At 61.5% G+C, this 57671-nt stretch carries 41 protein-coding genes and 1 rRNA gene (1 of these 42 running past the window's edge); 30 read left to right on the forward strand and 12 right to left on the reverse strand.

Going from position 1 to position 57671, the window contains the following annotated elements:
• The 7 genes from rrf to ACIOMR_RS18205 all read left to right on the forward strand — a co-directional run.
• Window positions 1-93: ribosomal RNA gene (gene rrf, locus ACIOMR_RS18175) — 5S ribosomal RNA — on the forward strand; the annotation flags it as partial.
• Window positions 94-252: 159 nt separating this feature from the next.
• On the forward strand, window positions 253-3702 hold the full coding sequence (recC, locus tag ACIOMR_RS18180; protein ID WP_401195614.1) for an exodeoxyribonuclease V subunit gamma: 3450 nt from the start codon (window positions 253-255) through the stop codon (window positions 3700-3702).
• A complete protein-coding gene (recB, locus tag ACIOMR_RS18185; RefSeq protein ID WP_102368025.1) occupies window positions 3699-7376 on the forward strand; it encodes an exodeoxyribonuclease V subunit beta in 3678 nt (1225 codons plus the stop codon). The genes recC and recB overlap by 4 nt, the downstream gene beginning before the upstream one ends.
• Window positions 7373-9424 carry an exodeoxyribonuclease V subunit alpha gene (recD, locus tag ACIOMR_RS18190; RefSeq protein ID WP_401195617.1) on the forward strand — a complete coding sequence of 684 codons (2052 nt, stop codon included), beginning with the start codon at window positions 7373-7375 and terminating at the stop codon, window positions 9422-9424. The genes recB and recD overlap by 4 nt, the downstream gene beginning before the upstream one ends.
• A gap of 161 nt (window positions 9425-9585) precedes the next feature.
• Window positions 9586-10155, forward strand: a complete 570-nt coding sequence (locus ACIOMR_RS18195; protein WP_032898591.1) for a YfiR family protein — start codon at window positions 9586-9588, stop codon at window positions 10153-10155.
• On the forward strand, window positions 10152-11420 hold the full coding sequence (locus ACIOMR_RS18200) for a diguanylate cyclase domain-containing protein (RefSeq protein WP_219406513.1): 1269 nt from the start codon (window positions 10152-10154) through the stop codon (window positions 11418-11420). Before ACIOMR_RS18195 ends, ACIOMR_RS18200 begins: the two co-directional genes overlap by 4 nt.
• Before the next feature lie 4 nt (window positions 11421-11424).
• Window positions 11425-11916, forward strand: a complete 492-nt coding sequence (locus ACIOMR_RS18205; protein ID WP_003214188.1) for an OmpA family protein — start codon at window positions 11425-11427, stop codon at window positions 11914-11916.
• Window positions 11917-12051: 135 nt separating this feature from the next.
• On the opposite strand, the gene ACIOMR_RS18210 is transcribed toward ACIOMR_RS18205, so the two are convergent.
• Window positions 12052-12999: a LysR family transcriptional regulator gene (locus tag ACIOMR_RS18210; RefSeq protein ID WP_087694895.1), complete on the reverse strand. Its 948-nt coding sequence runs from the start codon at window positions 12997-12999 to the stop codon at window positions 12052-12054.
• A gap of 131 nt (window positions 13000-13130) precedes the next feature.
• Between ACIOMR_RS18210 and ACIOMR_RS18215 the strand changes: the two genes are divergently transcribed.
• The 7 genes from ACIOMR_RS18215 to ACIOMR_RS18245 all read left to right on the forward strand — a co-directional run bounded on the left by ACIOMR_RS18215 (window position 13131) and on the right by ACIOMR_RS18245 (window position 27676).
• Window positions 13131-14648 carry a CoA-acylating methylmalonate-semialdehyde dehydrogenase gene (locus ACIOMR_RS18215; protein ID WP_008430611.1) on the forward strand — a complete coding sequence of 506 codons (1518 nt, stop codon included), beginning with the start codon at window positions 13131-13133 and terminating at the stop codon, window positions 14646-14648.
• Window positions 14649-14662: 14 nt separating this feature from the next.
• Complete coding sequence (mmsB, locus tag ACIOMR_RS18220) at window positions 14663-15550, forward strand: 3-hydroxyisobutyrate dehydrogenase (RefSeq protein ID WP_003214181.1); 888 nt, start codon at window positions 14663-14665, stop codon at window positions 15548-15550.
• 868 nt (window positions 15551-16418) lie between these two features.
• Window positions 16419-21800 (forward strand): BapA/Bap/LapF family large adhesin, encoded by a 5382-nt coding sequence (locus tag ACIOMR_RS18225; protein WP_401195623.1) that lies wholly within the window; start codon window positions 16419-16421, stop codon window positions 21798-21800.
• Between the two features lie 182 nt (window positions 21801-21982).
• Window positions 21983-23380, forward strand: coding sequence for a TolC family outer membrane protein (locus ACIOMR_RS18230; protein ID WP_177122299.1), 1398 nt, complete (start codon window positions 21983-21985; stop codon window positions 23378-23380).
• On the forward strand, window positions 23377-25560 hold the full coding sequence (locus ACIOMR_RS18235; RefSeq protein WP_401195626.1) for a type I secretion system permease/ATPase: 2184 nt from the start codon (window positions 23377-23379) through the stop codon (window positions 25558-25560). The genes ACIOMR_RS18230 and ACIOMR_RS18235 overlap by 4 nt, the downstream gene beginning before the upstream one ends.
• A gap of 26 nt (window positions 25561-25586) precedes the next feature.
• Window positions 25587-26777 carry an HlyD family efflux transporter periplasmic adaptor subunit gene (locus tag ACIOMR_RS18240; RefSeq protein ID WP_087693464.1) on the forward strand — a complete coding sequence of 397 codons (1191 nt, stop codon included), beginning with the start codon at window positions 25587-25589 and terminating at the stop codon, window positions 26775-26777.
• Window positions 26778-26812: 35 nt separating this feature from the next.
• Window positions 26813-27676, forward strand: a complete 864-nt coding sequence (locus ACIOMR_RS18245; RefSeq protein ID WP_003212336.1) for a S9 family peptidase — start codon at window positions 26813-26815, stop codon at window positions 27674-27676.
• Here the strand turns inward: ACIOMR_RS18245 and ACIOMR_RS18250 are convergent.
• From ACIOMR_RS18250 to ACIOMR_RS18260, 3 genes are all read right to left on the reverse strand, one after another.
• Window positions 27673-30726 carry a Mur ligase family protein gene (locus tag ACIOMR_RS18250; protein ID WP_401195629.1) on the reverse strand — a complete coding sequence of 1018 codons (3054 nt, stop codon included), beginning with the start codon at window positions 30724-30726 and terminating at the stop codon, window positions 27673-27675. The two genes, ACIOMR_RS18245 and ACIOMR_RS18250, sit on opposite strands and share 4 nt — an antisense overlap.
• Before the next feature lie 238 nt (window positions 30727-30964).
• Complete coding sequence (locus ACIOMR_RS18255) at window positions 30965-31165, reverse strand: hypothetical protein (protein WP_003212332.1); 201 nt, start codon at window positions 31163-31165, stop codon at window positions 30965-30967.
• Between the two features lie 557 nt (window positions 31166-31722).
• Entirely contained in the window at window positions 31723-32067 is a 345-nt protein-coding gene (locus tag ACIOMR_RS18260; RefSeq protein ID WP_003212331.1) for a cupin domain-containing protein, read from the reverse strand.
• A 389-nt stretch (window positions 32068-32456) separates the two neighbouring features.
• Between ACIOMR_RS18260 and kynB the strand changes: the two genes are divergently transcribed.
• Together kynB and kynA are read left to right on the forward strand one after the other, a co-directional pair.
• Complete coding sequence (gene kynB, locus ACIOMR_RS18265; RefSeq protein WP_087693454.1) at window positions 32457-33107, forward strand: arylformamidase; 651 nt, start codon at window positions 32457-32459, stop codon at window positions 33105-33107.
• Complete coding sequence (kynA, locus tag ACIOMR_RS18270; RefSeq protein ID WP_008436669.1) at window positions 33104-33961, forward strand: tryptophan 2,3-dioxygenase; 858 nt, start codon at window positions 33104-33106, stop codon at window positions 33959-33961. The genes kynB and kynA overlap by 4 nt, the downstream gene beginning before the upstream one ends.
• 177 nt (window positions 33962-34138) lie before the next feature.
• Here the strand turns inward: kynA and ACIOMR_RS18275 are convergent, their stop codons facing one another.
• The 4 genes from ACIOMR_RS18275 to antA all read right to left on the reverse strand — a co-directional run bounded on the left by ACIOMR_RS18275 (window position 34139) and on the right by antA (window position 38671).
• Window positions 34139-35539: an amino acid permease gene (locus tag ACIOMR_RS18275; protein WP_008436670.1), complete on the reverse strand. Its 1401-nt coding sequence runs from the start codon at window positions 35537-35539 to the stop codon at window positions 34139-34141.
• Window positions 35540-35610: 71 nt separating this feature from the next.
• Window positions 35611-36618 (reverse strand): anthranilate 1,2-dioxygenase electron transfer component AntC, encoded by a 1008-nt coding sequence (gene antC / locus ACIOMR_RS18280; RefSeq protein WP_401195634.1) that lies wholly within the window; start codon window positions 36616-36618, stop codon window positions 35611-35613.
• A 170-nt stretch (window positions 36619-36788) separates the two neighbouring features.
• Window positions 36789-37280 carry an anthranilate 1,2-dioxygenase small subunit gene (antB, locus tag ACIOMR_RS18285; protein ID WP_003212320.1) on the reverse strand — a complete coding sequence of 164 codons (492 nt, stop codon included), beginning with the start codon at window positions 37278-37280 and terminating at the stop codon, window positions 36789-36791.
• Entirely contained in the window at window positions 37280-38671 is a 1392-nt protein-coding gene (gene antA / locus ACIOMR_RS18290; protein WP_003212318.1) for an anthranilate 1,2-dioxygenase large subunit, read from the reverse strand. Before antA ends, antB begins: the two co-directional genes overlap by 1 nt.
• 312 nt (window positions 38672-38983) lie before the next feature.
• Here antA and ACIOMR_RS18295 point away from each other — a divergent pair, with 312 nt between their 5' ends.
• A complete protein-coding gene (locus ACIOMR_RS18295) occupies window positions 38984-39982 on the forward strand; it encodes a helix-turn-helix domain-containing protein (protein ID WP_401195638.1) in 999 nt (332 codons plus the stop codon).
• A 139-nt stretch (window positions 39983-40121) separates the two neighbouring features.
• Here the strand turns inward: ACIOMR_RS18295 and ACIOMR_RS18300 are convergent, their stop codons facing one another.
• Complete coding sequence (locus tag ACIOMR_RS18300) at window positions 40122-40997, reverse strand: LysR family transcriptional regulator (protein WP_003212314.1); 876 nt, start codon at window positions 40995-40997, stop codon at window positions 40122-40124.
• Window positions 40998-41111: 114 nt separating this feature from the next.
• On the opposite strand from ACIOMR_RS18300, the gene ACIOMR_RS18305 reads away from it, so the two are divergent.
• The 3 genes from ACIOMR_RS18305 to catA are packed head-to-tail and all read left to right on the forward strand — an operon-like array spanning window position 41112 to window position 43515.
• Window positions 41112-42236: a muconate cycloisomerase family protein gene (locus ACIOMR_RS18305; protein WP_003212312.1), complete on the forward strand. Its 1125-nt coding sequence runs from the start codon at window positions 41112-41114 to the stop codon at window positions 42234-42236.
• 16 nt (window positions 42237-42252) lie between these two features.
• The gene (catC, locus tag ACIOMR_RS18310) at window positions 42253-42543 is read left to right on the forward strand and encodes a muconolactone Delta-isomerase (RefSeq protein WP_008436679.1); all 291 of its coding nucleotides are present in this window, start codon (window positions 42253-42255) and stop codon (window positions 42541-42543) included.
• A gap of 42 nt (window positions 42544-42585) precedes the next feature.
• Window positions 42586-43515 (forward strand): catechol 1,2-dioxygenase, encoded by a 930-nt coding sequence (catA, locus tag ACIOMR_RS18315; protein WP_008436682.1) that lies wholly within the window; start codon window positions 42586-42588, stop codon window positions 43513-43515.
• 124 nt (window positions 43516-43639) lie between these two features.
• Here catA and ACIOMR_RS18320 read toward each other — a convergent pair whose 3' ends face one another.
• A complete protein-coding gene (locus ACIOMR_RS18320; protein ID WP_003212305.1) occupies window positions 43640-44113 on the reverse strand; it encodes an Lrp/AsnC family transcriptional regulator in 474 nt (157 codons plus the stop codon).
• Between the two features lie 142 nt (window positions 44114-44255).
• On the opposite strand from ACIOMR_RS18320, the gene kynU reads away from it, so the two are divergent.
• A complete protein-coding gene (gene kynU, locus ACIOMR_RS18325; RefSeq protein WP_134325689.1) occupies window positions 44256-45506 on the forward strand; it encodes a kynureninase in 1251 nt (416 codons plus the stop codon).
• Between the two features lie 165 nt (window positions 45507-45671).
• Window positions 45672-47102, forward strand: a complete 1431-nt coding sequence (locus ACIOMR_RS18330) for an amino acid permease (protein WP_003212300.1) — start codon at window positions 45672-45674, stop codon at window positions 47100-47102.
• A 15-nt stretch (window positions 47103-47117) separates the two neighbouring features.
• On the opposite strand, the gene ACIOMR_RS18335 is transcribed toward ACIOMR_RS18330, so the two are convergent.
• Complete coding sequence (locus ACIOMR_RS18335) at window positions 47118-48032, reverse strand: LysR substrate-binding domain-containing protein (protein WP_401195644.1); 915 nt, start codon at window positions 48030-48032, stop codon at window positions 47118-47120.
• Window positions 48033-48222: 190 nt separating this feature from the next.
• Here ACIOMR_RS18335 and ACIOMR_RS18340 point away from each other — a divergent pair, with 190 nt between their 5' ends.
• The 5 genes from ACIOMR_RS18340 to ACIOMR_RS18360 all read left to right on the forward strand — a co-directional run bounded on the left by ACIOMR_RS18340 (window position 48223) and on the right by ACIOMR_RS18360 (window position 53284).
• Window positions 48223-48987: a sulfite exporter TauE/SafE family protein gene (locus ACIOMR_RS18340; RefSeq protein WP_177040602.1), complete on the forward strand. Its 765-nt coding sequence runs from the start codon at window positions 48223-48225 to the stop codon at window positions 48985-48987.
• A 117-nt stretch (window positions 48988-49104) separates the two neighbouring features.
• Window positions 49105-49695, forward strand: coding sequence for an NAD(P)H-dependent oxidoreductase (locus ACIOMR_RS18345; protein ID WP_008436691.1), 591 nt, complete (start codon window positions 49105-49107; stop codon window positions 49693-49695).
• A gap of 41 nt (window positions 49696-49736) precedes the next feature.
• The gene (locus ACIOMR_RS18350) at window positions 49737-50633 is read left to right on the forward strand and encodes a LysR family transcriptional regulator (protein WP_003212293.1); all 897 of its coding nucleotides are present in this window, start codon (window positions 49737-49739) and stop codon (window positions 50631-50633) included.
• Window positions 50634-50737: 104 nt separating this feature from the next.
• Entirely contained in the window at window positions 50738-51631 is an 894-nt protein-coding gene (locus ACIOMR_RS18355; protein ID WP_401195647.1) for an NAD-dependent epimerase/dehydratase family protein, read from the forward strand.
• 207 nt (window positions 51632-51838) lie between these two features.
• A complete protein-coding gene (locus tag ACIOMR_RS18360) occupies window positions 51839-53284 on the forward strand; it encodes a SulP family inorganic anion transporter (RefSeq protein ID WP_008436699.1) in 1446 nt (481 codons plus the stop codon).
• A gap of 129 nt (window positions 53285-53413) precedes the next feature.
• Here the strand turns inward: ACIOMR_RS18360 and ACIOMR_RS18365 are convergent, their stop codons facing one another.
• Window positions 53414-53806: a lysozyme inhibitor LprI family protein gene (locus tag ACIOMR_RS18365; RefSeq protein ID WP_401195649.1), complete on the reverse strand. Its 393-nt coding sequence runs from the start codon at window positions 53804-53806 to the stop codon at window positions 53414-53416.
• A gap of 193 nt (window positions 53807-53999) precedes the next feature.
• On the opposite strand from ACIOMR_RS18365, the gene ACIOMR_RS18370 reads away from it, so the two are divergent.
• The 3 genes in view from ACIOMR_RS18370 to ACIOMR_RS18380 are tightly spaced (at most 15 nt apart) and all read left to right on the forward strand, a layout consistent with a single transcriptional unit that may run on beyond the window.
• Window positions 54000-55403, forward strand: a complete 1404-nt coding sequence (locus tag ACIOMR_RS18370; protein WP_017478510.1) for a gluconate:H+ symporter — start codon at window positions 54000-54002, stop codon at window positions 55401-55403.
• A gap of 15 nt (window positions 55404-55418) precedes the next feature.
• Window positions 55419-56279, forward strand: coding sequence for a MurR/RpiR family transcriptional regulator (locus ACIOMR_RS18375; protein WP_102368042.1), 861 nt, complete (start codon window positions 55419-55421; stop codon window positions 56277-56279).
• Between the two features lies 1 nt (window position 56280).
• Window positions 56281-57671 carry the 5' portion of an amidohydrolase family protein gene (locus ACIOMR_RS18380; protein WP_177047037.1) on the forward strand. The gene runs 73 nt beyond the window's last position, so 1391 of the gene's 1464 nt are visible here — the first part of the coding sequence; it begins with the start codon at window positions 56281-56283; its stop codon lies off the right edge, out of view.

Consider the following 57671-nt stretch of genomic DNA (forward strand, 5'->3'; position numbering starts at 1 on the left):
ACCACCTGATCCCATCCCGAACTCAGCAGTGAAACGATGCATCGCCGATGGTAGTGTGGGGTTTCCCCATGTGAGAGTAGGTCATCGTCAAGATTAAATTCCAGAACCCCTGATTGCTTATGCAGTCAGGGGTTTTGTTTTGCGCGGTCGGAAAGTATGGCGAGCGTCTCCAAGTGTTCCTCACTTGCAGCCTACGATTGTCTTCAATGCTAAAGTCCATCCCTCGATTTTGCTTTTCCCAAGGAAGCCGTTATGCCGGATGCGACGTCCCTCAGTGCTGGATTCATGGTGGTTCACGGCAACCGCCTGGATGAGCTGCGCAGCCTGGTTGTCAGCTGGATGCGCCGTTACCCGCTGGCTCCCCTGGAAAACGAAATCGCCCTGGTACAAAGCAACGGCATTGCCCAGTGGCTGAAACTGGCGCTGGCTGAAGACCCTGAAGACGACGACATGGGCGGTTGCGGCATCGCTGCCGCTATTGATGTGCAGCTTCCCGGTAGCTTCATGTGGCAGCTCTATCGCATGGTCCTGGGCAAAGACGAAATCCCGCCCAAGTCCCTGCTGGATAAAGCCCCACTGACCTGGCGTCTCATGCGCCTGTTGCCGGAGCTGATCGATCAGCCCCATTTCGAACCCCTGCAACGCTTCCTGACCCACGATACGGATCTGCGCAAACGCTACCAACTCGCGGAACGCCTCGCCGACCTGTTCGACCAATACCAGGTCTACCGTGCCGACTGGCTGGAAGATTGGGCTGCCGGTCGCCATCAACTGCGCAATGGCCGTGGCGAATCCAAACCTTTGAGCCCGGCCAACTGCTGGCAAGCCGAACTATGGCGCGCCCTGCTGTTGGACGTAGGAGAGGAGGGCATGGCTCAAAGTCGCGCCGGAGTTCACCAACGCTTTATCGAGCGCATCAATAGCCTGGAGCAGGCACCGATAGGCCTGCCCTCCCGCGTGATCGTCTTCGGCATTTCCTCCTTGCCAGCCCAAGCGCTGGAAGCCCTTGCCGGCCTCGCCCGTTTCAGCCAGGTGCTGCTGTGTGTGCACAACCCTTGTCGCCATCACTGGTCCGACATCGTCGCCGACAAAGACCTGCTCCGAAACGAATACAAGCGCCAGGCACGCAAGGCCGGAATGCCGGTCACCATCGACCCGCAAACCCTGCATCAGCACGCCCACCCGCTGCTCGCTGCCTGGGGTAAGCAAGGTCGCGACTACATCAACCTGTTGGACAGCTACGACGACCCCAACAGTTACCGCTCGGCATTCCGTGACGGTCGTATCGACCTGTTCAGCGAGAGCGAGCCCACCACCTTGCTCAACCAACTCCAGGACGACATCCTCGAACTGCGCCCCCTCAACGAAACCCGTGAACTCTGGCCAAGCGTCGACCTGGCGCGCGACACTTCCATTCGCTTCCACATCGCCCACAGTGCCCAACGCGAAGTTGAAGTTCTTCACGACCAGTTACTGCAGCGCTTCAGCGCCAACCCCACGCTGCGCCCACGGGACATCATCGTCATGGTCCCCGACGTCGACAGCTACGCGCCGCATATTCGCGCCGTATTCGGCCAGCTTGAAAGAAGCGACCTACGCTTCATTCCGTTCACGCTTACGGACCAGGGCCAGCGCGGCCGCGATCCGTTACTGATCGCCGTCGAGCACCTGCTCAAGCTCCCGGACAGCCGCTTTCCGGTCAGCGAAATCCTCGACCTGCTCGACGTCCCGGCACTGCGGGAACGCTTCGCCATCAAGGAACGCGACCTGCCGACCCTGCACCGCTGGATCGAAGGCGCCGGTATCCGTTGGGGCCTCAACGCCGAACAACGCGCCGGCCTCGGCTTGCCCCAGGAGCTGGAGCAAAACAGCTGGCGGTTCGGCCTACGTCGCATGCTCCTGGGCTACGCCGTTGGTACGGGCTCTGCCTGCGATGGCATCGAGCCGTACGATGAAATCGGCGGCCTCGATGCGGCCTTGATCGGCCCGCTAGTCGCACTGCTCGATGCGCTGCACGATGCCCACCAGGCACTTTCGCAACCTGCCGCGCCGACAGAGTGGGGCGAGCGCCTGCAAAACCTGATGCAGTTGTTCTTCCTCCCGAGCAACGAGCACGACGACTACCTGTTGGGTCAACTCGAGCAACTGAGAGAAACCTGGCTGGAGACCTGCGAGTCCGTCGGACTGCATGACGAATTACCCCTGACCGTAGTCCGCGAGGCCTGGCTGGCAGGCCTCGACCAAGGCCGGCTGTCCCAGCGCTTCCTCGCGGGAGCTGTCAATTTTTGTACCTTGATGCCCATGCGCGCGATCCCATTCAAGCTGGTTTGCCTACTTGGCATGAACGATGGCGACTACCCACGCGCACAACCGCCGCTGGACTTTGACCTGATGGGCAGCGACTACCGCCCAGGCGATCGGTCACGTCGCGAAGACGACCGCTACCTGTTGCTCGAAGCCCTGCTCTCCGCCCGCGACCAGCTCTATATCAGTTGGGTCGGCCGCAGTATCCGCGACAACAGTGATCGCCCGGCATCGGTCCTGATCGGGCAGTTGCGCGACCACATCGCCAGCGGCTGGCACACCACCAGTGGCGAACCACTCCTGGAAGCCACCACCCAGGAACACCCGCTCCAGCCCTTCAGCGCCCGCTACTTCCATGAAGGTGACGAGCTGTCCAGCTACGCCCGCGAATGGCAGTTGCTCCACGCAATCCCGGACAGCCTGCCCGATACCGGCAGCCTCGCACCCTACACCCAGGAAGAACCGTTGAGCCTTGGCCAACTGCAAGACTTCCTGCGCAACCCGGTCAAACACTTTTTCAGCCAGCGCCTGAAAGTGTTTTTCGAAGCCGCCGAAGTCCCGCTGGAAGATGAAGAACCCTTCGTCCTCGATGCACTGCAGCGCTATAACCTGAGCGACAGTTTGCTCACGGCGGCACTCACCCGCCCCGATAACCTCGACGAAGCCCTCAACGCCCAGGCCCTGCGTCTGCAAGGCAGTGGCTTGTTGCCGATGGTTGGTTTCGGCGAATGCCTGCGCAAAGAACTGATCGAGCCTCTGCCCGACCTGTTGCAGCGTTACCAGCAACTCCTGGCACTCTGGCCCACTGCGCACACCAGCGCCGAACCGATCAGTTTTGAGCATCAAGGCATCCAACTGGAAGGTTGGATCAGTGGCCTGCATCAACGCAGCGATGGCGGCTTTCTAAGCGTCACCGCCATCCCCAACAGCATCGGCTCGATCAAGACCCGTAAGTGGCATCGCCTGATTCGCCCATGGGTCAACCATCTGGTGGCCTGTGCCTGCGGCCTTCCGTTAAGTACCGGCCTGGTCGCCAGCGACGACACACTGCTATTGGCCCCACTTGAGCAAGCCACAGCCCGGGAGCTCCTCGGCAACCTGCTGCTCGCCTGGAAAACCGGCATGAGCGAACCACTGCCGGTCGCCGTTAAAACCGCATTCGCCTGGCTCGGTCAAACCGATCCGGCCAAAGCGCAAGCCGCCGCCAGCAAAGCCTACGAAGGCGACGGCCAAACCAGCGACGGCGAGCGCCGTGAAAGCCCTGCGCTCATCCGACAGTTCCCCGACTACGCCGCCTTGATGGCCAGCGAAGAGTTCGAAGGCTGGTGCGAAACCCTCTATCGACCGTTGATCAACGCTCCCTGGCGATCACTCACCAGCGCGGAGGCCAGCGCATGAGCGGTACAAAACCCCTGGCCCTGGCCTTCCCGCTCAAGGGCAGCCAACTGATCGAAGCCAGTGCCGGCACAGGCAAGACATTTACCATCTCAGCGCTCTACCTGCGGCTGGTACTCGGCCACGGAGGGGACGAATCGGGCTTCGGCCGCGAGTTGCTGCCGCCGCAAATTCTCGTCGTGACCTTTACTGATGCCGCCACCAAAGAGCTGCGTGAACGCATCCGAATCCGCCTGGCAGAAGCCGCGCGTTTTTTCCGCGAAGAAATCGAAGAACCCGACGCGTTGATCGCGGAACTGCGCGACCAATACAGCCCCGAACAATGGCCCGGCTGTGCCAATCGCCTGGACATCGCCGCCCAGTGGATGGATGAAGCCGCCGTCTCGACCATTCACAGCTGGTGCCAGCGCATGCTGCGCGAGCACGCCTTCGACAGCGGGAGCCTGTTCACCCAGACCCTGGAGACCGACCACAGCGACCTGCTCGGCGAAGTGCTGCGCGACTACTGGAGGCTGTTCTGCTACCCGATGCACGACGATGCGCTGAACTGGGTGCGCAACAATTGGGGCGGCCCGGCGGCCCTGATGCCACGGGTACGCGCGCTGTTCGGCAGCGAGCGGCCCACGGATGAAACGCGTGACCCCGCCGAGCTGATCAACGAATGCCTGCAAGAGCGCCGCCAAGCACTCGTCGCGCTCAAGGCACCCTGGCAACAATGGGCAGAAGAATTGCGCAACATTTGCCTGCAGGCCGTCGCCGCCAAAACCGTCGATGGTCGCAAGATGCAAGCCCGTTACTTCGAACCCTGGTTCGAAAAAATCAGCGCCTGGGCAGCTGACGAGTCTCTCGAACAACTGGACATCGGCACCGGTTTCACCCGCCTGACCCCCGACGGCATGGCCGAAGCCTGGAAAGGCGAACCACCACGCCATCCGGGTATCGACGCCATGGCCAGTCTCAAGGCCAGCCTCGACGCCCTGCCAACGCCCGATGCTGCTGTGCTGCAACACGCCGCCGGCTGGGTGGGAAAACGCTTCGAAGAAGAAAAGCGCCGGCGCGCCGAAATGGGCTTCGACGACATGCTGATCCGCCTCAACGCCGCCCTGCAAGCCGACGGCGGCGAGCGTTTGGCCAGCGTGATCCGCGAGCAATTCCCGGTCGCCCTGATCGACGAGTTCCAGGACACCGACCCGGTGCAATACAGCATCTTCGACAGCATCTACCGCATCGAAGAAAACCACCTCGACAGCGGCCTGTTTCTGATCGGCGACCCAAAGCAGGCGATCTACGCCTTCCGTGGCGCCGACATCTACACCTACCTGCGCGCGCGCCAGTCCACCACCGGCCGCCATCACACCCTGGGCACCAACTTCCGTTCGAGCCACGCCATGGTCGAGGCGGTAAACCACGTATTCCAGCGCGCAGAAAAAGGCCGTGGAGCGTTCCTGTTCCGTGAGCCCGACGGGACGAATCCGGTGCCGTTCCAGTCGGTATTGTCCCAAGGCCGTAAGGAACAACTGCAGGTCAACGGTCAGACGTTGCCTGCGCTGAATCTCTGGCATCTACCCACCGACCAGCCGATCTCCGGCGTGCTCTACCGCCAACAGTTGGCCGCGTCCTGTGCCAGTCAAATCGTCGCGTTACTCAATGGCGGCCAGCAGGGAACTGCCGGATTCCTCGGCAAAGACGCTAGCTTCAAAGGCGTGCTGCCGTCAGACATCGCCATCCTCGTGCGCGACGGCAAGGAAGCCCAGGCCGTGCGCGGTGAACTGGCTGCCCGTGGCGTGCGCAGCGTTTACCTCTCCGATAAGGATTCTGTGTTCGCCGCCCAGGAAGCCCACGACCTGCTGGCCTGGCTCAAGGCCTGTGCCGAGCCGGACGTCGAGCGCCCACTGCGCGCCGCCCTGGCTTGCGTCACCTTGAACCTGTCGCTGCCCGAACTGGAGCGTTTGAACCAGGACGAACTGGCGTGGGAACAACGCGTAATGCAGTTCCGCGATTACCGTACGATCTGGCGCACCCAAGGCGTGCTGCCGATGCTGCGGCGCCTGTTGCACGACTTCAAATTGCCGCAAACCCTGATCACCCGCAGCGATGGCGAGCGGGTATTGACCAACCTGTTGCACCTCTCGGAATTGCTGCAACAGGCGGCCGCAGAGCTGGACGGTGAACAAGCGCTGATTCGCCATCTGGCCGAACATCTCGCGCTTTCCGGCCAGGCCGGTGAAGAGCAGATCCTGCGCCTGGAAAGTGATGAACAACTGGTCAAAGTGGTAACGATCCACAAATCCAAGGGGCTGGAATACGACCTGGTTTTCCTGCCGTTCATTTGCTCGGCAAAACCGGTGGATGGCAGCCGCCTGCCGTTGCATTACCACGACGCAAACGGCAAATCCCAGGTCAGCCTCAGGCCCACCGCCGAGTTGATCGCCCAAGCCGACGATGAACGGCTGGCCGAAGACTTGCGTCTGTTTTACGTGGCGCTGACCCGCGCCAAACACGCCTGCTGGCTGGGCATCGCCGACCTCAAGCGTGGCAATAACAACAGCTCGGTGCTGCACCTGTCGGCCCTGGGCTACTTGCTCGGCGGCGGCGCTTCACTTGGCGAGTCCGGCGGCCTGGCCCGCTGGTTGCTTGACCTGCAGGAAGGTTGCCCGGCACTGCATTACGCAGAAATGCCCGAGGCCGATGCGGTCGTATTCCACCCGCCGCGTAACCAAGCCACCTTGCTCGCGCCGCTGCTGCCCAAGCGCAAGGCGGCAGAAAACTGGTGGATCGCTTCCTACAGTGCGCTGCGTATCGGCGAGAGCATGAGTGCGGCGAGCCTCGAAGCGCCGGAAAGCCCACAAGCGCAGAAGCTGTTCGATGACGAACGCCTCGACCCGGATGCCCCACGCGAAGTGCCGGCTTCCGGTGGCGATATTCACCGTTTCCCACGCGGGCCGAATCCCGGCACCTTCCTCCATGGCCTGCTGGAATGGGCGGGCGGCGAAGGCTTCAATGTTACCCCGGAGGCCATCGAAGATGCGGTTGCCCGCCGCTGCAACCGACGTGGCTGGGAAGGCTGGATCGGCACACTCGGCGGTTGGCTCGGGCATCTGTTGCAAGCCCGGTTGCCGCTGGGCAACGGGCAGGTGGCCCTTAGCGAGTTGCGGCAGTACCAGATCGAAATGGAGTTCTGGTTTGCCAGCCACAAGGTCGACGTCCTCGCACTCGACAAACTGGTGTGCCAGCACACTCACAATGGCGTATCCCGCGTGGCCGCCGAACCGGTGCTGCTCAATGGCATGTTCAAGGGTTTTATCGACCTGACCTTTGAACACGAAGGCCGCTACTACGTGGCCGACTACAAATCCAATTGGCTTGGTCCCGATGATTCGGCCTACACGCAGCAGGCCATGGAACTGTCGATCCTCGACCATCGTTACGACCTGCAATACGTACTTTACCTGCTGGCCCTGCATCGCCAGCTGAAGGCGCGGCTGCCGGATTACGACTACGACCGTCACGTCGGCGGCGCGTTGTACCTGTTCCTGCGGGGCACCCATTCCGCGAGCCAGGGCGCGTATTTCACCCGACCACCCCGGGAATTGATCGAAAGCCTGGACCTGCTGTTCCAGGGCAAACCGCTGCCACCCAAGGCCGAGCCCGCCTGGGAACAAGGAGAGCTGCTATGAGCCTGTCGCCGTTACCGCTTGAGGAGCTGACGCCCCTCAGCCGCGCCGCCGACCTGGTGCAACTGCTCGATCTCTGGGTGCAGCGCGGCTGGTTGCGCGCGCTGGACAAGGCCTTTGTCGGCTTCCTCCACGAACTCGATCCGCAGGCTGATCCTTTAGTCCTGCTGGCCGCGGCCCTGACCAGCCACCAACTGGGCCATGGCCATGTATGCCTGGACCTGTTCGAAACCCTCAAGGCCCCGGATTTCGCTCTGTCGCTGCCACCCGAAGGCGATGTGCAAACCGGCGTCATGCTACTGCCATCACAGTTGCTCGACGGCCTGGACGGCGCCCATTGGTGCCATGCCCTGGCCGCCAGCCGTCTGGTGGCACTGGCCGTCGACGGCAGCGAGGAGGCGCAAAGCCGGCCACTGGTGCTGTCGGGCAAACGCCTGTACTTGCGCCGCTACTGGACCTACGAACGGCGTATCGACAGCGCTTTGCGCCTGCGACTCGCCACCCGGGAAAGCGTTGCCGCCGATCTGCCCGAACGCCTGAATCGCCTGTTCGACCAGGCCCCGCCAGACGGTGTTGTCGACTGGCAAAAACTCGCCTGCGCCTTGGCCACCCGCGGTGCATTCAGCATCGTCACCGGCGGGCCGGGTACCGGCAAGACCACCACGGTGGTGCGTTTGCTTGCGCTGTTGCAGGCCCCCGCCGTGGAAGCGGGCAGCGCGTTGCGCATCCGTCTGGCGGCGCCCACCGGCAAGGCGGCCGCACGCTTGACCGAGTCCATCAGCCAGCAAGTGCTGTCGCTGAAAGTGCCTGATGCGGTGAAGGACAAAATCCCGACCCAGGTCACCACCGTTCACCGTTTGCTCGGCAGCCGTCCCGGCACCCGACACTTCCGGCATCACATCGGCAATCCGTTGCCCCTGGATGTGCTGGTGGTAGACGAAGCCTCGATGATCGACCTGGAAATGATGGCCAACCTGCTGGACGCCTTACCACCCCATGCTCGCCTGGTGCTGCTGGGTGACAAGGACCAGTTGGCCTCGGTTGAAGCCGGGGCGGTGCTGGGGGATTTGTGCCGCGACGCCGAAGCCGGTTTCTACAGCCCGCAAACCCGCCAGTGGCTGCAACAGGTCAGCGGCGAAGACCTCGGCGCCAGCGGCCTGCAGGAAGACCTCGACGGTAGCCACCCCTTGGCGCAACAAGTGGTGATGCTGCGTTACTCGCGGCGTTTCGGCGAAGGCAGCGGCATTGGCCAACTGGCCCGCTGGGTCAACCAGCAAAACCCTGAGCAGGCCCGCAAACTGCTGGCTGCCCGCAGCCATGCCGACCTGTTTTGCGTCAGCCTCAAGGGCGAGCACGACCATGCCCTGGAGCGCCTGGTGCTGGACGGCCATGGCGACGGTGCCCACGGTTATCGCCATTACCTGAAACTGCTGCAGACCGCGCGTCCGTCCCTGGACACGCCACGGGATGACGAGGCCTGGACGCTCTGGGCGCAAAAGCTGCTGAAAGCCTTCGACGCATTCCAGTTGCTCTGCGCCGTACGCAAGGGCCCATGGGGCGTGGAGGGCCTGAACCTGCGCATCACCGCCGCGCTGCTCAAGGCCCGGCTGATCGACAGCGACCAGCAATGGTACGAAGGACGCCCGGTGTTGATGACTCGCAACGATTACGGCCTGGGCCTGATGAACGGCGATATCGGTATCGCCCTCAAGCTGCCCGAAAGCGACGGCGGGCCGCAGGTTCTGCGCGTCGCGTTCCCGCGCAACGATGGCCAGGGCGGCGTACGGTTTGTGTTGCCCAGCCGGCTCAACGACGTCGAAACCGTCTACGCGATGACGGTGCATAAATCTCAGGGCTCTGAATTCACCCACACCGCACTGATTTTGCCGGACGCCTTGAACCCGGTGCTTACCAAAGAGCTGATCTACACCGGCATCACCCGCGCCAAGGACTGGTTCAGCCTGATCGAACCCCGGGGTGGCGTATTCGAAGAGGCGGTGAGCCGCAAGGTGAAACGCTTGAGTGGGCTGATGCTGGAACTGGGCACTTGATCGTCAAAGAAGCTGACCAATGAGTCATCTAAATTTTCTGATCCAAATGTGTGATTTTTCTTAATAAAATGTCGGAATCCTCCTGGGTGTCACCTCGGGGGTTTTCCGCCGTTGTGCTATCGTTGCGGCATCATCCCGGGAAGATCAAAGAGAATCGCTGCATGAACGTGGCTGTCTCGCCCACAGAGCGAAGTTTGAGCTGGAGACGAATGCTGCTGTTGGCGCTTCTGTGCGTGTTCACGCCCCTCGTTTTTGCCCAGCCGCCTGCCGGCATGGCCGATCAGCGGGCCAAGGCCGTCACCCAAGTGGTCCTGGGTATCCTCAGTTACGCCCGCTGGCCGGTAGAGCCCGCGCAATTGCGTTTGTGCATCGTCGGGCCAACCCAATACACCGATGACCTGGTCAAAGGCACCACCCAGGCTACCGGCCGTCCGGTAGTGGTGCAGCGTTTGCTGGCCGACCATCCAGACATCGCCAATGCCTGCGATGCCGTGTACATCGGCCAATTGACCAGCGACGAGCGCAGCCGCCTGTTCGCGGCATTGATCGGCCATCCGGTGCTCAGCATCAGCGAAGGCGGCGACCAATGCACCGTGGGCAGCCTGTTCTGCCTGCGGGTAGCCGACGAACAGGTGTCGTTCGAGGTCAACCTGGATTCCGTTGCCCGTAGCGGTGTGCGCATTCATCCGAGTGTGCTGCAGCTGTCCCGACGTCGAGCGCCGGGGTCATGAGTGTCGATAAGGCGCCAGTGCGTCCTACCTTGCGTTCAGTGATCGGGCGCGGGCACCTGAGCCTGGCGCTGATGGCCGTCAGCATGGCCAGTATTTCCCTGACCCTGCTCGGCGTGCTCGCGCTGCGGGTGTATGCCGACCACAACCTGCACCTGATCGCCCGCTCCATCAACTACACCGTGGAAGCGGCCGTGGTGTTCAACGACAGCGCGGCGGCCACCGAGGCGTTGGGCGTGATCGCCTCGGAGGAAGAAGTGGCCGAGGCGGAAGTCTTCAACGTCGACGGCAAGCAACTGGCCCACTGGGAGCGCCCTGAAACCGGGATGCTGTCGATGATTGAGCTGCAGTTGGCGCATGCCCTGCTCGAACAGCCCATCACCCAGCCGATCCTGCACCAGGGCCAGGTCATCGGCAGCGTGCACCTGACCGGCCACGGCGGCAGCCTGTTGCGCTTCCTGCTCAGCGGCCTGGCCGGGATTCTGGTGTGCACCGCCCTCAGCGCCTGGGTTGCACTGTACCTGGCGCGGCGTTTGTTACGCGGCATCACCGGGCCGTTGCACAGCCTGGCCTCGGTGGCCCACGCCGCCCGAAGCGAGCGGGCCTTTGACCGACGCGTACCGCCGGCGAAAATCGCCGAACTCGACAGCCTGGGCAATGACTTCAATGCCCTGCTCGACGAACTGGAGGCCTGGCAGACCCACCTGCAAAGCGAAAACGAAACCCTCGCCCACCAGGCCAGCCACGACAGCCTGACCGGGCTGCCCAACCGTGCGTTCTTCGAAGGTCGGCTGATCCGCGCCCTGCGCAGCGCCGCCAAGCTCAACGAGAAAGTAGCGGTCTTGTTCCTCGACAGCGACCGCTTTAAAGACATCAACGACAACTTCGGCCACGCCGCCGGCGATGCGGTATTGGTGGCAGTGGCTACGCGCATTCGTGCGCAACTGCGTGAAGACGACCTGGTGGCACGCCTGGGCGGCGATGAATTCGCCGTCCTGCTGTCGCCTCTGCACCGACTTGAGGACGCCCAGCGCATTGCCGAAAAAATCATCGCCAGCATGGACGCGCCCATTGCGCTGCCCGGCGACGCCCACGTATTGACCTCACTCAGTATCGGCATCGCCGTCTATCCCGATCATGGCGCCACTCCCGGTAACCTGCTCAACGCCGCCGATGCGGCGATGTACCAGGCCAAACGGCTTTCCCAGGGTGGCCAGCAAACGGCGGAATCGGAGTCCCCCGCCGCCGACGTTCAACACAGGAGTTGATCCCTTGTTCTCGACCGCACGCTTTTTATTCATCACCTTGCTCGTGGCTCTGCTCGCCCTGAGCGGCTGCCAGACCCCGCCGCCCAAAGGCCTCACACCGGCGCAAATCGCCGTGCTCAAACAGCAGGGTTTTGAACTGACTGACGAAGGCTGGGCCTTCGGTCTCTCGGGCAAGGTGCTGTTTGGCAGCGACGTCGAAAGTCTGAATGCCCCCAGCACCGAGATCGTCCAGCGCATCGGCAAGGCGCTGCTGGGCGTGGGCATTGAACGCGTGCGGGTCGACGGCCACACCGACGCCTCGGGCAAGGAAACCTACAACCAGCAACTGTCCCTGCGCCGAGCCAAAAGCGTCGCGCACGTGTTGGCAGGCGTTGGGATGAAAGAAGAAAACGTACAACTGCGCGGACTGGGCAGCAGCGAGCCGGTGGCGTCCAACGCGACAGCGGCGGGGCGCACCGAGAATCGCCGGGTGTCGATTGTGGTGATTGCGGACTAGTCTGGCTTTCGGGCAGTTCGAGTTGGAATGCAATCAATGTGGGAGCCGGGCTTGCCCGCGATGGCGGTGGATCAGTTGATGTATTGGGTGACTGACACACTGCTATCGCGGGCAAGCCCGGCTCCCACATTTTATTTAATCGGCAAACACCATCTCCCGCGTTTCCCCCATCAACAACGGCTGATTCTGCTCGGTCACCTCACGGATGTAATCCCACAGCAGGGTGATCCGTTTCAACTTCCTCAAGTCCTCGCGGCAGTACATCCAGAACTGCCGCGTAATGTTTATCTCCTTCGAAAGCACCGGCAGCAATCGCGGGTCCTGTGCCGCCAAAAAGCACGGCAGGATCGCCAGCGAGCGCCCTTGCTGCGCCGCCACATACTGCGCAATCACGCTGGTGCTGCGCAAACTGGCGCTGGCGCCGGGCACTACATTGGCCAGGTACAGCAGCTCTGAACTGAACGCTAAATCATCCACGTAGCTGATAAACGGATGCTCGGCCAGGTCCGCCGCCCGGCGGATGGGCGGGTGCTGGTCCAGGTATTCCTGCGTCGCGTACAGCTGCAGCTTGTAGTCGCACAGCTTGCAGCACACGTACGGCCCGTGTTCCGGCCGCTCCAGGGCGATGACGATATCCGCCTCGCGCTTGGACAGGCTGATGAAGTGGGGCAGGGGCAGGATGTCCACCGAGATCGCCGGGTAGGTGTCGACGAAGTGGCTCAGTTGCGGGGTGACGAAGAAGCTGCCGAACCCTTCGGTGCAGCCCATGCGCACGTGGCCGGACAGCGCCACGCCGGAGCCGGAAACCTGTTCGCAGGCCATGTGCAACGTGCTTTCGATGGACTCGGCGTAGCCCAGCAGGCGCTGGCCTTCGGTGGTCAATACGAAGCCGTTGGTCCGGGACTTTTCAAACAGGAGAGTGCCCAACGATCCTTCAAGGGAACTGATGCGCCGCGACACCGTGGTGTAGTCCACCGCCAGGCGCTTGGCAGCGACGCTGGCCTTGCGGGTACGCGCGACTTCGAGGAAAAACTTCAGGTCATCCCAGTTCAGGGAGCCCAGTGACGTGATGTTTTTTTGCATATTGGACCGGCTTTTATGTGCGTTCTTATTAGAAGTTTGCACATCTATACTCCAAAAACAGTCCGAACGCCTCATCCTCAAGGCGATTCAACGCCTTGGTTCTCTGCATACCTACAAGAATTGGAGACCACATGAACGCATCTGCCGATATTTCCGTAAAACAGGTCAAGCTGCTGATCAACGGCGAATGGGTCGAATCCAGGACCACCGAATGGCAAGACATCGTCAACCCCGCTACCCAGCAAGTGCTGGCCCGCGTACCGTTTTCCACCCCTGAAGAAGTCAACGCTGCCATCGACGCCGCCCATCGCGCCTTCCAGACCTGGAAGCTGACGCCGATCGGTGCGCGCATGCGCATCATGCTCAAGCTGCAAGCCTTGATCCGCGAGCACTCCAAGCGCATCGCCGTGGTCCTGAGTGCCGAGCAGGGCAAGACCATTGCCGACGCTGAAGGCGACATTTTCCGTGGCCTGGAAGTGGTCGAGCACGCGTGCTCCATCGGCACCCTGCAGATGGGCGAATTCGCTGAAAACGTCGCCGGCGGTGTGGATACCTACACCCTACGCCAGCCGATCGGCGTGTGCGCCGGCATCACCCCGTTCAACTTCCCGGCAATGATTCCGCTGTGGATGTTCCCGATGGCCATTGCCTGCGGTAACACGTTCGTACTCAAGCCATCGGAACAGGACCCGCTGTCGACCCTGCTGCTGGTTGAACTGGCGCTGGAAGCCGGGGTGCCAGCCGGCGTGCTGAACGTGGTTCACGGCGGCAAGGACGTGGTGGATGCGCTGTGCACCCACAAAGATATCAAGGCCGTGTCCTTCGTCGGTTCGACCGCCGTGGGGACTCACGTCTACGACCTCGCCGGTAAACACGGCAAGCGGGTGCAATCCATGATGGGCGCCAAGAACCACGCCGTGGTGCTGCCGGATGCCAATCGCGAACAAACCCTGAACGCCCTGGTCGGTGCCGGTTTCGGTGCGGCGGGTCAGCGTTGCATGGCAACTTCCGTGGTGGTGCTGGTAGGCGCGGCCAAGCAATGGCTGCCGGACCTCAAGGCCCTGGCGCAAAAGCTCAAGGTGAACGCCGGCAGCGAAGCCGGTACCGATGTGGGTCCGGTAATCTCCAAGCGCGCCAAGGCACGCATTCTCGACCTGATCGAAAGCGGCGTAAAAGAAGGTGCCAAGTTGGAGCTGGATGGCCGCGGCATCAAGGTGCCGGGCTTCGAGGACGGCAATTTCGTCGGCCCGACGTTGTTCTCCGGCGTGACCACCGACATGCAGATCTACACCCAGGAAATCTTCGGCCCGGTGCTGGTGGTGCTGGAAGTCGACACTCTCGACCAAGCCATCGCCCTGGTCAACGCCAACCCGTTCGGCAACGGCACCGGCCTGTTCACCCAGAGCGGCGCGGCAGCGCGTAAATTCCAGAGCGAAATCGATGTGGGCCAGGTCGGCATCAACATCCCGATCCCCGTGCCGGTTCCGTTCTTCAGCTTCACCGGTTCCCGTGGTTCGAAACTCGGCGACCTGGGCCCGTACGGCAAGCAAGTGGTGCAGTTCTACACCCAGACCAAAACCGTCACCAGCCGCTGGTTCGACGACGACAGCGTCAACGATGGCGTCAACACCACCATCAACCTGCGCTGATCGAGGAGACGACCATGAAGATTGCATTTATCGGCCTGGGCAACATGGGCGCGCCGATGGCGCGCAACCTGATCAAGGCTGGCCATGCGCTGAACCTGTTCGACCTGAACCAGACCGTGCTCAAGGAACTGGCGGAACTGGGCGGCACCATCAGCGCTTCACCGCGCGCGGCAGCCGAAGGCGCCGAGTTGGTGGTGACCATGCTCCCGGCTGCGGCCCATGTGCGCAGTGTGTGGCTCGGTGAAGACGGCGTGCTCGCCGGCATCGGCAAAGGCGTGCCGGCGGTGGATTGCAGCACCATCGACCCGCAGACCGCCCGCGATGTAGCGGCGGCGGCAGCGAAACAAGGCGTGGTGATGGCGGATGCTCCAGTGTCCGGCGGCACCGGCGGTGCCCAGGCCGGGACGTTGACCTTCATGGTCGGCGCCACCCCGGAACTGTTCGCCACCCTGCAACCGGTGCTGGCGCAGATGGGCCGCAACATCGTCCATTGCGGCGAAGTCGGCACCGGGCAAATCGCCAAGATCTGCAACAACCTGCTGCTGGGTATCACCATGGTCGGCGTCAGCGAAGCCATGGCCCTGGGCGATGCGCTGGGCATCGACACCCAAGTGTTGGCGGGAATCATCAACAGCTCCACCGGGCGCTGCTGGAGTTCGGACACCTACAACCCATGGCCCGGGATTATCGAGACGGCGCCGTCGTCCCGGGGTTATACCGGTGGGTTTGGTGCAGAACTGATGCTCAAGGATCTGGGACTGGCCACTGAAGCGGCCCGCCAGGCACACCAGCCGGTGATCCTCGGCGCAGTGGCGCAGCAGTTGTATCAATCGATGAGCCAACGTGGGGAAGGGGGCAAGGACTTCTCGGCGATCATCAACAGCTATCGAAAACCAAAGTAGGGCGATTGTCCTTCTTAACTGTGGGCCCCTGATTTTTACTGCGTAGACCTTCCAGCACCAGCTCACTACTGGTGCTTTTTTTTGGCCTGAATAAACCCCTTCGCGACGTTTGTGGGAGGGCGGTATTACTTATCGACTAATGCCTAGGGATAAGGTTTTTTTGCATTGTTATAGTTGTGAAATAAACTTTTACAAGTTTCAGGTGTGACGCTGAAATATCATGTTTTTGATCATGGGTTATTCATTCGGTGAGTGTCCATGGGGCGCTCGATTATCATGCCGTTATAATTGATTTCTCGGTTGTGTGTATTCGGTTTGTCGTGGCTTCCCTCATTAAACACCCATGTTTATTGCGTGTTTACATTTCTCTTTGATGTTGACTACTGCCTCGCTAGTATCGGTTTTGCGAGCGTTGTCATGGTTGCTGCGTCTCGATAACTTCCGCCGAAGCGTTGTACTTTCAAAGTTGTGCAGGTGTGTCAGAGATGGCTAGCGAATGGATGCGTACATCGGGTTTCCCAGGGCTATCGGCCTTATCGAACGAGGCCGCCCTGGAACTTGAAAAAGCCCGCATCCTGGCCCGTCACCTCTCCCGGTTGCTCGACCTCTGGGCTGCGATGCAGTCCAGCCCAAGGCCCGGGCAGGCTTATTCTGACGCCAAGGATGTGCCACCTCATTCGGTGTCAGCGTGTTGCAAGCGCACGCGTGTGGGTCTGCAATGTCGTGAAGAAACCGGCGTCGGTTGATCGCTGTAAATCCTGACCAGTCCTATATAAACGCAAAAAGAGTTTCGTGCTCGGCGGTAACTACCGTCGTGGGCATTCGCTCGCGCTGAAATACGTGTGTCCATATAAAAAACGGGTGAGAGATGAAAAACATAACTATTGTCGACAAGGCAACGGGGACGGCGACAGAGCATGCCTTTGGCAACGCCAGCCTCAAGGGAACCAGCATTGTAAAACTGCCGTTCGGACAAGAAAGCGTTCAATCGTTTCAACAGTCCGGCCAAAACCTGGTGGTCACTCTGAAGTCTGGAGAAACCATCACCATTCAGAACTTTTTTGTGGTGGGAGCCGACGGCTCCGCTAACCAACTGGTACTGGAAAATGCCGACGGAACATTGTTGCTCGGCAACTATTCCACGCCGTATTCGGGTTTCAACTTCACCGAAATCTCGACCCTGGACGACCTGGGTGTGGCAGCCATTGCCGCTGACAGTGCGGTGCCGGACTGGGTGCTGTGGGGCTTGGGCATCCTCGCCGTCGGCGGTACCGCCGCGGCATTGAGCGGTGGTGGCGGTGGTGGTGGCCATCATCATCAAACGCCAGTTCCTGCACCCGGTGCTGCGACCGGTTTATCGGTCAACAGCGCGGGCACGGTGGTCAGCGGTAAAGGTCAGCCTGGCACCACAGTCACGGTCAAGGATGCCGCCGGTAACGTACTGGGCACAGGCACTGTGGGTACCGACGGCAACTTCCAGGTCAACCTGGACAAGCCGCAAACCAATGGCGAAACCCTGCAAGTCGTCCTCAAGGATGCCGCGGGTCAGGAATCGCAACCTGCGTCTGTGGTAGCGGGTGATACAACCGCCCCCGCCGCACCGAACGGTTTGGCCGTCAGTGCAGACGGTACAACCGTCAGCGGTAAGGGCGATCCTAATTCGACCGTGATCATCAAGGATGCCAATGGCGAGGTCCTCGGCACCGGCACCGTGGATGCTGAAGGCAACTTCCAGGTCACCCTGGGAGCTGCGCAAACCAATGGCGAAACCCTGCAAGTCACCCTCAAGGATGCTGCCGGCAATGAATCGTCCGCCAGCCCCGTGGTGGCGGGCGACAGCACCGCCCCGGATGCGCCGACCAACCTGGTGATCAGTGCCGATGGCGCAACTGTCAGCGGTAAAGGTGAACCGAACGCTGCCGTGAGCATCAAGGATGCCAGCGGCAACGTGATCGGTACGGGCACCGTCGGCGCGGATGGCAATTTCCAGGTTTCGCTCGACACACCCGCGTCCGAAGGCGAAAGCCTGGCGATCACGCTCAAAGACGCTGCCGGCAATGAGTCGGCTCCGGGTGCGCTGGTTGTCGCCGATATTGAGACACCGCTTGCGCCCCGCAACCTGGCAATCAGTGACGAGGGTGACACGCTCAGCGGTGAAGGCGCCGCGGCCCACAAAGTCATCATCCTCAACGATGCTGGTGAAGTGGTCGGCAGCGGAACAGTGGCAGATGACGGAACATTCCTGGTGCAACTGAACTCGCTGCACATCAATGGCGAGCGGCTACGCGTGTTCCTGCGCAACTTCTCGGGCAAGGAATCCCTGCCAGGCATCGTCATCGCGGGGGACACCATCGCCCCGGATGCCCCAACAAACCTGGTGGTTGGCGAAGATGGCAGCACCGTCACCGGCAAGGGCGAACCGCGCGCGACCGTTACCGTGAAAGACGCCGATGGCAACGTGATCGGCACTGGCACGGTCGGCGACGACGGTAATTTTCAAGTCACCCTGGATCCGCTTCAGGTTAACGGCGAAACACTGGCTGTCACATTGACCGATGCAGCAGGCAACGAGTCTGTTCCGGCTTCTGTGATCGCTGTTGATATTGATGATACGGACGCTGATGCGGATGCGGATGCGGATGCCGACGCTGATGCTGATGCTGATGCGGATGCCGACGCTGATGCTGATGCGGACGCCGACGCCGACGCTGACGCGGATGCTGATGCCGACGCCGACGCCGACGCCGACGCCGACGCCGACGCCGACGCTGATGCCGATGCGGACGCTGATGCGGATGCCGACGCTGATGCTGATGCGGACGCCGATGCTGACGCGGATGCTGATGCTGATGCTGATGCTGATGCCGACGCCGATGCTGATGCTGATGCTGATGCTGATGCTGATGCTGATGCTGATGCTGATGCTGATGCCGACGCCGACGCCGACGCCGATGCGGACGCTGACGCTGACGCTGACGCTGATGCGGATGCGGATGCCGATGCTGACGCGGATGCCGATGCTGATGCTGATGCTGACGCGGATGCGGATGCCGACGCCGACGCTGATGCTGATGCGGATGCCGATGCCGATGCCGATGCCGATGCAGATGCTGACGCCGACGCCGACGCCGACGCGGATGCCGATGCCGATGCGGACGCTGATGCGGATGCGGATGCCGATGCCGATGCCGATGCTGATGCTGATGCTGATGCTGATGCGGACGCTGATGCGGATGCGGATGCCGATGCCGATGCCGATGCTGATGCTGATGCTGATGCGGACGCCGATGCTGATGCCGACGCTGATGCTGATGCTGATGCTGATGCTGATGCTGATGCTGATGCTGATGCTGATGCTGACGCTGATGCTGATGCTGATGCTGATGCTGATGCTGACGCTGACGCTGATGCTGATGCTGATGCCGATGCCGATGCCGATGCCGATGCCGACGCTGATGCTGATGCTGATGCTGATGCTGATGCTGATGCTGACGCGGATGCTGATGCGGACGCCGATGCTGATGCCGACGCTGACGCTGACGCTGACGCTGATGCTGATGCTGACGCTGATGCTGATGCTGACGCTGACGCTGACGCTGACGCTGATGCTGACGCTGATGCTGATGCTGACGCTGACGCTGACGCTGACGCTGATGCTGATGCTGATGCTGATGCCGATGCCGATGCCGATGCTGATGCGGACGCCGATGCTGATGCCGACGCTGACGCTGACGCTGATGCGGATGCTGACGCGGATGCCGATGCCGATGCGGACGCTGACGCTGATGCGGATGCGGATGCCGACGCGGATGCCGACGCTGACGCTGATGCTGATGCCGATGCGGATGCTGACGCGGATGCCGATGCCGATGCCGACGCGGACGCGGACGCGGACGCGGATGCTGATGCCGATGCCGATGCCGATGCCGATGCGGACGCTGACGCTGACGCTGATGCCGACGCCGACGCCGACGCCGACGCCGACGCTGATGCCGATGCTGATGCGGACGCCGATGCTGATGCCGATGCTGATGCCGATGCCGATGCCGATGCCGATGCCGACGCGGATGCGGATGCTGACGCCGATGCTGATGCCGATGCCGATGCCGATGCCGATGCTGACGCTGACGCTGACGCTGACGCTGACGCTGATGCGGATGCGGATGCGGATGCTGATGCGGACGCCGACGCCGACGCCGACCTCGAAGCCTTCGACGACCTCGCCACCGGCGAAGTAACCATCAAACCCGTAACATCCAACACCGGCCTGGCCGATATGCGCGTGTTCACCCTGTTGGGTGTCGGCGGCATCATTCTGGGCGATCACACCAAGCAGCAGGAGTTCTCGGTTGCCGAGGGTTCCAGCGGAACGCTGAACCTGCAGTTTGCCCAGGCCGACCTGGTCTCGCTGTTGGGCGGTGGCTTCACTGCGACGCTGGAAGTGAGCGACGGTGCCGGTGGATGGTTGCCGGTGCAGCAAGGCAGCAACGGTTCGGGCTTGCTCGACCTGTTGGGGCTGTTCGGACAAAGCTCCAGCGCCAAAATCGAAGGCCTGGAAGCCGGGCAGTATCGCTTTACCCTCAAGCTCGACCCCAACCTGGTCAGCGTTGGTGCAGGGGCCACGGCCAAGTTGAGCGTCACCAATGACAGCCTCACCGACTTCACCGGGGAAGCAGGGCCGGATGTCACCGGCAACGTCATCACCGACCCGGGCATTGGCGGTAAACCGGATGAACCGGGAACCGGCGGGCCAGTGAAGGTGCAGGTCGAGGTCAACGGCGAATTCGTCGATGCCGACGCCACCACCGGCACGGTGCTGCAGGGCCAATATGGTCAGCTGACCATCTTCGCCAACGGCGAGTACAAGTACACCCCGAACGGCGATGTCGCCAGCATCGGCAAGGTGGATGCCTTCGAGTATCACCTGGTCAATGGTGCCGGTGCTTCGGCCTCGGCAACCTTGTATGTGCGTATCGACAGCCCGAGTGTCAACGTGGACTGGAGCGCTACCGATCCATCTGCGCCCGGCGTGATCAACACGGTTGCCAATGATGACCTGGGTTCGGCGCAGATCGACATCGTCAACCTGGTCACCCAGGCCGACCTGGCGACCCTGAGCTACAACCTGGCACTGCTCGGCAGCAGTACGGGTACGGGTGCCGAGATCAACGTTGCCACGGGCACGACCGCAGAGCTTGCGATCAACGTCACCGTCACCGGCATTGCGTTGTTGCCAGGCACGACCGTCAATCTGCAGAAGTTCATCGGTAACGAATGGGTCACGCAGCAGACCACTACCCAGGCGAACCACACGTTCCAAGGGTTGGATGCCGGGACCTATCGCGTGACCGGGACGACCGGTGCCGTGCTGTCGCTGAGTGCGCTGCACATTGCGCAGAAGCTCACTACCACCTCCCTCACGGAGTTCGTGACCGGTGCAATGAGCAATGCGACTGGCAACCTGCTGTCCGACAGCTTGTCCGGGCCGGATGTCCTCGGTTCGCCGCTGACGGTACTCAGTGTGCTGGTCAACGGGGTCTATGTGATTCCTGGGCAAACGGGGACGAAAATCAACGGTGACCACGGCACATTGACCGTGTTTGCCGATGGTAAGTACGTCTACACCCCGCATGCCGGGCTGACGCTGGACGAGATTGGCCAGGTGGATAAATTCACCTACAAGCTCACCACGCCAACCGGCCAGGAAGACACCGCCGACCTCTACGTGCGCATCGACTCGCCGGATCGCGACCTGGTCTGGGACGACGCCAACCCGGGTGCGCCAGCCACTGAAGGTGCCGGCATTGCCGCTGCCCACAGTGCGGTGGACCAGGCGGCGGATGACGGCGCCAACGTTGACGGCGATCACCACGATGCCGTGGTGGCCGACGACACCGACTTCACCCATGTCGATGCTGGCGCGGGTGCAGACGGGTTGTTGTGGGAAGGCGGCGATGCAGCCATCAACCTCACCGACCTGATTGGCACAGTCAACGGGGTGCACAGCATCGACCTGAACGATGTCAGCGCCGTCGACCTGACCCTGAGCCTCGAAGACCTGGTGTCCATCACCGGGCCTGAGTCGGATCGCTTGATGATCCAGGGCGACGATCAGGACAGCGTGCACCTGACAGGTGACTGGAGCGCCGGTGCGACCCAGGTAGAGAACGGTCTTGAGTACGTGATCTACACCAGTCCGGAAGATGAAACCCATCAGCTCTGGGTACAGAGCGGCATCAGCGTGGTGTAACGCCACCCCTGCCGGCCGGGCCGCGAGGCCCGGTTTTCCCTACCAACGGTAATGCAGCGATGGGCCCTGACGTCAGTCACGGTCCGTTGTTGTACTCATCAGGTTTGACAACAGTCAGGTGACTAGCAGTGAGGCAAAAGAGTTTGGCCAAGCAGCTGTCTGCCGTAATTCTGGCAGTCGCAATGATCGCGCCCGAGCGTGCGCCGGTCATGGCAGCGTCGTATATCGACGATGAAGAACGCGTCAACATCATCAGCCCGAGCAACCTGGGCACACATTTACCCGGCGGGCCAACGGGCGTCAGCGCACCGGTGGCACCCGAGCACGTCATACCGAGCAACCTTGACCTGACACGCGCCATTCAACTGGCGGTGGAATGGCACCCGGCAATTTCCGAGGCGATCGGCCAGCTGTACCAACAAAACGAGAACGTGAACATCGCCCGTTCCGGTTATTACCCGCAAGTCAGCGGCGGCTTCAACTCCGGCTACGACAGCGGCCTCAGGGGCAACGGCCAGAGCCGTGCGTTTTCGTTGTCGGCGTCGCAGATGCTCTACGACTTCGGCAAGGTCTCAAGTTCTGTCGACAGTGCGCTGGCGCGGGTCAGTGCCAGCCAGGCGTCGGTGTTGCTGTCGATCGATCAGGTGGCGCGCGATACCTCGTTCGCCGTGATCGAACTGCAGCGCTCGCAGTTGCTGGTGCAACTGGCTCGCGAGCAAATCGACGGCATTTCGGCGATTGCAGAGCTGGCCAAAAAGCGCAGCGACATGGGCGCCAGCACCCGTTCGGACCTGATCCAGGCCCGCTCGCGGGTCGAGGCCTCGGTGGCGACGCAATTGCAATTCACCGCGCAATTCAATCGCTGGCGCAGCACGTTGAGCAGCCTGCTTGGGTCGCAGGCGCCAGTGAGCGTGGCGCATGGTTTTCCGGCAAGCCTGGAGCAATCCTGCGTGGGCGTGGTACCCGATGCGGCAGTCACGCCGACCCTGCTGATCGCCCAGGCGCAGCGTGTCGATGCGCTGGCGCTGATTGCACAAGCCCGTGCCGAGGCGTTGCCGACCGTGTCGCTGGACCCGTCCATCACGCACTACCTGGACAACAACGACGACAGCAACGTCCCCGGCGGCCGCGACCGTACCCGTTATGGCGTATTTCTCAACGTGAAAATGCCGCTGTACCAGGGCGGCGCAATCACCGCCCGCAAATCCGCCGCGCAACAGGCCCTGCGTTCCGCCGATGCCGCCAACGACGCCGCGCGCCTTGCGGTTCGCCAGGGGTTGCTGGAGGCGCGGGATCAAATCTCAAGCCTCAGCCAGCGACTATCCACCCTGGATTTTCGTGAGCGCAGCATCTCCGAAACCCGCGACCTGTATCGCCAGCAGTACCTCGAACTGGGCACACGGCCGTTGCTCGACCTGCTGAATGCCGAGCAGGAAATTCACCAGGCACGCATGGACCGGGAAAACACCGCCGCTGACCTGCGCCGCCTGAAAATCGATTGCCTCTACAACACGGGCGCACTGCGCACGGCGTTCCACCTGGACAACAGCACCCTGCAAGGTGTGGAGATTCGGCCATGAATGATGCTGTGATGCTTGCGGACGAAACCAACGCAGTACAAACACCGCTGAACCCGGCGCCCGCAGTGGATTATGACGTGTGGCTGGAGGCCGTCCTGAGCGTGGCCCGGCATTACCGCCTGGAATGCTCGGCCCAAAGCGTGCGCATCGCCGCACAATGGACCGAAGGCGCTTCGGTGGAAGAGGTGGTACGGCAGATGGCCCGCCAGGCGGGGTTGAACTGCGTGATTGCCGACTTCAGCGAAACCACGCTGATGCAGCGCCAATTACCGGTGGTGCTGCAATTTGCCGACGGCCAGGTGGGTGTGCTCGAAACCCTCGGCGACGGCGACAACCTGGGCATCGCCTACAGCGGCGACGGCGGCCTGCAAAGCCGGCTCACCCGCCAGGACCTGTTGGAGCAAGCGCGCAAGAGCGTGATTCTGCGACCCATGGCGGCAGTGCGTGACCGGCGTGTCGACGACTACATCAAGCCTTACGAGAAGGCGTGGTTCAAAAACATCGTGCTGCGCGACCTGCGGCCCTATGGCTATGTGATGCTCGCGTCGCTGGTCACCAGCGTGCTGGGGTTGGCCGGGGTACTGTTTTCGATGCAGGTGTACGACCGGGTGATCCCGGCCGAATCCATGCCCACCCTGTATGTGCTGTTTGGCGGGGTGATGCTGGCGCTGGTGTTTGATTTCATCATGCGCATCACCCGTGTGCGCATCACCGACATGCTCGGCAAACGCGCGGATCTGCGCGTTTCCGACCTGGTGTTCGGGCATGCCATTCGCTTGCGTAACAGCGCCCGGCCGAAGTCCACCGGCTCGTTCATTTCGCAGCTCAAGGAACTGGAACAACTGCGTGAGCTGATCACCTCCAGCACCGCCACGGCGCTGGCGGATCTGCCGTTCTTCCTGCTGTTTCTGGTGATCTACTGGTTGATCGCCGGCCCGCTGGTGGCGGTGCCAATGGTGGCTGTGCTGTTCCTGATAGTGCCCGGGCTGTTTGCGCAGAAAAAACTCGCGGCACTGGCGAATGAGTCGATGCGTGAAAGCTCGTTGCGCAGCGCCATGCTGGTGGAGACCATACAAGGCCTGGACGACATCAAGGCGTTGCAGGCCGAACAGCGCTTCCAGCAACAATGGAATCACTACAACGCCACCTGCGGCGACGCCAGCCTGCGCCTGCGCATGCTCACCAACAAACTGGTGGCCTGGAGCAACAATGTGCAGGGCTCGGTGTTTGCCGTGGTGGTGGTGTTCGGTGCGCCCATGGTCATGGCCAGCGACATGACCACCGGTAGCCTTGTCGCGGCGTCGATCCTGGCGTCGCGGATGATGGCGCCGATGTCCCAGATCACCCAGGTGCTGACGCGCTGGCAGCAGGCCAAGGTTGCGCTGCAAGGCCTGAACCGGATCATGGAATTGCCGGTGGACCATCCCGAGGGCAGCAAGCGCGTGCACCTGCCGGTGATCAAAGGCCAATACGCGCTGAGCCAGGCCACGTTCCAGTATTCCGACGATGCCCCCGTGCCGGCGCTGCGTGTGGCCGACCTGAAGATCCAGCCGGGCGAGCGCATCGCGATTCTGGGGCGTAACGGCGCGGGTAAATCCACGCTGTTGCAGGCATTGGCCGGGATGCTCGACCTCAAGGCTGGCACCATCAGCCTGGATAGCGTTGCCCTCAGCCACATCGACCCCGCCGACGTGCGCCGCGACGTGGGGCTGATGACACAAAACTCGCGGCTGTTCCACGGCACGCTGCGCGACAACCTGATCATGGGGGCGCCGCATGCCAGCGATCAGGAAATCCTCCAGGCCCTGGCGCTGACCGGTGCGGGCGACTTCATCGGCAAGTTCGCCGACGGCCTGGACCACATGATCCTGGAAGGTGGCCTGGGCCTGTCGGGCGGGCAGCGTCAGTCGCTGCTGCTGTCGCGGCTGATGATTCGCCAGCCGCATATCGTGTTGCTCGACGAGCCCACCGCGTCCCTGGATGAAGCGACCGAGCGCCAGTTGATCCACAACCTCGACCGCTGGGCAGCCCACCGCACGCTGATTATCGCCACGCACCGCATGAGTGTATTGAGCCTGGTGAATCGGGTGATCGTTGTCGACAACGGCCAGATCATCGTCGATGACAGCAAAGCCAACGCGATTGCGCGCCTGTCCAAACCGAAGGGGAAAACCCAGTGAAAAACCCTGCGCCGAAAACCATACCCCTGCTCGCCACCGAAGACGAAGGCGCCCGGCATACCCACGACGGCGTGGATGAACGCACCGTGGTGCGCGCCACGCGCGTGGTGGGTTGGGTGTTTGTCATGCTGATTGCGTTTGGTGCCTGGGCCTACTTTTTTGAAGTGGACGAAGTCTCGACGGGCAGCGGCAAAGTCATCCCGACCTCGCGTGAGCAAATCATCCAGTCGCTGGAAGGCGGCATCGTCACGGAATTGAATGTGGGGGAGGGCGATATCGTCAAAAATGGCCAGACGTTGGCCAGGCTTGACCCGACCAAGACCGAATCCAACTTTGATGAAAGTGCCGCCAAGTACCGGGCGTCGCTGGCCAGCGTCGCGCGTTTGCAGGCCGAGGTAGACGGTAAACCGTTACTGTTCCCCCCGGAGCTTGAGCGTTACCCCGCACTGGTGCGCGCCGAAACCGACCTGTTCAACACTCGGCGCAAGGGCCTCGAAGAATCGTTGGCCGGCGTGCGATCGTCGCTCGGGCTGGTGCGTAGCGAGCTGGAAATCACCGAAAACCTGGCCAAGGTCGGCGCCGCCAGCAACGTTGAGGTGTTGCGCCTCAAGCGCCAAAAGGCCGAGCTGGAGTTGAAACTGACCCAGGCCCGCTCCGAGTATATGGTGCGGGCCGGTGAGGACCTGGCGAAGGTCAATGCCGACGTCGAGACGCTGTCGTCAGTCATGCGCGGGCGCTCCGACTCGGTGACCCGCCTGACCCTGCGCTCGCCGGTGCGCGGTATTGTCAAGGGGATCGAGGTCACCACCATCGGCGGGGTTATCCCGCCCAACGGGCGCCTGATGCAGATTGTGCCCCTGGATGAGCAGTTGTTGATCGAGGCGCGTATCTCCCCGCGAGACATCGCCTTTATCCATCCCGACCAGGTGGCCAAGGTCAAGATCACCGCCTACGACTACGCCATTTATGGCGGCATGGACGGCAAGGTCGTGACCATTTCTCCGGACACTATCCAGGACGAGGTCAAGCCAGAAGTTTTTTACTACCGAGTGTTCATCCGCACCGACGCTGACACCTTGAAAAACAAGGCCGGCAAGTCGTTTTCGATTGTGCCTGGGATGATTGCCTCGGTGGATATCAAGACCGGCCAGAAAACCGTGCTCGACTATTTGATCAAGCCCATGAACCGTGCGCGGGAGGCCTTGCGCGAGCGTTAGGCGAGGTGGCTGTGGCCAGGTTTGCGTTGTGGTGGATGCTGTTGTGGGCCGGCGTGCCGGGCGCGTGGGCCCTGAGTGAGGGGTCGACACCGTTGCTTTGGAACACCCCGGCCGACCAGTCGACCTGCAACCAGGTCGACTCTGCACTCTGGGTCGAGTTGGCCGGGGGCGATGAGTGCATTCGCTATTTTTCCGGGGCGGTGCTGAGCCGTGCGCCCGTGGTGATCGTGATGTTTCATGGCGACCGCAACGTGGAAATGCACCGCTCGCCCGAGTCGATCCGTGGCAATACCCTGGCCGCCAAGGCCAGGCAGGCCAAGGCCCTGAGCCGGCGTGCGGGCGTACCGGTGGTGATTGTGGCGCGACCTGGCACCTACGGTTCCAGCGGCAACCATGGGCAGCGGCGCCAGGCGCGGGAATTCATTGTGCTGGACGCTGCGCTCAACGAGCTGCGCAAGCGTTACGGCATCGGGCAGTTTGTGTTGCTGGGGCACAGCGGCGGCGCCACGGTGGCCGCGGCGTTGTTGACCTTGGGGCGTACCGATGTGAAGTGTGCAGTGATGACTTCCGGAGCGTTTGCCCTGGTGCAGCGCGCGCAGATGTTGCGTCAAAGCAAAGGCCTGCCTTCGCGTCCGGGACGCGACACCAATGGTTTATTGCACCCCTACGATCCCCTGGAGCACATGGCCGGCATTGCCGTTGCGCCTGCGCGGCAGTTGTTCGTGATTGGCAGCGTGGATGACCAGGTAACCCCATTTGTGTTGCAGGAGCGTTTTTACCGGGCGTTGATTCGCGCCGGGCATCAGGCGCAGTTGGTCAAGGCGCAGGGTGTGCCTGCGATGTTTCACCAACTGCGCAATGACATTGGCCTGAAGACAGCAGCGGGCTGCGCGGGCTAACCCGCCGGCACCGCCTGTTCGGTCGTGTTCAGCCAATCACAGATCTGCGACAACCCGGTACCACCGGAGCTTTTCACCAGTACCCAATCCCCCGCCTGGAACCACTGGCCGGGGTGGCGCGCCAACGCCTGGCCTAATGCCGTGGCATCCTCGAACCACTGCACTGATAGCTCACTGCGCAGCACCCGGTACACCTCATGCATCAGCGGTCCGCACAGCACCAAATGCCGGGGCGCCGCCGCGCGCAGCGAGTCAGCCAGTTCCAGGTGGTAGCGCTGGGCGTCGGGGCCCAGTTCCAGCATGTCACCCAACACTACTACCCGGTGCCGCGAGGCCACGGGCAGGTCGGCCATCGAGCGCAAGGCCGCAGCCATCGAGCCGGGGTTGGCGTTGTACGCATCGTTTATCAGCTGGAAATGCCCGTCGGTGCATTTGATCGAGCGGATATTGCCGCGACCTTCCACCGGTTGGAAGCCGGTCAGCACTTCCAGTGCCTGGTCGGCGTCAAGCCCCGCGGCGAACAGCGACGCCAGCACCCCCAGCGCGTTGAGCACCATGTGTCGGCCGCGAGCACTCAGGCTGAAATCCAGCCGTTGCGTGTCACGTTGCGCGGTGACGTAGACCCGGTCGGCCTCGCTGCACACGTCGAGCAGGCGCACATCGGCATCAGCGTGTTCGCCATAGCTGGTCACGTGCAAGCGCGCGACTTCGGCGGCCTGGGCGAACACCTCGTAGTGCGGCATATCGCGGCACAGCACCGCGTGCCCACCCGGTGCCATCGAGCGGAAGATCGCGCTCTTTTTACGCGCCAGGTTTTCCAGGGTGCCATGGTATTCCAGGTGCGCCGGAGCCAGCCCGGTCACGATAGCAATGTGTGGGCGCACCAGCTCCGAGTTAATCGGCATGCGGCCCACGGCCATTTCCAATACCCAGAATTTGGCCAGCCGGGGCATGCTCGCCAGGTTCCAGGCGATCCCATGGGGCAGGTTGGCGTTGGCCTCGGTGTGGCCCACTTCGCCCCAGTGTTTCAGGGCGTGGCCGAGCATGGCGACCACGGTGGTTTTACCGAAGCTGCCGGTGACGCCGAACACCTGGCCAGTGAATCGCTGCCTGGCGTATCGACCCATTTGCAGCATGGCCTCGCTGGTATCGGCGACCTGTAACACCGGCAGGCCGCTGTCCAGGTAGGGCGTCGGGTCTACACACAAGAACGCCGAGGGGCGTCGCTCAGGAATGGCCTGGGCCCAGCGCAGCGCCGACTGCACTTCGTTCGGTCCCACCTTGCTGGGGTGCCGATTGAGCATGCGCTGGGGTTTGAAAAACTGCATGGACGGCGTCAAACCCGACGTGTACCAACCGGGCGGCGGCTGTTTGGCCCAGGTGCCGTGTGTCACCCGAGCCAGGGTGTTGGCGTCCCAGACCCAGCCGAGGGGCGCTGCGTCCTGGGCCAGGCTCACTTGCGGCGCGCCGTCGAGCAGGTAGCGGTGGTAGGCAATCAGCCCCGAGAGGTAATGCTCCACGTCGTCGATGCGCACCCTGAACGCGTGGTGACGGATAAAAAACGAACCGGCAATGCGCGCAGGATTGGCGAAATACATCGCCGTTTCCGGCCAGAAATACCCGTTGAACAGATAGCGCGCACGATGATGCAGGGCGCGGTAAAACGCGTGCAGGTCGATCTCGGTGAGCAGGTGGCGCAATTGCGCTTGCTGGGCGATGCGTTCGAGCATCTGCTGCGCAGCCATCATCAATTCCAGTAGCGTCGGAAAGGTGGTGATGCGCTGTTGCACGAACCCCAGATAACCGGCGACGTTATTCAGGCCGAAGCGGAAATACTTTTCGTCAGGTCGGTAGCGGGTCAGTTCGTTCACGCAATAGCTGAGCCAGTGATCGTGCTCGCGCCAGTGCTGTTTTTCGATGAAGTAGTCGAAGGCTTTTTCCACCACGGTTAACCAGCGCTCATCGCCGGTGAGGCCGTAGAGGCGGATCAACCCGAACGCGGCCTCGCCGTCATAGTAGATGATCCGGAACGCCTCTTTGACGGTAAGGTCACGGCCATGCAAGACGTGCACGAAGGCGCCGGTGGTCGCGTCCTGCATCCAGGCCATGCCATTGGCCAGGGCTTCCAGCACGGGTAGGTAGTGGCGGGTGCCGGTGACTTCGCTGTATTTGACCAGCGCCAACAAACACACGGCATTGCCGCCCAGTTTGATCTCGTCACCGGTGTCCAGCAGATACGCCGCCACACTGCCGTCGGGCAGCACGTAGGACTTGATCAGTTCCTGGGTAAGGTAGGCCAGCGAGCGGTCGATGGCGGATTTAAGCGCCTCATCGCCGGTCAGTGCCCAGGCCTCGATCATCGAATAGGTGGTACTGGCGTGGCGCAGGGTGTTGTAGTTTTTTATCGCCCGGTCAAAGCACGGGAAGTAGCCGTAGACGAACTGGCCGCTGCCCTGCACCTGAGTGCTCAGGTAGCTTGCGGCGCTGATGATGCTCGCCTTTACCATGCCGGGCTCCAGCGCTGCGAGGGTGCGCCAGCCGGTTTCTGTCGGGCCAGGGTTCAGCGGGTGGGGCACGCCGTCTTCGGCACAAAAAACGCCCTTGGTGTCGAACAGGAACACGGGGGTCTCGGGTTCAAGTGTGGCGATCAGGTCGGCTGTATTGAGCCCGGTAAAACGGCGCCTGGCGTACACCGAAAAATTGCCGGCATTGAAGCTCGCGTGATTGATAGCGTTGCCGCCATACAGGATCGCGTTGGCGTTCAGTTCCTGTTCGGTGATCGCGATGTGCAGCGCCGCATCGAAGGCGATGCCGCGCCGGAAGTAATTACGCTTGTGGCGCTTGAAGCGCGCATTGAGTTCGGCCCAGGTGATGGCGGTTACGTTGATCGCGCATTCGACGCGTATCCATGAACGTTCGACGATGTTGCCTGACTGCGCACGGTCTCGTTCGTAGGCTCCCTGCAAGCGCTGCACACCGGTTTGCCAGGCGGCTTCGAAGTTATCTGCCGTGATATGAAAAACATGCGCGCGCTGGGTGCCGTCGCTCATGGAGAAAAACAAGGTACAGGGCTGCGCGGTGTCTGATGATACAGCAGGCCCATTCATTTCTTTGCTTAGATGAGCATAACAAGCAAGCCATTGCTGTTTCACAGGCATAGTTCATCACCAGTTTTTAACTTGGAGAGGGGGGCGCGCAGTGTTCATGATTAAACTGCGCGCCAGCTGATAAATAAGCAGAAAGTTATGCCGCACAGTTTTATAAAGGCAAATTAACCAGGCTTATATATCAAGAGCAGAGCGATGAATCCTCTTTCTCCGGCTCCAGCACGGAGGGCGGGACTTGGCTCTCGTATTGCTGGAGATGGTCACGAATCAGCTTGCGAATAACCTGAGAAATAGTAAGGTCAACTTCCTCGGACAGCGACTCCAGACGCTGCTTGGTCGGGAAGTCGATGAGAATGGTCAGACGTGTTGTTTTTTCAGGCATTTTCTTGATCCTTTTACAAAAGCGCGGTCTCGACTGCCGCGTGCAGTAAGTGCTGGAAGACGTGTGGAGTCCTTAGAACAAACCAATGGGGTAATCAACTGATTCATTGGAGTCTAATTCAAATCGCTGCGCGTTTTCCATCAATGTGCAGTGAAGGTTGCGATTATGTGAAGTTCTGCACCTTCTCCGTACCTCTTATTATCATCGGGTTATAATGCTATGAGATTCGAGTATAGACCGGTTGCAAGAAAGCTATCTTAAAGTGTAGGGGGTGTCAAAAGTCAATCTTATCTATAACTAAAGTAGTGGTTGTACTGTTTGGTGAGTTTGACTATGTATTTTGCGCATTACGTCATGAGATTTTTTCAAGAACTTGGTGCTCACAATATTCTGTCACAAAATACTAATTGATTGTTTTCGAATATCAAGGGTTGTTGTCACGAATAACAGCGATTGTTATTGGAAGAGGGGCAGGGAGGTGCTGCTTTTATCAGAAGGGCGCGACGGTCGTCGTTGAGGTAAAAGGGGCCAGGGCGACCCCTTTCCAGGAGGTGGGATCAGGCAAACACAAAATACTTACGCACCGTCTCGACCACTTCCCACGTCCCCTTCATCCCCGGCTCCACCACAAAGATATCCCCAGCCCGCAAATGGATCGGCTCCAGGCCGTCCGGGGTGATCACGCAGTAGCCTTCCTGGAAGTGACAGTATTCCCACTTCACATACTCCACCCGCCATTTGCCGGGGGTGCAGATCCAGGTGCCCATGATCTTGCTGCCGTCCTCGCTGGTGTAGGCGTTGAGGTTGACGGTGTGCGGGTCGCCTTCGAGTTTTTCCCATTTGCAGGCGTCCAGCACCGGCAGTGGATGGGTGTCGCGCAGTACGGTGATTGGCTTGGACATGATGATTCCGAGGCAGTGGAAGGTAAGTCCGAACCCTATCGCCTTGGGCGGCCCGCCAGTGGTCTGGACTCGACATCGGGATGCCCAGAAGCGCAGTCATTTGCACAGCCGTGAGTCACCGCCAACCTCTGTGGGAGCCGGGCTTGCCCGCGATGGCGGAGTGTCAGGCGATGGAAGGGCACGCTGTGCCGACCTCATCGCGGGCAAGCCCGGCTCCCACAGGGGATATTTGTTGTTTGAAGGATTGAGTCAGTACGAAATATCTGTGCGCCAATCAGCCATTTCCTCGCAGTAAGTGCGAAAGATTTCCCGCTTTGCGCTGGAATTCGCAAGAATATTTACAGCCGGCCCTCGTATCATTCACCCCAGTAACGACCGAGAGCCTTGAAATGAATCCAATAAAAACGTGGTGGGACATCAGCCCGCCCTTGAGCACCGCGACCCCGACCTGGCCGGGTGATACGCCGTTTCAGGAAGAGCGGGTCTGGCAGTTCGGCCCCGAGTGCCCGGTGAATGTCGGACGCATCACCCTGTCGCCCCACACCGGCGCCCATGTGGACGCGCCGTTGCACTACAGCGCGGACGGCGCGCCGATTGGCGAAGTGTCTCTGGATGTGTACATGGGCCCGTGCCGGGTGCTGCATTGCCTGGGCAGCGGCGCGCTGGTGCAGCCGCATCAGTTGGAAGGCCGCCTGGAAAACCTGCCGGAGCGTGTACTGTTGCGCACTTATCAACAGGCGCCGCTGGATGCCTGGGATTCGAATTTCACCGCCGTCGCCCCGCAAACGGTCGAGTTGCTGTTCAGCCTCGGTGTGCGCCTGATCGGTATCGACACACCGTCCCTGGACCCGCAGCAGTCCAAGACCATGGACTCCCACAACGCCGTCGCTCGGCATGGCATGGCAATTCTCGAAGGCATCGTCCTCGACGACGTGCCGGAGGGCGATTACGAGTTGATCGCGCTGCCGCTGCGTTTTGCCAACCTCGATGCCAGCCCGGTACGAGCCATTCTCCGCCCGCTCAAGGAGCCCACGCGATGAGCCAGTGTCCTTTCTCCCCTGACTACCAGCCGCCGGAAGAATGGCATAACGCCGAGCTGAATTTTTCCGAGTCCATGAGCTACGGCGACTACCTGGACCTGGGCAAAGTGCTCAGCGCCCAGCACCCGCTGTCGCCGGACCACAACGAGATGCTTTTCATCATCCAGCACCAGACCTCGGAGCTGTGGATGAAGTTGATGCTCCACGAACTCAAGGCCGCCCGCGAACACGTGCGCCTGGGTGAGCTGCCGCCGGCGTTCAAGATGCTGGCGCGGGTGTCGCGGATCTTTGACCAGTTGGTGCACGCCTGGGCGGTACTGGCGACCATGACGCCGTCGGAGTACAAGTCGATCCGCCCGTACCTGGGGCAGTCGTCGGGTTTCCAGTCGTTCCAGTACCGGGAAATCGAATTCATCCTCGGCAACAAAAGCGCGGCGCTGTTGCGGCCTCATGCCCACCGGCCGGAGTTGTTGAAGGAGCTGCAGGTGGCGATTGCCACGCCGTCGCTGTATGACGAGGCGATCAACCTGATGACCAAGGCCGGGCTGGCGATCGACCCCAAGCGCGCCGAACGCGACCCGACGGCGCCAACGGTTCACGATGATTCCGTGGAGGCGGCGTGGCGCGAGGTTTATCGCGATCCGAGCCGGTATTGGGACCTGTACCAATTGGCCGAAAAGTTTATCGACCTGGAAGATTCCTTCCGCCAGTGGCGCTTCCGCCATGTCACCACCGTGGAGCGGATCATCGGCTTCCAGCCTGGTACGGGCGGCACCGAAGGCGTGGGCTACCTGCGCAAGATGCTCGACACCGTATTGTTCCCCGAGCTGTGGCGAGTGCGTTCCACGCTGTAATCAAGGCCCAACAAAAAGCCCCGGTACTCATCAGTACCGGGGCTTTTCATTTGGAATACGATCAAAATGTGGGAGCGGGCTTGCTCGCGAAAGCGGTGTGTCAGTCAATACATCAGGTGACTGACACGACGCCTTCGCGAGCAAGCCCGCTCCCACACAAGCCCGCTCCCACATGGGTTATTGCGCTGTTACTACCTTCGCGTTATTCAACCGCAACCGGTACGCCACATAGATGATCCCGACCCAGACCGGAATCGCATACACCGACGCCCGCACACCCGGAATCGCCAGCATCACGCAGATGATCATCAGCATGAACGCCAGGCACAGGTAGTTGCTGAACGGGAACCAGAAGGTCTTGAACGACGGCACCACGCCTTGCTCGCCCATGGCCTTGCGGAACTTGATGTGGGTCAGGCTGATCAGCGCCCAGTTGATCATCAACGAGGCAACCACCAGCGCAAACAACAGCTCCAGTGCGTCATGCGGCGCGACGTAGTTGATCACCACACACAGCAGCGTCACCAGGGCGGAGATGCCCAGGGCACGCAGCGGCACGCCTTGCTTGTTCAACTTCATCAGCGCTTTCGGCGCGTCGCCTTGCTCGGCCAGGCCGAACAGCATGCGGCTGTTGCAGTACACGCCGCTGTTGTACACCGACAGTGCCGCGGTCAGGACCACGAAGTTGAGGATGTGGGCGGCGGTGTCGTTACCGATCAAGGAAAAGATCTGCACGAACGGACTGCCGCTGTAGGCATCGCCCGACGCGCCGAGGGTTTGCAGCAGTTGATCCCATGGGTACAACGACAGCAGCACGGTAAGGGCGCCGACGTAGAAAATCAGGATCCGGTACACCACCTGGTTGATCGCCTTCGGGATCACCTTGCGGGGTTCGCTGGCTTCGGCGGCGGTAATACCCACCAACTCCAGGCCGCCGAACGAGAACATGATGAACGCCATGGACATCAACAGCCCCATGCCGCCATTCGGGAAGAACCCGCCGTGGCTCCACAGGTTGCTCACCGAGGCCTGCGGGCCACCGGTGCCGCTGAACAGCAGGTAGCAGCCGAGCACGATCATGCCGACAATCGCCACCACCTTGATGATCGCGAACCAGAACTCGGTCTCACCGAAGAACTTCACGTTGAGGGTGTTGATCAGGTTGACCAGCACAAAGAACACCACCGCACTGACCCAGGTCGGAATTTCCGGCCACCAGAACTGGATGTACTTGCCCACCGCTGTCAGCTCGGCCATGCCCACCAGTACGTAGAGTACCCAGTAGTTCCAGCCGGCGAGGAAGCCTGCGTAACCGCCCCAGTACTTGTGGGCGAAGTGGCTGAAGGACCCGGCCACCGGTTCCTCGACGATCATTTCGCCCAGCTGGCGCATGATCAGGAACGCGATGAACCCGGCTACCGCATAGCCCAGGATCATCGACGGCCCCGCCGACTTGAGCACGCCCGCCGAGCCTAGGAACAGCCCGGTCCCGATCGCCCCTCCCAAGGCAATCAGCTGAATATGCCGGTTCTTCAGGCCACGCTTGAGGCCCACCGGGTTAACCATGTCATCCGCCATTAACATTCCCTTCTACTTGTTTTTTTCAGGGTTGATCGCACACCGAACCAGCCCCTCAAACCGCTGAGGGGTCAGATATTACTCTCGGTAAACTTTTCGTAATACAGCTGAACGCCATCAAGTGCCTGATCCAGCAGCCATTGTTTGATGGATTCGACCATCGGAGGGGGGCCGCAGACGTACATATCTGCCGATTGATCCCGCAATTCGGCCAGGTCGAAATGCTCGGTGAGGTAGCCGCGTTTGCCGGCCCAGTCCGAAGATGGGTTGCTGAGTACCTCGGTGTAGCGAAACCCCGGGATCGTATCGGCGTAGGCTTTTATGCGTGTTGCCTCGCATAAATCGGCCGCACCCCGCACGCCGTAATACAGGTGCACCGGCTGTTGGCAGGTGCTGGCGGCCAGGTCGTCAAGCATGCCCAGCAGCGCCGATAAACCAGTGCCACCGGCCACCAACACCAGCGGTCGGGTGACATGCCGAAGGTAGAAGGCACCCAATGGCGCTTCCAGCAGCAACTCATCACCGACCTGGCAGCGTTCGCGGATGTAGTTGCTCATCACGCCATCGGGCAGCAGGCGGATCAGGAACTGCAACTGATTGCCCGGGCGGTTGGCGAAAGAGTAGGAGCGCCAACTGTCGGTGCCGGGAATCGACAGGCGGGCATATTGGCCCGGCAAAAAGTCCAATGGGCGTTCAAGCTGCAGGTGCAGGATCGCGGTGCTGGCCGAGACCTGTTGCACTTGGCTCACCGTACTGCGGATTTGTACTGGCCCCGGCGCATTGCACAGGCTGGAATCAAAATCGAAGTAGAACGCCGCATCGGATTGGACCCGGGTCTGGCAGCTGAGCATTTTGCGTTGTTGCAGATCGAGGCTGGAGAGGGCTTCCTCGTCTACGTAGTCCTGGGTGAAATCGCCGGACTCGCAGCGGCCCTGGCAGGTGCCGCATACGCCTTCGCGGCAGTCGAGCGGGATCTTGATGCCGTTGCGCAAGGCTGCATCCAACAGGATCTCATTGGCGCCCACCGGGAAAAACAGGGTCTTGCCGTCGGCAAAACTGAAGGCCACTTTGTGATTCATTCGCAGAACTCCGCGAGTTTGATTTTCTATGCCTGCGATTTACCTGTGGCGAGGGAGCTTGCTCCCGCTGGGCTGCGCAGCAGCCCCAAAAAGCCGGGAGCGCTACGCACTGGAGCGCCAACCCGGTCCAGCGGGAGCAAGCTCCCTCGCCACAGGTGTAATGCATCAGGTCACAGGTGATAGAAATCCAGCACCGAGTTGATGGTGTCGTTGAGCAGCAGCGCATGCTTGCGGGTGATCAACCAACTGTCGCCATCGGGCTTGAGGCTGTAAGTGGCGCTGCCGTAGAACTGCTCCGACGTCGCCAGCCGATAGAACAACGTATGCCAGTTCAACTTCACCTCCAGCAGCCCGTCCGGTTGCTCGGCAATCCGCACGTTGTTGATCAAATGCAGCGTCCTTGGCATCGGCGTGGCCGACGCAGCCTTGCCCGTGCGCAGGCGAAACACCCGATCCTCCAGCCCCGAGCGGTTGGCGTAGTAGATCAACGACATTTCGCGCTTCGGGTCGCGGGTGTAGACATGTTCCGAATCCCACTGCGGCAGGTGAAACTCGCTCTGCGGGTCGAACAACTGCACGTAGGCGTCCCAGTCCTGGGCATCGCACAGCTCGGATTTACGATAGAAAAACTGCTCGATCCGGTACTGCAATTGCGCATTCATCATTCCACCTCCCGCAGTTTCAGGGCTTGCTGGTCGAGTCCGTCCAGCAGGAATTTCTGCCAGTTGCGGTGCTGGTTGACGTACAGCCCTTCGTGGGTGAATTCGGTGCCGGTCATCGCCGGCTGGATACCGATGGATTCGCTGTTGGGTGTCGGCCCGGTTTCCCAGCGATGGCTGCCGCGGGAGATATCGCTCCAGCGTTCCAGGCGGCCCTGGAAGCCGCGCTGGGCTTCGCGGAACTCCACCAGGTCATCCGGCGTGCCCATGCCCGAGACGTTGAAGAAATCCTCGAACTGGCGAATGCGGTTTTCTCGGTCGGCGTCAGACTCGTTCTTCACCCCCAGGCACTGGCTGATGATTTCGGTCTTGTTCCACGCGATGGGCCGGATGATCCGCAGCTGCGAGCTGATCTGGTCGAGGAAGAACAGGCTTGGGTAGATGTTCAGGTTGCGCAGGCGGTGCATCATCCATTCGGCTTTTTGCTGGCCGTGTTCTTCGATCAGGCGCGGCATGATGGTGGCGTAGCCCGAACGCACGGTGGGGTTGGGCATGTCGCTGAACAACAGGCTGTGGCCATTGTTGAAGGCGAACCAGCCGTCATCGGTGTTCGCGTCGCCGGCGCCGAGTTTGCTGTAGTCCAGTGTCGTGCCCGAGCCGGTGCCGTTTTCCGTATTGACCTGCTGGCGATGCTGCACCGTGGCCACGTAGTTGTAGTGCACGGTGCTGACGTGATAACCGTCCAGGCCGTTCTCGTTTTGCAGTTTCCAGTTACCGTCGTAGGTGTAGGCGGACTTGCCCGGCAGCACTTCCAGCTCACCGGTGGCCGATTGGGCGACCATCATGTCGAAGAACACTTTGGCGTCGCCGAGGAAGTCTTCCAGGCTGTTGGTGCCGTTCACGTCGAGGCTGATGAAGACGAAGCCCTTGTAGCTCTCGATCCGTGCTTTTTTCAGGCCGCGAGTGGCCTTGTCGAAGCCTTCCGGGTATTCCCCCGGCGCCTTGACCTTCACCAGCCGGCCATCGCTCTTGTAGCACCAGGCATGGAACGGGCAGGTAAACGTGGACTGGTTGCCCTTGCCAACCCGGGTCAGGGTGGTGCCCCGGTGCTGGCAGGCGTTGATCAGCGCGTTGAGCTGGCCTTCGCCGTCGCGGGTGATGATCATCGGCTGGCGCCCGGCGCGCATCGTCACGAAGTCGTGCTTGTTGGCCAGTTCGCTCTCGTGACAGGCATAGATCCAGTTTTTTTCGAAGATCAGCTCCATCTCCAGCTCGAACAACTCCGGCTCGGTGAACATGTCCCGGGCGATGCGGAACACCTCATCCACCGGACGGAAGTCCAGGCAGCCTTCGATAAAGCTTTTCCACTGCTCGACGCTTCTTGCACCACTCATGGGAGGCACCTTTTTGATAATGGCTAGACGGGTAGGCCATTAAGAGGCTGCGGCGGGGCACCGGGCTATCCGGTTAATGGGGGAAGGTGGGCCACTTAGTTGGGCACGAAATACCCACGGCGGTGCAGGGCGGTGGCGGAATGCGCTACTGTCTTGCAAGGCGATTGTCGGAAAAGTCTGCTTGTTATCCACTTAGTCGACGGTTGCTATCCACCCAGTGGCGATCCCGCTGGCGTGGCGCAAAACTTGCTGTCGATCTACCAGGACGCGCCGTCAGAGCGCGCCGGCCACAATTGCCGTGGGTGCCCCGTGATGAGTAGCAATACACGCGATATACGTATCGAGCGCTTCGACCTTGAAGGCGCCTGCAGCTGGATGTCCGGCATTTGCGGGCCGCACCGCCTGCAAACCGCGACGCCGGAGCGCATCCGCTTTCACCACAGCGCCAATGTGTTCAAGTCCCGCGCCACGACGCTGGGGATTATCGAATACGGCACCGATGTCACCATCGACATTGAAGACGCCGAGCACTTCAGCAGCTACAGCCTGACCTTGCCGCTGGTGGGCGAGCAGGAACTGAGCAAGAACGGCGTGCGGCTCAGCTCAAACCGTGACCAGGGCGTGATCATCTCGCCCAACGAACATCAGGTGCTGGAGATCTCCGGCGACTGCCGCAAGTTGCAGGTGGTGATCACCCGCGCGGCGATGAGCGAATCCCTGGAGGGCCTGCTGCTGCGGCCGATTGAAGCGCCGCTGCGCTTCGAGTCGGCGATGGACGCGGTGGACGGCGCTTCCGCGTCGTGGTGGCGCATGGCGCGGTATTTCATCGCCGAACTGGAGCGCAGCAGCGAGCTGTATGACCAGGTGGCGTTTACCCGGGACCTGGAAAGCTCGCTGATCAAGGGCCTGATCCTGGCCCAGCCGAACAACTATTCCGAAGAACTGCGGGACGTGCTGGGGGTGAAACTGCCGCACTATTTGATTCGTGCCCGACAGTACATCCACGACAACGCCCGGGAAGCGGTGCACCTGGAGGATCTGGAGGCTGCGGCGGGCGTGTCGCGCTTCAAACTGTTCGATGCCTTCCGCAAATACTTCGCCCTGTCGCCCATGGCTTACCTGAAGAAATACCGCCTGGGTGCCGTGCGCCAGCAAATCCTCGAACATGGCTCCACGCGCACCATCTCCGAAATCGCCCTGGGCTGGGGCTTTACTCATCTGGGGCGATTCTCGGCCGAATACCGCAAGCTGTTCGACGAGTCTCCCAGCCAGACGCTGCAACGCAACGACGCCCGGCGCATGCGTGGATGAACACCTTACGCAAAAACAACGGAGATCAACTGTGGGAGCTGGCTTGCTCGCGAATGCGGTGCATCAGCCAACTCATTCGGTGACTGACACTGCGCATTCGCGAGCAAGCCCGCTCCCACATTGGGTGTGTGGTGTTCTTTTAGATCAACTCTTCCACCAGTTGCAGGCAATGACTGAGCCCCGGCGACTGGTCATTGATCCGCCGGCTGAGAATAATCGGCGACGTGGCGGTGGCCTCCACCACCGGCGTATAGCCAATGTCTGCGCGGTGCAGCACCTGCACCGAGGCGGGTACCAGGGTCACGCCCATGCCTGCGCCGACCAGACCAATGGCGGTCTGCAATTCGTTGGTCCACTGCGAAACCTTCAGGCTCAAGCCATGGGCATCGAACAGCGCGATCACATGGTCGGCGTAGCTCGGCCGCGGGTTGCCGGGATACAGCACGAAGGGTTCAGCGGCCAATTGCGCCAGGGTGGCCGGGGCGCCCAGCAGGGGATGCCCGGCGGGCAACACCGCCACCAACCGGTCCTCCACCAACACCCGCTGCACAATGGCCGGGTCGTCGATGCGAATCCGCCCGAAGCCCACATCAATCCGCCCGGCCTTGAGGGCTTCGACCTGTTGCAGCGTGGTCATCTCCGACAGGCCCAACTCCAGCTCCAGGCCATCGTGGCTGCGCAGCCGGCGAATCAACTCCGGCAGCACGCCGTACAGCGTCGACGGCGCAAAACCGATGCCCAGCCAGGTTTTCTGCCCAAGGCCGATGCGCCGGGTGTTGTCACACACCTTGCCCAGTTGCTCCAGCAGCACATTGGCGTGCTCATAGAAAAACCGCCCGGCTTCGGTCAGGCGCAACGGGCGCCCACGCTCCAGCAGGACCACACCCAGTTCGTCCTCCAATTGCTGGATCTGCCGGCTCAACGGCGGCTGGGCAATGTGCAGGCGTTCGGCGGCGCGGGTGAAGTTGAGGGTTTCCCCCAGCACCTGGAAGTAACGCAGATGGCGCAGTTCCATAAGGACTCCATTCATACCTTAAGGGTATTGTTCGAGACTCATTCTATATTGGAAGCCAGCAGAGATCCGGAACAGAATCAGGCCAAATCTATAAAGAACCCAACGGGTATTGCCATGCCGATTTGCGCCATCGAGTCGATCGAGACCATCATCGTCGATCTCCCTACCATCCGCCCGCACAAACTGGCGATGCACACGATGCAGAACCAGACCCTGGTGATCATCCGCGTGCGCTGCGCCGACGGTATCGAAGGCATTGGTGAATCCACCACCATCGGCGGCCTGAGCTACGGCAATGAAAGCCCCGACAGCATCAAGATCAACATCGACCGGCACTTCGCGCCGCTGCTGCTCGGCCAGGACGCGAGCAACATCAATGCCGCCATGTTGCGCCTGGAGCGCAGCATCCGGGGCAACACCTTTGCCAAGTCGGGTATCGAAAGCGCCTTGCTCGACGCCCTCGGCAAACGCCTGAACCTGCCGGTCAGCGAATTGCTCGGCGGCCGTGTGCGGGACGCCTTGCCGGTGGCCTGGACCCTGGCCAGCGGCAACACCGAAAAAGACATCGCCGAGGCCGAGAAGATGCTCGACCTGCGCCGCCACCGCATTTTCAAATTGAAGATCGGCGCCGGTGAAGTCAGCCAGGACCTGGCCCACGTCATCGCGATCAAAAAAGCCCTGGGCGACCGCGCCAGTGTGCGGGTCGACGTCAACCAGGCCTGGGACGAAGCCGTCGCCCTGCGCGCCTGCAAGGTGCTGGGTGACAACGGTATCGACCTGATCGAACAACCGATCTCGCGCAACAACCGCGGCGGCATGGTGCGGCTCAACCTGTCGAGCCCGGCGCCGATCATGGCCGACGAGTCCATCGAATGCGTGGAAGATGCCTTCAACCTGGCCCGCGAAGGCGCGGCCTCGGTGTTCGCCCTGAAGATCGCCAAAAACGGCGGGCCGCGTGCGGTATTGCGCACCGCAGCGATTGCCGAAGCGGCGGGTATCGGCCTGTACGGCGGCACCATGCTTGAAGGCGGTATCGGCACCCTGGCCTCGGCCCATGCCTTTCTCACCTTGAACAAACTGGCGTGGGACACCGAGCTGTTCGGCCCGCTGCTGCTCACCGAAGACATCCTCGCCGAGCCGCTGGTGTACCGCGATTTCCACCTGCATGTCTCCACCGCTCCGGGCCTGGGCCTGGCCATCGATGAAGAGCGCCTGGCGTTCTTCCGTCGCGATAACTAACAAGAGGACACCTGCGATGTTGTTCCACGTAAAAATGACCGTGAACCTGCCCGTCGACATGAACCCCGAGCGCGCTGCCAGCCTCAAGGCTGAAGAAAAAGCCTTTTCCCAGCGGCTGCAGGAGCAAGGCAAATGGCGCCACCTGTGGCGCATCGCCGGGCTGTACGCCAACTACAGCGTGTTCGATGTCGACAGCGTGCAGGAACTGCATGACCTGCTGATGCAACTGCCGCTTTATCCTTACATGGCCATCGAAGTGAATGCCCTGTGCCGGCATCCATCGTCGATCCGTGAGGATGATCGCTGAGTCTGTTTTTTCACCTAATAATTACAAGATGAGGATTGCACCATGACCATCCGACTTTCCCAGACTGCTCACGCCCAACAGTTTCTCGAAGAAGCCAGCGGCAACCTTAACGACGGCGGCAACCCACGGGCCAAGGCGCTGATCTACCGGATCCTGCGGGACACGGTGAACATCATCGAAGACCTGGAAGTGACTCCGGAAGAGTTCTGGAAGGCGGTCAACTACCTCAACGAACTGGGCAAGAACCAGGAAGCCGGCTTGCTCGCGGCAGGGTTGGGCCTGGAGCATTACCTGGACATGCTGATGGACGCGGCAGACGAGGAAGCCGGAAAATCCGGCGGCACCCCGCGCACCATCGAAGGCCCGCTGTATGTGGCCGGTGCGCCGCTGTCCAAGTTCGAGGCGCGGCTGGACGACGGGCAGGACCCGGGCGTGCCGCTGTTCATGCAGGGCCAGGTGCGCGACACCAATGGCAAGCCGTTGGCGGGGGCGATTGTCGATGTATGGCAGGCCAATACCGGTGGTACGTATTCGTGGTTTGACAGCACGCAGTCGGAGTTCAACCTGCGTCGGCGAATCGAGACCGATGCCCAGGGCAACTACCGTTTTCGCAGCATCGTGCCGTCGGGGTATGGCTGCCCGCCGACCGGCCCGACCCAGCAGTTGCTGGACCAGTTGGGGCGCCATGGCCAGCGGCCGGCGCATATCCACTTCTTCATCTCGGCGCCGGGCCATCGGCACCTGACCACCCAGATCAACCTGTCGGATGACCCGTACCTGCATGATGATTTTGCCTATGCGACGCGGGATGAGTTGATCGCCGAAATTCGCTTCAGCGAGGACGCAAACCTGGCGAAGGAATTTGGTGTGGAAGGGCAGTTTGCGCAGATTGATTTTGACTTTGAGTTGCAACCTGCGGCGGCGCCGGTAGAGCAGAAGCGCATGCAGCGAGTGCGCGCCCTCGAAGACTGAACGCGGTAAAAAAATGTGGGAGCGGGCTTGCTCGCGAATGCGGTGGATCAGTCAATATTTCCGGTGACTGACACTCCGCCTTCGCGAGCAAGCCCGCTCCCACATTGGCTCTGTATCGTTTGGCCTATTTGCGAACAACCAGGTCGAGCAGATCATCCCGATCCTTGATCTTCTGCAACACGATCTCCGAGCGAATATCCATCACCCCCGCCGTGCGGTTCAGGTGGTTCACAATGAAATCCGAAAAGTGCTTGAGGTTGCGCGCCTGCACCCGCAGCACATAATTGCTCGCCCCGGTAATCACGTACGCACTGGCCACCTCCGGCCACCCCTGTACCTTCTTGATAAACGTCTCGTGCCAATCCTCCACATCCTGGCGTAACGACAGGTGGACGATGGCCTCCAGCTCGATCCCCAGTTGCTCGGCGTTCAACACCGCCCGATAACCACTGATGATTCCCTCGCTTTCCAGCAGGCGCAAACGCCGCAGGCAGGCCGACGGCGACAGGGCGACTTTCTCCGCCAGTTCCTGGTTACTGATACGGCCATCCTGTTGCAGGAAATGCAGAAGGCGCAGGTCGGTGGCGTCGAGAATCATGGTTAGAATAAATCCGCGTGTTTGGGGGTTAAATTCGAATTTCCTACAGCTTAATTAGCCTGTTGCCCACCACTTTGCACGAAAATTCTCTAAAGCTTCGTTCATTATTTGGCTCATTGTTACTACAACAACAGGACTGACCATGACCACCCGCACCCATTGCCTGACCCTCGACGCCCAGGATCCGCTGGCGCCATTGCGCAACCAATTCGCCTTGCCGGCCGGGGTCATCTACCTCGACGGCAACTCCCTCGGTGCGCGCCCGGTAGCGGCACTGGAACGGGCGCAAGCGGTGATCGCCGAGGAGTGGGGCAATGGCCTGATTCGCAGTTGGAACAGTGCCGGCTGGGCCGACCTGTCCCAGCGCCTGGGCAATCGCCTCGCACCGCTGATCGGTGCCCGCGACGGTGAAGTGGTGATCACCGATACCACCTCCATCAACCTGTTCAAAGTGCTCAGCGCCGCGCTGACCGTGCAACGCGAACGCGCGCCAAGCCGCAAGGTGATCGTCAGCGAAGCGAGCAATTTCCCCACCGACCTGTACATCGCCGAAGGCCTCACCGAACTGCTGCAACAGGGCTACTCCCTGCGCCTGGTCAACAGCCCGGACGAACTGCCGAAAGCCATCGACCAGGACACGGCCGTGGTGATGCTCACCCACGTCAACTACAAGACCGGCTACATGTACGACATGCAGGCCCAGACTGCCTTGAGCCATGAATGTGGCGCGCTGGCGATCTGGGACCTGGCGCATTCGGCGGGCGCGGTGCCGATCGACCTGCATCAGGCCGGTGCCGATTATGCAATTGGTTGCACTTACAAATACCTCAACGGCGGGCCCGGCTCCCAGGCGTTTGTGTGGGTCAACCCGGCGCTGGTGGATGTGGTTACGCAGCCGCTGTCGGGCTGGTTCGGGCATACCCGACAGTTCGCCATGGAATCGCGTTATGCGCCGAGCCAGGGCATCGCCCGCTACCTGTGCGGCACCCAGCCGATTACCTCGCTGGCGATGGTGGAGTGTGGCCTGGATATTTTCGCCCAGACCGATATGGCCAGCTTGCGCTCTAAATCCCTGGCGTTGACCGACCTGTTTATCGAGTTGGTGGAAAGCCGTTGCGCCGCCCACGACCTGACCCTGATCACCCCGCGTGAGCATGCCCGACGGGGTAGCCACGTCAGCTTCGAACACCCGGAAGGCTACGCGGTTATCCAGGCCTTGATCGCTCGCGGCGTGATTGGTGATTATCGCGAGCCGCGCATCATGCGTTTCGGGTTTACCCCGCTGTACACCAGCTTTGCTGAAGTGTGGGATGCGGTGGAAATCCTGGGTGAGATTCTCGATCAGAAAACCTGGGACCAGCCGCAGTTCAAGGTTCGCCACAGCGTCACCTGAGTAAACGCAGAGCAAAAAATGTGGGAGCGGGCTTGCTCGCGAATGCGGTCTATCAGTCTCTGATGTATTGACTGGCACACCGCATTCGCGAGCAAGCCCGCTCCCACAGGGGACAGTGTTTCAACCAGAAAGCAGTGCAATCACAATAATAAAGGGGCACGCCACGTGACCACGCCAGACCAAGGCTTTGCCGAAATCACCAATCGCGAACTGGGCCTCAGGCGCCAGCTCACTTCCGGCCAGATGAGCATGATCGCCATCGGTGGCGCCATCGGCACCGGGCTGTTCATGGGCAGCGCCTACGCCATCGGCTATGCCGGGCCCAGCGTGCTGGTCAGCTATGCCATCGGTGCGCTGATCACTTTGCTGTTGATGGGCTGCCTGGCGGAGATGACCGTGGCGCATTCCACCTCGGGCTCCTTCGGCGCGTATGCCGAATTTTACGTCAGCCCGCTGGCCGGTTTCCTGGTGCGTTATGCGTACTGGGCGGCGATTGTGCTGGCGGTGGGCGCCGAGGTCACGGCGGTGGCGATGTACATGAAGTACTGGTTTGCCAACGTGCCGGAATGGGTGTGGATCGTCTCGTTCTCCAGCGTGTTGATCGTGCTCAACGCCATCAGCGTCAAGACCTTCGGCAACTTCGAGTACTGGTTCTCCACGATCAAGATCAGCGCCATCGTTGGCTTCATCATCCTCGCGGTGTACGTGGTGTTCGGCTCCGGCAATCCGGATTACGGTGTGCAGAACTACACGGCCCACGGCGGCTTTTTCCCGAACGGGTTGAGCGGCATGTGGATCGCGGTGATCGTCTCGATCTTCAGTTACTTGAGTGTGGAAATGATCGCGGTGGCCGCCGGTGAAGCGGCCGACCCGGAGCAGGCGGTGAAAAAAGCCTTCCGCGCGACCATCGTGCGGCTGGTGGTGTTCTACCTGCTGACCCTGGCGCTGATGTTGGCCATCGTGCCGTGGAACCAGGCCGGCCACGCCCAGAGCCCGTTCGTCACGGTGATGCAGACCATCGGCATTCCCGGCGCCACCGGGGTGATGAACTTCGTGATCCTGATCGCTGCGCTGTCGGCGATGAACAGCCAGCTCTACATCACCACCCGCATGATGTTCAGCCTGTCCCGCGCCGGTTTTGCGCCCAAGTCCATGGGCGCCTTGAGCAAGAGCGGGATCCCGTTGAACGCCTTGTTGCTGTCCAGCTCGGGCATTGCCCTGGCGACCCTGCTGAACGTGGTGTACCCGGAAAGCTCGTTCACCCTGATGATGGCGATCTCGATGTTTGGCGCGATCTTCACCTGGTTCATGATCTTCCTCACGCACCTGTTTTTCCGCCGCTACCGCAAGCGTCACGGCGGGGCGAAGCTGTCGTTCCAACTGGCGCTGTTTCCCTACAGCACGCTGCTGGGCCTGGTGCTGATGGGCGCGGTGATGATCACCACGTTTTTCACCGATGCATTCAAGATGACGCTGGTGTTCGGGGTGCCGTTCCTGCTGATTCTGTCGGCGGTGTACTACGTATTTTTCCGCAAGGGTCGCCAAAACCTTGTAGGAGCGAGCTTGCTCGCGAAAAACCCGAGGGCGCCGGGTTAAATCAGAAAGCCCGCGTTATCGTTGACGTGCTTCGCGAGCAAGCTCGCTCCTACAGGGGGAGAGGGCGTTTAGCAGTTGGGCGGCGTAACCGGGCAATTGCTCGAACTCGCGGGCGCATAACAGCAGTTTGCGACAGGCCCAATCCTCGCTCAGGGGTTGGGCCTTGAAGCGCCGCTCCAACGGCCAGCGCTCCAGCGCCGCCAGGGGCACGATCCCCAGCCCGGCGCCCCGGGCGACCATGCGAATAAGCCCGTCAAACCCGTCTGCACGGATGCGTGTCTGCAAGCGAAAGCCTGCGTGCAATGCCTGTTCCTCCAGGTACACCGCCAGCGCGCTGTCGGCGGCCAGGCCCACGTAGTCGTGCTGCAAGCTGTCGATAAAACTCACGGTGCGCCCGGCCAGCGGGTGGTCCAGCGGCATGATCAGCACCAGCGGGTCGTCGCGAAAGGGCAGGGTTTGCAGGCCGTGGGTGTCTACTGCGTCGGAAATAATCCCCAGGTCTGCCGCGCCCTGGCGCAAGGCGTGGGTGATGCGCAGGCTTGGCAGTTCCTGCAGGTCGATGTCGAGGTTGGGGTGCTCGTGCAGAAAGTCCGCCAACAGTTCCGGCAGGTATTCGCTCAGGGCGGTGGTGTTGCACAGCAGGCGCACCTGGCCCTTGACGCCGTTGGCGTATTCCGCGAGGTCTTGTTGCAGGTACTCGACTTGCTGCAACAGCAGGCGGGCGTGCTGGGCGAGGGCTTTACCCGCAGCAGTCGGGGTGACGCCACGGCGGCCACGTTCCAGGAACTCGATACCCAGCGAGGCCTCCATCGCTCGGATCCGCGCACTGGCCGCTGCCAGGGACAAATGGCTGCGGCTGGCGCCGGCGGTGATATTGCCGGTGTCGAGGATGTGCAGGTACAGGCGCAGGTCGATCAGGTCAAAGTGCATGGGCTGGGGATCTCAGTGTCTGTACGGGCCTCTTCGCGAGCAAGCCCGCTCCCACATTTTGAAAGGGTTCACAGATCTAAATGTGGGAGCGGGCTTGCTCGCGAAGAGGCCATCTGCCTCATGCAAAACAAGAGGCTGCCTCAGTATATGGCGAATTTTCAGACATCACCCAAACCTGCAAAATCGACCCATGAATACCTTACTCGCGTTCTACCAAAACCTCGGCCCGGCCCTGACATGGCTGGTGATCGGCACCTTCCTGTTGGCCGGTACGGTCAAGGGCGTCATCGGCCTGGGCCTGCCCACCGTCGCCATGGGCATGCTCGGCCTGGCTATGTTGCCGGCGCAGGCTGCGGCGTTGCTGATCATCCCGTCCACCGTCACCAACCTCTGGCAACTGGCCTTCGGCGGTCACCTGAGCGCGTTGATCAAACGCCTGTGGCCGATGCTCCTGCTGATTTTCCTCGGCACCGGGCTGGGCTCGGTGTGGCTGGGCATGGATGGCGGGCATTGGGTGGTGCGGGCGTTGGGCGGCGCGCTGCTGGTGTATGCCTTGAGCGGGCTGTTGCTGCCGACGTTCAAGGTAAGCCCGGCCACCGAGCGTTGGCTGGGCCCGCTGTGCGGCGTGCTGACCGGGGTGATCACCTCGGCCACCGGGGTGTTCGTGATACCGGCGGTGCCGTATCTGCAAGCGTTGGGCTTGAACCGCGATCAGCTGGTGCAGGCATTGGGGCTGTCGTTCACCGTGTCGACGCTGGCGCTGGCAGCCGGGCTGTTCTGGCGTGGCAGCCTGGGCGGCGGCGAATTGAACGCCTCGTTGCTGGCGCTGGTTCCCGCGCTGCTCGGGATGTGGCTGGGCCAGGCCCTGCGCCAGCGCATCAGTGCCGTGCTGTTCAAGCGGGTGTTCTTTATCGGCATGGCCGCGCTGGGAGGTCATCTGCTGATCAGTGGTTAACAATATGCCGTTGATTCGTGCGTTTTGGTCAAATATATTTTGCGGCTGGGACGCTTATTCCAAAGCACCGACCCCGTTACCCTGCCTTCAGACATTTTTAATCTTTAGGCACCCCCTATGAAAAAAGTACTCCTGCTCAACGGCGGTAAGAAATTCGCCCATTCCGACGGTCGCTACAACAGCACCCTGCATGAAGCCGCCCTGGCGGTACTGGACCGTGGCGGCATCGACGTCAAGGAAACCCACATCGACGCCGGCTACGACGTGGCCGAAGAAGTCGCCAAATTCCTCTGGGCCGACGTGATCATCTACCAGATGCCCGGCTGGTGGATGGGCGCTCCGTGGATCGTCAAGAAGTACATCGATGAAGTCTTCACCGAAGGCCATGGCAGCCTGTACGCCAGCGACGGCCGCACCCGCTCCGACTCGTCGCAGAAATACGGCAGCGGCGGCCTGATCCAGGGCAAGCAATACATGCTGTCCCTGACCTGGAACGCTCCCCAGCAAGCGTTCGACGACCCCACCGACTTCTTCGAAGCCAAGGGCGTGGACGCGGTGTATTTCCCGTTCCACAAGGCCAACGAGTTCCTTGGCATGACCGGCCTGCCGACCTTCCTCTGCGTGGACGTGATGAAACGCCCGGCCATCGAAGCCGACGTGGCGCGTTATGAACAGCATCTGGCACAGGTGTTTAACCTGAGTCTGTAATGCGGCTAGTATCCGTGCAGCCGCTATAAAGAGGATTCACGTTGAAAGCCCGATCCGATGAGCTACAGATCTTCGTCTGCGTGATTGAATGCGGGTCGATTTCCGCCGCAGCCGAGCAGGTCGGGCAGACGCCGTCGGCGGTCAGCCGCACCTTGTCGCGCCTGGAAGCCAAGCTCGACACCACCCTGATCAATCGCACCACCCGGCGCATGGACCTGACCGAAGAGGGCAAGTATTTCTTCGAGCGGGCCAAGGTGATCCTCGAGCAGATGGACGACCTGGAAGAACGCCTGTCGTCGCGCCAGCAAACCCCGTCGGGGCGCCTGCGGATCAACGCGGCGTCGCCGTTCATGCTGCATGCGATCGTGCCGTACATCGCCGAGTTTCGTGGCCTGTACCCGGATATCCAGCTGGAACTGAACAGCAACGACCTGATCATCGACCTGCTGGAGCAGAGCACCGACATCGCGATTCGCATCGGTGCCCTGGCCGACTCGACGTTGCACGCCCGCTCACTGGGGTGCAGCCCGCTGCATATCCTCGCCAGCCCGGCGTACCTGGAACAGCACGGCACGCCCACCACCGTTGCCGAACTGGCCGAACACACGTTGCTCGGCTTCACCCAGACCGAAACCCTCAACCACTGGCCGTTGCGCCATGTGCACGGCGATCGCTGGCAAATCCAGCCCGGTGTCGCCGCTTCCAGCGGTGAAACCTTGCGCCAGCTGGCGCTGGAAGGGCAGGGCATCACCTGTCTATCGGACTTCATGACCGCCCAGGACATCAAGACCGGGCGCCTGATACCGGTGCTGGCCGAGTTCAACAGCGGCTATCGTCAACCGATCAATGCGGTGTACTACCGCAACTCGCAATTGGCCTTGCGCATCCAGTGCTTCCTGGACTTTATCCAGGGCAAGCTGGCCAGCTACGCCAGCTGATTCGTGACCTCTGCGCAAGATTGAATTGGGCAATACGGACTTATTCGGAATGGATAGGTCCGCAATACTGAGTCCATCAATTACTCACGCAGGGAGACACCTCCATGAACGTATTCATTACCGGCGCTGCCGGTTTTATCGGCGGTTCCATCGCCACTGGCCTGGTCAAGGCCGGCCATAACGTCACCGGCCTGGTGCGCAGCACCGAACAGGCTGCGGAAATGACGGCACTGGGCATCACGCCGGTAATCGGTACGCTGGATGACAGCGCGCTGTTGACCGAGCAGGCGAAGAAAGCAGACGCGGTGATCAACGCCGCCAGCAGTGACCATCGCGGCGCGGTGGAAACCTTGCTGGTCGCGTTGTGCGGCTCCAACAAAACCTTCCTGCACACCAGCGGTTCGAGCATCGTTGGCGATGCGTCGGGCGGTAAGTCCAGCGATGTCATCTACTTTGAAGACAACCTGCCGGCGCCGACTGTCGACAAGGCTGCTCGCGTGGCCATCGACAATTTGATCCTGGCTGCCGCCAAAGACGGCGTGAACTCGGCGGTGATCTGCAACACCTTGATCTACGGTCACAGCCTGGGCGTTAAGCGCGACAGCGTGCAGTTGCCACGTTTGCTTAAACAGGCACGCAAAAGCGGTGTGGTTCGTCATGTAGGTACCGGCCAGAACATCTGGTCCAACGTGCATATCGAAGACGTGGTTGCGCTGTACCTGCTGGCGCTGGAAAAGAATGTGCCGGGCACGTTCTACTTTGTGGAAAGTGGCGAAGCGGCGTTTGTAGACATGACTACCGCGATTGCCGAAGCGTTGAAGCTGGGTAAACCGCAGGATTGGCCATTGGCGGATGCTGAGGCCGAGTGGGGTTATGAAATGGCCAACTATGGCCTGGGCTCCAACAGCCGGGTGCGCGGCAAGCATGCGCGGGAATTGCTGGGATGGGCGCCGAAGCGGACCTCCGTAGTGGAGTGGATTCGCAACGAGATGGTGTGATGTTCGCTTGAGACCGAGGCGAGCTCTTCGCGAGCAAGCCCGCTCCCACACTTAACCGAGTTCCAACTTTGGAATGCGGTCAAATGTGGGAGCGGGCTTGCTCGCGAAAGGGGCGACTCGGTCCAACGGTCTTACCCAACACTAGCCCCACCCCGCCCAATTCCGTACCATCCCCAGCCTTATCCCCCGCAACTCCCCGGTACTTCAATGAACCTCACCCGTCTGCGCGCCGACGCCCTGGCCGGACTCACCACGTCTTTTGCCTTGCTGCCCGAATGCATCGCCTTTGCCCTGGTGGCTCATCTCAACCCGCTGATGGGCCTCTACGGCGCATTCATCATCTGCACCCTCACCGCGCTGTTCGGCGGCCGGCCCGGCATGGTCTCCGGTGCCGCCGGCTCGATGGCGGTGGTGATCGTCGCGCTGGTGGTGCAGCACGGCGTGCAGTATCTGTTGGCCACGGTATTACTGGGTGGGTTGATCATGGTCGCCTTCGGCCTGTTGCGCCTGGGCAAGCTGGTGCGCATGGTGCCGCACCCGGTGATGCTCGGGTTCGTCAACGGCCTGGCGATCATCATTGCCCTGGCGCAGCTGGAGCATTTCAAGAGCGGTGACACCTGGCTCAGCGGCACGCCGCTGTACGTAATGACCGGGCTGGTCGCGGCCACCATGGCCATCGTCTACCTGCTGCCGCGCCTGACCCGCGCCGTACCGCCAGCCCTGGTGGCGATCCTCGGCGTAGGCCTGGCGGTGTACCTGCTCGGCCTGCCGACCCGCACCCTGGGCGACATGGCCCACATCGCCGGCGGCCTGCCGACCTTCGCGCTGCCACAGATTCCCTGGACCCTCGAAACCCTGCACATCATCGCGCCCTACGCGATCCTGATGGCCATGGTCGGCCTGCTGGAAACCCTGCTGACCCTCAACCTCACCGACGAAATCACCGAAACCCGCGGCTACCCGGACCGCGAAAGCGTGGCTTTGGGTGCCGCCAACATGGTCTCGGGCCTGTTCGGCGGCATGGGCGGCTGCGCGATGATCGGGCAAACCGTGATCAACCTCAGCTCCGGCGGGCGCGGGCGTTTCTCCGGGGTATTTGCCGGGGTGATGATCCTGCTGTTCATTCTGTTTCTGTCACCGCTGATTGAGCGCATTCCGCTGGCGGCGCTGGTGGGGGTGATGTTTGTGGTGTCCCAGCAGACGTTTGCCTGGGCGTCCCTACGGGTGATCAACAAGGTGCCGCTCAACGACGTGCTGGTGATCATGGCGGTGACGGTGATTACCGTGTTCACCGACCTGGCGACGGCGGTGCTGTGCGGGATTGTGATTGCGGCGCTGAACTTCGCCTGGCAGCAAGCGCGCGAGCTGTACGCGGATGAACATATGGAAGCGGACGGCAGCAAACTCTATCGGGTGCACGGCACGCTGTTTTTTGCCTCGACCACGCCGTTTTTGAATCGCTTCGATCCGGCCAACGACCCGGCCCAGGTGACGCTGGATTGCCGTCACTTGAGCTTCGTCGACTATTCAGCGATTGCTGCGTTGATGACCCTGCGCGAGCGCTACGCCAAGGCCGGCAAGCATTTGCGGGTGCTGCACCTGTCCGAGCGCTGCCGCAAACTGCTCAAGCGCGCCCGGGTGCAGCACGACTGACCGTTGTTGAAGCGCGATGATCGTTCCCACGCTCTGCGTGGGAACGCCGCTTTGGACGCTCCGCGTCCGCTCTTAAAATCGTGACGCGGAGCGTCACAAGATGCATTCCCACGCAGAGCGTGGGAACGATCATGGTCCGACCAGGTTTTCCAGTTCCTGGGCGCGGGTCTGGGTCATGTCCAGCACGCAGCCGGAGCCGTTGACCTGATCAATGGTGCCGCCGGTGGCCGAGCCGATGAAGCCGCAATTGGCATCGCGAAACTTGAGCCACTGGCGTTGTACGTCCTGCAGCTGCTGCTTGCGGTTGCCTTCCATCGCGGTCATCGCGGTTTTGTAGGCGGTATTCAGGCGCGCGTCCTGCACCTTGGTTTCCTTGGCGTTGCAATTGACCATGTCGGCGGTGGTGTTGGCGCCATCCATGCATTTTTTCAGTGCCGGGTTCTCATCGGCCGAGGCCGTGCCGCACAAGGCCAGCAACAGTGCGCCGGCGGCGAAAGGAACAAGCAGGGGGTTACGATTCATTCTGGGTTTTCCTGGTCATGAGTCGGTGTGCAGTCTAAGACTCGGCCTGCGCAGTTGAGTTTCCAGCCCCGGCGATCTTCATGTAAAAACGCCCCCCGAATTTTCATCCACTGACCCTGGGCATATCCCTGCGCGACAGGGCTTGTCTGTGGGCGAAAATTACTTTCATAAAAATTGAAAATACACCTCGGTAATGATTTATGACTTTCACAACCTATTCGACGTGACCCTTTCCGAGGAGTACCGCATGGCCGCATCACCGGGGTATTGGCTGTTGATCTACGCCGCCATCGCCATCATTGCATTGATCGTATTGATCGCGCGTTACCGGCTCAACCCGTTTATCGTCATCACCCTGGTGTCTATCGGCCTGGCGCTGTTGGCCGGAATGCCGGCGGATACGATCATGGGCTCCTACGAGGCCGGCGTCGGCAAGACGCTGGGGCATATTGCGCTGGTGGTCGCGCTGGGCACCATGCTCGGCAAGATGATGGCCGAGTCCGGTGGCGCCGAGCAGGTGGCGCGCACGCTGATCAACCGGTTCGGCGAGCGTAACGCGCACTGGGCAATGGTGTGTATCGCGTTCCTGGTGGGGCTGCCGCTGTTTTTCGAGGTCGGTTTTGTGTTGCTGGTGCCGATCGCGTTTACCGTGGCGCGGCGGGTGGGCGTGTCGATCCTGATGGTCGGCCTGCCGATGGTGGCCGGCTTGTCGGTGGTGCATGCGCTGGTGCCGCCGCATCCGGCGGCGATGATGGCGGTGCTGGCCTATAACGCCTCGGTCGGGCAGACGGTGCTGTATGCAATTTTGATCGGCATACCCACCGCGATCATTGCCGGCCCGCTGTACGCCAAATTTATCGTGCCGCACATTCACCTGCCGGCGGAAAACCCGCTGGAACGCCAGTTCATCGACCGCGAGCCGCGCACCCGCCTGCCGAGTTTCGCCCTGACCATGGGCACCATCCTGTTACCGGTGGTGCTGATGATGATCGGTGGCTGGGCCAACCTGATTTCCACACCGGGCACCGCCTTTAACCAGTTCCTGTTGTTTATCGGTAACTCGGTGATTGCGCTGCTGGTGGCGACCCTGGTGAGCTTCTGGACCCTCGGCCTGGCCCAGGGTTTCAACCGCGAATCGATCCTCAAGTTCACCAACGAATGCCTGGCACCAACGGCCAGCATCACCTTGCTGGTGGGTGCGGGCGGTGGTTTGAACCGGATTCTGGTGGACGCCGGGGTCACCAATGAAATCCTCGGCCTGGCCCACGCCTTCAACCTGTCGCCTTTGGTGATGGGCTGGCTGTTCGCCGCGCTGATGCGCATCGCCACCGGCTCGGCCACCGTGGCCATGACCACGGCCTCAGGCGTGGTCGCACCGGTTGCGATGGGGCTGGGTTATCCACACCCGGAATTGCTGGTGCTGGCCACCGGCGCGGGTTCGGTAATCTTTTCCCACGTGAACGACGGCGGCTTCTGGCTGATCAAGGAATACTTCAATATGACGGTGATCCAGACCTTCAAGACCTGGACCGTGCTGGAGACCCTGATTTCGGTGGTCGCCTTCGGTCTGACTTATGGTTTGTCCTGCATCTTGTAACCCGGAGCCGAACCGATGGACATCCTCTACCAGATCCGCGCCCGCCAGGATTCCTTCAGCGCCGGCGAAGGGCGTATCGCCAAGCTGATGCTCGATGATGTCGGCTTTGCAGCGTCCGCTAGCCTGGAAGAATTGTCCCAACGGGCCGAGGTCAGCACCGCCACCTTGTCGCGTTTTGCCCGCAGCGTCGGCTGCCGCGACCTGCGTGACCTGCGCCTGCAACTGGCCCAGGCCAGCGGTGTCGGCAGCCGTTTCCTCGACCCGGCGGGCCTGCCGGAGCAGTCGGCGTTTCACCGGCAGATTCTCAGCGATATCGAGGCGACGTTGCGCCGGCACCTGTCCGGTTTCAACCAGCGCAGCTTTGTCGACGCCGTGAGCCTGCTGGGCAATGCACGGATGATCCACGCGTTCGGCATGGGCGGGCCGTCGAGCCTGTGCAGCGACGAGTTGCAAGTGCGCCTCGTGCGCCTGGGCTACTCGATCAATGCCTGCCACGACCCGGTGATGATGCGTGTGACCGCCGCCACCCTGGGCCCGGAGCATGCGCTGATCGTCTGCTCGCTGACCGGCATCACCCCGGAGGTATTGGGCGTGGTGGCGCTGGCGCGCAACTACGGCGCAAAAATCATCGCCATCACCCTGCCGGACTCCCCGCTGGCGCAGTTGGCCGACGTGCTGCTGCCGCTGCAACCGGCCGAAACCAGTTTTATCTACAAGCCAACGGCGGCGCGCTACGGAATGCTGTTGGCCATCGACGTGCTCGCCACCGAGCTGGCCTTGGCCATGCCGGATGACAACCAGGAACGCCTGCGACGGATCAAGCTGGCCCTGGACGATTATCGCGGCGGCCCTGACAGCCTGCCGCTTGGAGATTGAGATGAAGTACCACACGCTGATCCGCCAGGCGCTGATCATTGATGGCAGCAACACCCCCGGCTATGTCGCCGATGTGGCGGTGCACGAGGGGCGTATCGAGAAGATCGGCGACCTGTCCCGGGACAGCGCCGAGCATGAAATCGACGCTGCCGGGCGCGTATTGGCGCCGGGGTTTATCGACGTGCACACCCACGACGACACGGTGGTGATCCGTCACCCGCAGATGCTGCCCAAGCTGAGCCAGGGCGTGACCACGGTGATTGTCGGCAACTGCGGCATCAGCGCCTCGCCCGTGAGCTTGCAGGCTGATCCGCCGGACCCGATGAACCTGCTGGGCACCGCCGAGGCCTTTGCCTACCCACGGTTCAGCGATTACCGCGCGGCGGTGGAAAACGCCCACCCGGCCGTCAATGTGGCGGCGCTGATCGGCCACACCGCGCTGCGCAGCAACCATATGGACGACCTGCACCGTACCGCCACGCCGGGTGAAATCACCGCGATGCGCGTGCAGTTGCAGGAGAGTCTGGCGGACGGTGCCCTGGGTTTATCCACCGGGCTTGCATACGCGAGCGCCTTCAACGCCGAGACCGATGAAGTGCTGCAGTTGAGTGAAGAACTGACGGCTTATGGCGCGGTGTACACCACCCATTTGCGCAGCGAATTCGAACCGGTGCTGGAGGCGATGGACGAGGCTTTTCTGATCGGCCGGCATGCCAAGGCGCCGGTGATCATTTCCCACCTCAAGTGCGCGGGCGCCGGTAACTGGGGGCGCAGTCCGCAGTTGTTGGCCTCGCTGGAACACGCGGCGAAGACCCATCCGGTGGGCTGCGATTGCTACCCGTATGCGGCCAGCTCTTCGACCCTGGACCTCAAGCAAGTCACCGATGCGTTTCGCATCACCATCACCTGGTCCACGCCGCATCCGGAAATGGGCGGGCGGGATCTGCAGGACATTGCCGCCGAGTGGGCGGTGCCGCTGATGGACGCCGCCCGCCGCCTGCAACCCGCCGGGGCGGTGTATTACGGGATGGACGAGACCGACGTGCAGCGCATCCTCGCGCATCCGCTGTCGATGATTGGCTCGGATGGTTTGCCGGAAGATCCGTTTCCTCATCCACGTCTGTGGGGCGCGTTTCCCCGGGTACTGGGGCACTTCAGCCGGGACCTTGGCTTGTTCCCGCTGCACACCGCCGTGCACAAGATGACCGGACTGTCGGCGGCGCGCTTTGGCCTGGCCGGGCGCGGTGAGATCCGTGAAGGGCATTGGGCCGACCTGGTGCTGTTTGATCCGTTGCGGGTGCGGGATGTGGCGGACTTCAAAGAGCCGCAACGCGCGGCGGAAGGGATTGACGGTGTGTGGGTCAACGGCGTGCTCAGCTACAGCGACGGGCA

The organism is Pseudomonas sp. NPDC087814, assembly GCF_044742865.1.
GTDB lineage: Bacteria > Pseudomonadota > Gammaproteobacteria > Pseudomonadales > Pseudomonadaceae > Aquipseudomonas.

Coding starts and splice junctions, on each gene's coding strand:
- recC (WP_401195614.1), top strand. CDS start 253: ATGCCGGATGCGACGTCCCTCAGTGCTGGATTCATGGTGGTTCACGGC.
- recB (WP_102368025.1), top strand. CDS start 3,699: ATGAGCGGTACAAAACCCCTGGCCCTGGCCTTCCCGCTCAAGGGCAGC.
- recD (WP_401195617.1), top strand. CDS start 7,373: ATGAGCCTGTCGCCGTTACCGCTTGAGGAGCTGACGCCCCTCAGCCGC.
- ACIOMR_RS18195 (WP_032898591.1), top strand. CDS start 9,586: ATGAACGTGGCTGTCTCGCCCACAGAGCGAAGTTTGAGCTGGAGACGA.
- ACIOMR_RS18200 (WP_219406513.1), top strand. CDS start 10,152: ATGAGTGTCGATAAGGCGCCAGTGCGTCCTACCTTGCGTTCAGTGATC.
- ACIOMR_RS18210 (WP_087694895.1), bottom strand. CDS start 12,999: ATGCAAAAAAACATCACGTCACTGGGCTCCCTGAACTGGGATGACCTG.
- ACIOMR_RS18215 (WP_008430611.1), top strand. CDS start 13,131: ATGAACGCATCTGCCGATATTTCCGTAAAACAGGTCAAGCTGCTGATC.
- mmsB (WP_003214181.1), top strand. CDS start 14,663: ATGAAGATTGCATTTATCGGCCTGGGCAACATGGGCGCGCCGATGGCG.
- ACIOMR_RS18225 (WP_401195623.1), top strand. CDS start 16,419: ATGAAAAACATAACTATTGTCGACAAGGCAACGGGGACGGCGACAGAG.
- ACIOMR_RS18230 (WP_177122299.1), top strand. CDS start 21,983: ATGATCGCGCCCGAGCGTGCGCCGGTCATGGCAGCGTCGTATATCGAC.
- ACIOMR_RS18235 (WP_401195626.1), top strand. CDS start 23,377: ATGAATGATGCTGTGATGCTTGCGGACGAAACCAACGCAGTACAAACA.
- ACIOMR_RS18245 (WP_003212336.1), top strand. CDS start 26,813: ATGCTGTTGTGGGCCGGCGTGCCGGGCGCGTGGGCCCTGAGTGAGGGG.
- ACIOMR_RS18250 (WP_401195629.1), bottom strand. CDS start 30,726: ATGAGCGACGGCACCCAGCGCGCGCATGTTTTTCATATCACGGCAGAT.
- ACIOMR_RS18255 (WP_003212332.1), bottom strand. CDS start 31,165: ATGCCTGAAAAAACAACACGTCTGACCATTCTCATCGACTTCCCGACC.
- ACIOMR_RS18260 (WP_003212331.1), bottom strand. CDS start 32,067: ATGTCCAAGCCAATCACCGTACTGCGCGACACCCATCCACTGCCGGTG.
- kynB (WP_087693454.1), top strand. CDS start 32,457: ATGAATCCAATAAAAACGTGGTGGGACATCAGCCCGCCCTTGAGCACC.
- kynA (WP_008436669.1), top strand. CDS start 33,104: ATGAGCCAGTGTCCTTTCTCCCCTGACTACCAGCCGCCGGAAGAATGG.
- ACIOMR_RS18275 (WP_008436670.1), bottom strand. CDS start 35,539: ATGGCGGATGACATGGTTAACCCGGTGGGCCTCAAGCGTGGCCTGAAG.
- antC (WP_401195634.1), bottom strand. CDS start 36,618: ATGAATCACAAAGTGGCCTTCAGTTTTGCCGACGGCAAGACCCTGTTT.
- antB (WP_003212320.1), bottom strand. CDS start 37,280: ATGAATGCGCAATTGCAGTACCGGATCGAGCAGTTTTTCTATCGTAAA.
- antA (WP_003212318.1), bottom strand. CDS start 38,671: ATGAGTGGTGCAAGAAGCGTCGAGCAGTGGAAAAGCTTTATCGAAGGC.
- ACIOMR_RS18295 (WP_401195638.1), top strand. CDS start 38,984: ATGAGTAGCAATACACGCGATATACGTATCGAGCGCTTCGACCTTGAA.
- ACIOMR_RS18300 (WP_003212314.1), bottom strand. CDS start 40,997: ATGGAACTGCGCCATCTGCGTTACTTCCAGGTGCTGGGGGAAACCCTC.
- ACIOMR_RS18305 (WP_003212312.1), top strand. CDS start 41,112: ATGCCGATTTGCGCCATCGAGTCGATCGAGACCATCATCGTCGATCTC.
- catC (WP_008436679.1), top strand. CDS start 42,253: ATGTTGTTCCACGTAAAAATGACCGTGAACCTGCCCGTCGACATGAAC.
- catA (WP_008436682.1), top strand. CDS start 42,586: ATGACCATCCGACTTTCCCAGACTGCTCACGCCCAACAGTTTCTCGAA.
- ACIOMR_RS18320 (WP_003212305.1), bottom strand. CDS start 44,113: ATGATTCTCGACGCCACCGACCTGCGCCTTCTGCATTTCCTGCAACAG.
- kynU (WP_134325689.1), top strand. CDS start 44,256: ATGACCACCCGCACCCATTGCCTGACCCTCGACGCCCAGGATCCGCTG.
- ACIOMR_RS18335 (WP_401195644.1), bottom strand. CDS start 48,032: ATGCACTTTGACCTGATCGACCTGCGCCTGTACCTGCACATCCTCGAC.
- ACIOMR_RS18340 (WP_177040602.1), top strand. CDS start 48,223: ATGAATACCTTACTCGCGTTCTACCAAAACCTCGGCCCGGCCCTGACA.
- ACIOMR_RS18345 (WP_008436691.1), top strand. CDS start 49,105: ATGAAAAAAGTACTCCTGCTCAACGGCGGTAAGAAATTCGCCCATTCC.
- ACIOMR_RS18355 (WP_401195647.1), top strand. CDS start 50,738: ATGAACGTATTCATTACCGGCGCTGCCGGTTTTATCGGCGGTTCCATC.
- ACIOMR_RS18360 (WP_008436699.1), top strand. CDS start 51,839: ATGAACCTCACCCGTCTGCGCGCCGACGCCCTGGCCGGACTCACCACG.
- ACIOMR_RS18365 (WP_401195649.1), bottom strand. CDS start 53,806: ATGAATCGTAACCCCCTGCTTGTTCCTTTCGCCGCCGGCGCACTGTTG.
- ACIOMR_RS18370 (WP_017478510.1), top strand. CDS start 54,000: ATGATTTATGACTTTCACAACCTATTCGACGTGACCCTTTCCGAGGAG.
- ACIOMR_RS18375 (WP_102368042.1), top strand. CDS start 55,419: ATGGACATCCTCTACCAGATCCGCGCCCGCCAGGATTCCTTCAGCGCC.